We start from the raw sequence: 57,671 nt of genomic DNA, 5'->3' as shown, positions 1-57,671 counted from the left end.
CACCGTGACCCCTGACGTCGCCACCGCTGTCAAGAACGCCAAGGCTGGCCAGGTCCAGTTCCGCGTCGACAAGGCCGGCATCATCCACGGCACGATCGGCCGTCGCTCGTTCGACAACGACAAGCTGCAAGGCAACCTCGCTGCGCTGATCGACGCTCTGGTCAAGGCCAAGCCGGCGACCAGCAAGGGCGTGTACCTGCGCAAGGTGGCTGTGTCGTCGACGATGGGTCTGGGTGTCCGCGTGGACACGCAAACCATCTCGGCAAGCTAAAGAGATTGGCCCGATCCCGCAAGGAGAGGGCGAATGTGGTGGGTCGCGGCAGCTTCGGTTGCCGCGGGCCATCCAAGACCGCTGGTGTGCAGGGCGCTGCACTTAATGGCCGGATCGATCCTTCCGGTATCCAGCGCAGATGGCGATCCCGCTGCAAGGAATTTGATTTTTGTTCCGAAACAGTTGGTCGCTGCATGAAGCGCGATCCGAGGCCCCGGCCGAAGGTCGCATTAAAAGGAGTAGACCTTGAGTCTGAATCGCAGTGAGAAAGAAGCGGTCATCAGTGATGTGACCAGCCTCGCCGCTAAAGCTCAAACGCTCGTGATGGCGGAATACCGTGGCATCACGGTGGCCGATATGACCAAACTGCGCAGCGAAGCTCGCAGCAAGGGTGTGACCCTGAGTGTTCTGAAGAACACCCTGGCACGCCGTGCTGTCGCTGGTAGCGCATTTGAAGTCGTCGGCGACCAGATGACCGGTCCGCTGATCTACGGCTTTTCCGAAGACGCAGTCGCCGCCGCCAAGGTGGTGGCCGACTTCGCGAAGACCAACGACAAGTTGGTGATTCGCGGTGGCGCGTTTGGCGGCAAGGCCCTGGACGTCAACGGCGTGAAGCAACTGGCCAACATCCCTTCCAAGGAAGTGCTGCTGGCGCAATTGCTGGGCTTGATGCAATCCCCGATCTCTCGTACCGCCCGCGTGCTCGCGGCGCTGGCCGAGAAGCGCGGTGGTGGCGAAGCTGCACCCGTCGCCGATGCACCGGCAGAAGCGCAGGCCGCTTGAGCCTCGCGTTTGAAATATTCAACCCAATTGTTAGGAAACAAAAATGGCATTCGATAAAGACGCATTTCTGACCGCGCTCGACGCAATGACGGTCCTGGAACTCAACGACCTGGTCAAGGCCATCGAAGAGAAGTTCGGCGTGAGCGCCGCAGCCATGTCGGCACCCGCTGCCGGCGGTGGCGCAGTGGCTGCAGCCGCTGAAGAGCAAACCGAGTTCAACGTCATGCTGATGGATGCTGGCGCGAACAAGGTGTCGGCGATCAAGGCCGTGCGCGAAATCACCGGCCTGGGCCTCAAGGAAGCCAAGGACCTGGTGGAAGCCGCTCCCAAGGCTGTCAAGGAAGGCCTGTCGAAGGCTGACGCTGAAGCCGCCAAGAAGAAGCTGGAAGATGCCGGCGCCAAGGTGGAACTGAAGTAATTCAGACCCCCTAGAGGGCTGGAGGTGCCTGAAAAGGCCCTCCAGCCTTTGCCGCTTTCAGAGCGCACCCAAAAGCCGGCTTGGCGCCGGTTCTTTCAGAGGCCGAAAGGTCGATGAAATAGCAAAAGCCAAGACGATTTTTGAGTGTCTTCTGAACCCGACTGCAGAAGACCCCTTGGTTCGGGCGATGTGCAATGCATCGCCGTCCGCCAACGGCTGGTAGTGGCCAGCCGCCAAGCAGTGGTGCCGTTCGCCCGGCACTGCTGACAAGTCGCTGAAGATCTCAAGCACCGGAGCTCTCATGGCCCAATCGTCCGCGTACAGTTACACCGAACGCAAGCGCATCCGAAAAAGTTTCGGTAACCGCGACAGCGTCGTCGAAATCCCCTACCTGCTGCAGATGCAGAAAGACGCGTACACCGCGTTCCTGCAAGCCGGCATCGCCCCCAAGCACCGCACCGTCGAAGGCCTGCAGGCCGCGTTCGACGCTGCCTTCCCGATCGTCTCGCACAACGGTTTCGTCGAGATGAAGTTCCTCGAGTACAACCTGGCGAAGCCGGCGTTCGATGTGCGTGAGTGCCAGACCCGTGGTCTGACCTTCGCCTCGGCCGTGCGCGCCAAGGTGCAGCTCATCATCTATGACCGCGAGTCGTCGACCTCGCAGTCCAAGGTGGTCAAGGAAGTGAAGGAACAAGAGGTCTACATGGGCGAAGTGCCGCTCATGACCGACAAGGGTTCGTTCATCATCAACGGCACCGAGCGCGTGATCGTCTCGCAGCTGCACCGTTCGCCCGGCGTGTTCTTCGAACACGACAAGGGCAAGACGCACAGCTCGGGCAAGCTGCTGTTCTCGGCCCGCGTGATTCCTTACCGCGGCTCGTGGCTCGACTTCGAGTTCGACCCGAAGGACATGCTGTACTTCCGCGTGGACCGTCGCCGCAAGATGCCGGTCACGATCCTGCTGAAGGCCATCGGCCTGAACCCGGAATCGATCCTCGCGAACTTCTTCGTGAACGACAACTTCCGCCTGATGGACAGCGGCGCGCAGATGGAGTTCGTCTCCGAGCGCCTGCGCGGCGAAGTCGCGCGCTTCGACATCACCGACAAGTCGGGCAAGGTCGTGGTCGCCAAGGACAAGCGCGTCACGGCGCGCCACACGCGTGAACTCGAGCAGGGCGGCACCACGCACATCAGCGTGCCGGAAGACTTCCTGGTCGGCCGCGTCATCGCCCGCAACATCGTCGACGCCGACTCCGGCGAAATCCTGGCCAAGGCCAACGACGAGCTGACCGAAGCGCTGCTCAAGAAGCTGCGCACGGCCGGCGTGCAGGACATCCAGGTCATCTACACGAACGAACTGGACCAGGGCGCGTACATCTCGCAGACGCTGCGCATCGACGAAACCGTCGACGAGTTCGCAGCCCGCGTGGCCATCTACCGCATGATGCGCCCCGGCGAGCCGCCGACGGAAGACGCGGTGCAGGCCCTGTTCCAGCGCCTGTTCTACAACCCGGACACGTACGACCTGTCGCGCGTGGGCCGCATGAAGTTCAACGCCAAGGTCGGCCGCGACGAGTCGACCGGCCCGATGGTGCTGACCAACGAAGACATCCTAGCCGTGGTCAAGATCCTCGTGGACCTGCGCAACGGCAACGGCGAAGTCGACGACATCGACCACCTGGGCAATCGCCGCGTGCGTTGCGTCGGCGAACTGGCCGAAAACCAGTACCGCACCGGTCTGGCACGTATCGAGAAGGCCGTGAAGGAACGTCTGGGTCAGGCCGAGCAAGAGCCGCTGATGCCGCACGACCTGATCAACAGCAAGCCGATCTCGGCCGCGCTGAAGGAATTCTTCGGTGCGTCGCAGCTGTCGCAGTTCATGGACCAGACGAACCCGCTGTCCGAAATCACCCACAAGCGCCGCGTGTCGGCCCTTGGCCCGGGTGGTCTGACGCGTGAACGTGCAGGCTTCGAAGTGCGCGACGTGCACGTGACCCACTACGGCCGCGTGTGCCCGATCGAAACGCCTGAAGGCCCGAACATCGGCCTGATCAACTCGCTGGCCCTGTACGCCCGCCTGAACGAATACGGCTTCATCGAGACGCCGTACCGCCGCGTGGTCGACAGCAAGGTCACGATGGACATCGACTACCTGTCGGCCATCGAAGAAGGCAAGTACGTCATCGCCCAGGCCAACGCGGTCCTGGACAAGGACGGCAAGCTGACCGGCGACCTGGTCTCGGCACGTGAAGCCGGCGAATCGATCCTGGTGGGTGCCGAGCGCATCCAGTACATGGACGTGTCGCCCGCGCAGATCGTGTCGGTGGCCGCCTCGCTCGTGCCGTTCCTGGAGCACGACGATGCGAACCGCGCGTTGATGGGCGCCAACATGCAGCGTCAGGCCGTGCCTGTGCTGCGTCCCGAAAAGCCGATGGTCGGGACCGGCATCGAGCGCGTTTCCGCGGTCGACTCGGGCACCGTGGTCACGGCCACCCGCGGCGGTATCGTCGACTACGTCGATGCGACCCGTGTCGTGGTGCGCGTGAACGACGCCGAAGCGGCAGCCGGTGAAGTCGGTGTGGACATCTACAACCTGATCAAGTATCAGCGTTCGAACCAGAACACCAACATCCACCAGCGCCCCATCGTCAAGCGCGGCGACAAAATCGCCAAGGGCGACGTGGTGGCCGACGGCGCATCGACCGACCTCGGCGAACTGGCCCTGGGCCAGAACATGCTGATCGCGTTCATGCCCTGGAACGGCTACAACTTCGAAGACTCGATCCTGATCTCGGAACGCGTCGTCGCCGAAGACCGCTACACCTCGATCCACATCGAGGAACTGGTGGTCATGGCCCGCGACACGAAGCTGGGCGCCGAAGAAATCACGCGCGACATCCCGAACCTGGCCGAGCAGCAGCTCAACCGCCTCGACGAATCCGGCATCATCTATGTCGGCGCCGAAGTGCAGCCGGGCGACACGCTGGTGGGCAAGGTCACGCCGAAGGGCGAGACCACGCTGACGCCGGAAGAGAAGCTGCTTCGCGCCATCTTCGGCGAGAAGGCTTCCGACGTGAAGGACACCTCGCTGCGCGTGGACCAGGGCTCGCAAGGCACCGTGATCGACGTGCAGGTGTTCACCCGCGAAGGCATCCAGCGCGACAAGCGCGCCCAGCAGATCATCGACGATGAACTCAAGCGCTTCCGCCTCGACCTGAACGACCAGCTGCGCATCGTCGAAGCCGACGCGTTCGACCGTATCGAGAAGCTCTTGACCGGCAAGGTCGCCAACGGCGGCCCGAACAAGTTGGCCAAGGGCACCAAGCTCGACAAGGCCTACCTGTCGTCGGTCGAGAAGTTCCACTGGTTCGACATCCGCCCGGCGGAAGACGACGTGGCCTCGCAGCTCGAGTCGATCAAGAACTCGCTCGAGCAGACGCGCCACAGCTTCGACCTCGCGTTCGAAGAAAAGCGCAAGAAGCTCACGCAGGGCGACGAGCTGCCCGCGGGCGTGCTCAAGATGGTCAAGGTCTACCTGGCCGTCAAGCGCCGCCTGCAACCCGGCGACAAGATGGCCGGCCGTCACGGCAACAAGGGTGTGGTGTCCAAGATCGTTCCGGTCGAAGACATGCCCCACATGGCCGACGGCACGCCGTGCGACATCTGCCTGAACCCGCTGGGCGTGCCCTCGCGGATGAACGTGGGCCAGGTGCTCGAAGTGCATCTGGGCTGGGCCGGCAAGGGCATCGGCCAGCGCATCGGTGACCTGCTGCAGCAAGAGGCCAAGGTGGCCGAGCTGCGCAAGTTCATGGAGCAGCTGTACAACGGCTCGGGCCGCAAGGAAGAGCTCGACCAGCTGAGCGACACCGAGCTGCTCGCCATGGCCGCGAACCTGCAAAGCGGCGCGACCTTCGCGACGCCGGTGTTCGACGGCGCCTCGGAAGAAGAAATCCGCGGCATGCTGAAGCTCGCCTACCCGGACGACATCGCCAAGCTCAAGGGCCTGACCGATACGCGCACGCAGGCATACCTGTACGACGGCCGCACCGGCGACCAGTTCGAGCGTCCCGTCACCGTCGGCTACATGCACTTCTTGAAGCTGCACCACCTGGTGGACGACAAGATGCACGCCCGTTCGACCGGCCCGTACTCGCTCGTCACGCAGCAACCGCTGGGCGGCAAGGCGCAGTTCGGCGGCCAGCGTTTCGGTGAAATGGAAGTGTGGGCGCTGGAAGCTTACGGCGCCGCCTACGTCCTGCAGGAAATGCTGACCGTGAAGTCCGACGACGTGCAAGGCCGTACCAAGGTGTACGAAAGCATCGTCAAGGGCGAGCACTCGATCGAAGCCGGCATGCCGGAATCGTTCAACGTGCTGGTCAAGGAAATTCGTTCGCTGGGTCTCGACATCGAGCTCGAGCGTTCCTAAGTTGAAAAGGGAAAGAGTCTTATGAAATCGCTACTCGACCTGTTCAAGCAATTCACGCCCGATGAGCATTTCGATGCCATCAAGATCGGCATGGCTTCGCCCGAGAAGATCCGTTCGTGGTCTTTCGGCGAGGTGAAGAAGCCTGAGACGATCAACTACCGCACGTTCAAGCCCGAGCGCGACGGTCTGTTCTGCGCCAAAATCTTCGGCCCCATCAAGGACTACGAGTGCCTGTGCGGCAAGTACAAGCGCTTGAAGCACCGCGGCGTGATCTGCGAGAAGTGCGGCGTTGAAGTCACGCAGACCAAGGTGCGTCGCGAGCGCATGGGTCACATCGACCTGGCCGCGCCCTGCGCCCACATCTGGTTCCTGAAGTCGCTGCCGTCGCGTCTGGGCCTCGTGCTCGACATGACGCTGCGCGACATCGAACGCGTGCTGTACTTCGAAGCGTACGTGATCACCGACCCCGGCATGACCCCGCTGAAGAAGTTCGGCATCATGTCCGAGGACGACTACGACGCCAAGCGCAAGGAATACGGTGACGAGTTCATCGCCAAGATGGGCGCCGAAGGCATCAAGGACCTGCTCGAAGGGATCGAGCTCGACAGCGAGATCGAACGCCTGCGCGGCGACCTGACCGGCTCCGAAGTCAAGGTCAAGAAGAACTCCAAGCGCCTGAAGGTGCTCGAGGCCTTCCGCAAGTCGGGCATCAAGCCCCAGTGGATGGTGCTCGAAGTGCTGCCCGTGCTGCCGCCGGACCTGCGTCCGCTGGTGCCGCTGGACGGCGGCCGCTTCGCGACCTCCGACCTGAACGACCTGTACCGCCGCGTCATCAACCGCAACTCGCGTCTGCGCCGCCTGCTGGAGCTGAAGGCTCCGGAAATCATCGCGCGCAACGAAAAGCGGATGCTGCAGGAAGCGGTCGACTCGCTGCTGGACAACGGCCGCCGTGGCAAGGCCATGACGGGCGCCAACAAGCGCGCGCTGAAGTCGCTGGCCGACATGATCAAGGGCAAGAGCGGTCGTTTCCGCCAGAACCTGCTGGGCAAGCGCGTGGACTACTCGGGCCGTTCGGTCATCGTGGTGGGCCCGACGCTCAAGCTGCACCAGTGCGGCCTGCCCAAGCTGATGGCGCTCGAGCTGTTCAAGCCCTTCATCTTCTCGCGCCTCGAAGCCATGGGCATCGCGACGACGATCAAGGCTGCCAAGAAGGAAGTCGAATCGGGCACGCCGGTGGTCTGGGACATCCTGGAAGAAGTGATCAAGGAACACCCGGTCATGCTGAACCGTGCGCCTACGCTGCACCGTTTGGGCATCCAGGCGTTCGAACCGATCCTGATCGAAGGCAAGGCCATCCAGCTGCACCCGCTCGTTTGCGCGGCCTTCAACGCCGACTTCGACGGCGACCAGATGGCTGTCCACGTGCCGCTGTCGGTGGAAGCGCAGATGGAAGCCCGCACGCTGATGCTGGCCTCCAACAACGTGCTGTTCCCGGCTTCGGGCGAACCGTCGATCGTTCCTTCGCAGGACGTGGTGCTGGGTCTGTACTACACGACCCGCGACCGCATCAACGGCAAGGGCGAGGGCCTGATCTTCTCCGACATCGGTGAAGTGCAGCGCGCACTCGACGCCAACGAAGTCGAGCTCACCGCCAAGGTCGCGGTGCGTATCACGGAGTACACCAAGGACAAGGAAACCGGCGTGTTCACGCCGTCGACCTCGCTCGTGGACACCACCGTGGGCCGTGCCCTGCTGTCCGAGATCCTGCCCAAGGGCCTGCCGTTCTCGAACATCAACAAGGCGCTGAAGAAGAAGGAAATCTCCAAGCTCATCAACGTCTCGTTCCGCAAGTGCGGCCTGAAAGAGACCGTCGTGTTCGCCGACAAGCTGCTGCAAAACGGCTTCCGTCTGGCGACCAAGGCCGGCATCTCGATCGCGATCGACGACATGCTGGTGCCCGCTGAGAAGCACGGCATCATCGAGCGCTCGGCCAAGGAAGTGAAGGAGATCGAACAGCAGTACGTCTCCGGTCTCGTGACCTCCGGCGAGCGCTACAACAAGGTGGTGGACATCTGGGGCAAGGCCGGCGACGAAGTGTCGAAGGTCATGATGGCCAAGCTGTCCAAGCAGAAGGTCATCGACCGCCACGGCAAGGAAGTCGAGCAGGAGTCGTTCAACTCCATCTACATGATGGCCGACTCCGGCGCCCGCGGTTCCGCAGCGCAGATTCGCCAGGTGGCCGGTATGCGGGGCCTGATGGCCAAGCCGGACGGCTCGATCATCGAGACGCCCATTACCGCGAACTTCCGCGAAGGCCTGAACGTGTTGGAGTACTTCATCTCCACCCACGGTGCCCGTAAGGGTCTGGCCGACACGGCGCTGAAGACGGCGAACTCGGGTTACCTGACCCGTCGTCTGGTCGACGTGACGCAAGACCTGGTCGTGACCGAGCAGGACTGCGGCACGCACGGCGGCTACCTGATGCGCGCCATCGTCGAAGGCGGTGAAGTGATCGAGTCGCTGCGCGACCGAATCCTCGGCCGCTCGGCGGCGGACGACGTGCTGCACCCGGAAAACCGTTCGGTGCTGCTCAAGGCCGGCGAGATGTTCGACGAAGACAACATCGAAGCACTGGAAGCCCAGGGCGTCGACGAAGTCAAGGTCCGCACCGCGCTGACTTGCGAAACGCGTTTCGGCATCTGCGCGACCTGCTACGGCCGCGACCTGGGCCGCGGCGGCCTGATCAACATCGGCGAAGCCGTCGGTGTGATCGCTGCCCAGTCCATCGGCGAACCCGGCACGCAGCTGACGATGCGTACCTTCCACATCGGTGGTGCCGCTTCGCGTGCCGCCATCGCCTCGAGCGTGGAAGCCAAGTCGAACGGCTCGATCGGCTTCAACGCCACGATGCGCTACGTGACCAACAGCAAGGGCGAGCTGGTCGTGATTTCGCGTTCGGGCGAGATCGTCATCCATGACGAGCACGGCCGTGAGCGCGAGCGTCACAAGGTGCCGTACGGCGCCACGCTGACGGTCAAGGCCGACCAGCAGATCAAGGCCGGCCACGTGCTCGCCAACTGGGACCCGCTGACCCGCCCGATCATTACCGAGTTCGCCGGCAAGGCGCAGTTCGAGAACGTCGAGGAAGGCCTCACGGTTGCCAAGCAGGTGGACGAAGTGACCGGTCTGTCGACCCTGGTCGTGATCGACCCGAAGCGCCGCGGCGCTGCCAAGGTCGTGCGTCCGCAGGTCAAGCTGATCGACGCCCAAGGCCTCGAAGTGAAGATCCCCGGCACCGACCACTCGGTGACGATCGGCTTCCCGATCGGCGCCCTGGTGCAGATCCGCGACGGCCAGGACGTGGGCCCCGGCGAAGTGCTGGCACGCATCCCGGTCGAAGGTCAGAAGACCCGAGACATCACCGGCGGTCTGCCGCGCGTGGCCGAGCTGTTCGAAGCCCGTTCGCCGAAGGACAAGGGCATGCTGGCCGAAATGACCGGTACCGTGTCGTTCGGTAAAGAGACCAAGGGCAAGATCCGCCTGCAGATCACCGATCCCGAAGGCGGCGTCTACGAAGACCTCGTGCCGAAGGAAAAGAACATCCTGGTGCACGAAGGCCAGGTGGTGAACAAGGGCGAAAGCGTGGTCGACGGTCCGGCGGACCCGCAGGACATCCTGCGCCTGCTGGGTTCGGAAGAACTCGCGCGCTACATCGTGGACGAAGTGCAGGACGTGTACCGTTTGCAGGGTGTGAAGATCAACGACAAGCACATCGAGGTGATCGTTCGCCAGATGCTGCGCCGCGTCGTGGTCGACAACATCGGCGACACGAGCTACATCTCCGGCGAACAGGTCGAACGCAGCGAAATGCTCAACACCAACGACGCCCTGCGCGCCGAAGGCAAGATCCCCGCGACGTTCACCAACCTGCTGCTGGGTATCACGAAGGCGTCGCTGTCGACCGACTCGTTCATCTCGGCTGCTTCGTTCCAGGAAACGACGCGCGTGCTGACCGAAGCCGCGATCATGGGCAAGCGCGACGAGCTGCGCGGTCTGAAGGAAAACGTCATCGTCGGCCGCCTGATTCCCGCAGGCACCGGCATGGCGTACCACCAGGCCCGCAAGGTCAAGGACGCCATGGACGAGGCCGAGCGCCGCGCCATCGCCGAGTCGGAAGCTGCCGAACTGGCCGGCTCCGGCGACAGCGATGCAGCGACCAGCACGGTCGACGCCAACGAAGGCGCCGCGACCGAATAACTGGTTAGCATCACCGGCATGACCGGTTGCCCACGCCCCCCGACCGCTCTGGTCGGGGGGCGTTTTTCTTTGTGTTTCCTGGGTTCCGACCGATGACCAAGAGGTTCTGTTTCCGATGAGCGTCCTGCCCGATTCGCTGGCCGGATGGCTCGTTGCCGCGCTGCTGCTGTTCTGGTTCGTGGGCGCGTACAACCGGCTGGTGCGTCTGCGCGCCGCCGTGCTCCAGGCCTACGCCGTGCTCGACGTGGCGCTGCGCAAGCAGCTCGATTTCGTCCAGGCCAGCATCACCGCCGCGCCCCGGCCCGAGACGCCGCCCGAAGGCGCGCCCACCGTGGCGCCGTTGCAGGCCGCCACGACGCAGCTCGCGACCCTGCTCGGCGCGACGCGGGTGCGCCCGCTCGACCCGGGCAGCATGGCGGCGCTGGCCACCGCGCTGCAGGTGCTCATCGCCGCATGGCGACGCCAGTACCCGGGCGCGGTCACCGTGTTCGACGCGGACGGCACGCTGTCGCGGCCCGCACCGCTGATGCCCGGCCTGGGTGGCGCGTCCGATCCGGCTGCGCCCATCGCCTGGCCCGAGCCGTCGGCGGCGGCGGAAATCGCGCGCGGCCAGTTCAACCTGGCCGTGGCGCAGTACAACGCAGGCATCGCCCAGTTCCCGGCGCTGCTGGTGGCCTGGATCGTGCGACTGCGGCCGGCGGCGCCCTTGCTCTGACCGGCCTTGACCCGACGACAGGCGGGTAACGCCTTCGTTTCCATTCCCACCGCGCGGCGTGCTGTCTTTCTCGCCCGTTACCATCGGCTCCAACTTGCCAGCAGATCTCTCCTCCGACCCCTCTTCGGGCAGCGCCTCCTCGGCGCCGCAACAACCGCCGCTCTGGCGCCAACTGCAACTGACCGCAGGGGCGCTGGCGTCGATTCGCGCCGGCACCTCGGGCACCGTCGCGTTCGAGGCCGTCGAGCCCGCGCTGCGCCCCGGCGTGCAGGCCCTGGGCTTCCAGGTGCTGCGCTGGCTCGGTCGCGCCGAGGCGCTGCGCCGCCACCTGGCCAAGCGCACGCCGCCGCCGTTGCCCGACGCCTTGCTGTGCACCGCGCTCGCGCTGGCCTGGCACAGCGACCATGCCCCCTACGAACCTTTCACGCTGGTCGACCAGGCCGTGGAAGCCGCCAAGCGCAACCCGGCGACGCGGGCGCAGGCCAGCTTCATCAACGCCTGCCTGCGCCGCTTCCTGCGCGAGCGCGACGAACTCGTGGCCGCCACCGACACCGAACCGGTCGCGCAATGGAACCACCCGCGCTGGTGGATCGAACGCCTCAAGCGCGACCATCCGCGCGACTGGCAGCGCGTGCTGTCGGCCGACAACGCCCAGGCGCCGATGACCTTGCGCGTCAACGCGCTGCAATCGACGCCGGCCGCGTACCTGTTGGAACTGGAAGCGGTGGGCCTCGCGGCCACGCGCGTCGGCGCCGACGGCCTGCAGCTGGCCCGGGCCCGCCCGGTGCAGCAGCTGCCCGGTTTCGCCGACGGCGCCTGCTCGGTGCAGGACGCCGCCGCACAGCTCGCGGCGCCCTTGCTGCTCGACGGCCTGCTGCCCACCACGCCCGGCGCCGCGCCGCTGCGCGTGCTGGACGCCTGCGCCGCGCCCGGCGGCAAGACCGCGCACCTGATCGAACGCGCCGGCCCCGGCGCCGTCGAGGTGACCGCGCTGGAGGTCGACGCCGTGCGCAGCCGCCGCATCGACGAGACGCTGGCGCGCCTCGGCCTGAAGGCCAAGGTGGTGGTGGCCGATGCCGGCCGTCCCGCCGACTGGTGGGACGGCGCCCTGTTCGACGCCATCCTGCTGGACGCGCCGTGCACCGCCTCTGGCATCGTGCGGCGCCATCCCGACGTGCGCTGGCTGCGCCGCGAGAGCGACACGGCCCAGCTGGCGACCCAGCAGGCGATGCTGCTTGCCGCGCTGTGGCCGCTCGTGCGGCCCGGCGGCCGGCTGCTTTATTGCACCTGTTCCGTGTTCCGCGAAGAAGGCTCGCAACAAATTGATGCGTTTCTTGTACGCAACACCGACGCCCGTTTGCTGCCGTCCCCGGGACACTTGCTGCCTCAAAGTGGGGCGAATGCCCGTGGCGTCCCGGACAATCCCTCTGGTGACCACGACGGCTTCTTCTACGCCCTGCTTGAAAAACCCGCGCCGCACTGACGGCCGCCGGTCGATCCTGCTGGCCGGCCTGTGGCTGGCCTGGGCCCTGTGGATGGCCCTGTTCCCGGCCGCCGCCACCGCCCAGGCCCGTGCCGGCGGCGCCACCATCAGCCAGATGCGCCTGGAGCAGGCCGACGATGGCGTCTACCTGAGCGCGGCCGTGCAGTTCGAACTGCCCACGCTGGTGGAAGACGTGCTCGACAAAGGCATCGCCATCTACTTCGTGGCCGAGGCCGAGGTCTTCCAGGAGCGCTGGTACTGGACCGACCGCAAGGTCGCCCAGGTGGCGCGCCACATGCGACTGGCCTACCAGCCCCTCACGCGCCGCTGGCGGCTGAATGTGTCGCCGGTGCCGATCACCGGCGCCGCCGGCTTCGGCATCTCGCTGAACCAGAACTTCGACAGCCTCGGCGACGCGCTCGAGGCCATCAAGCGCATCGGCCGGCTGCGGCTGGGCGACGCCGCCGAAATCGGCGACGAGCCGCTGCACCAGGTCACCTTCCGTTTCCGGCTCGACACCTCGCAATTGCCGCGTCCTTTCCAGATCGGCATGGTCGGGCAGGCCGAGTGGAACATCGCCGCCGAGCGCACCGCCCGGCTGCCGCTGGAGAAGCAGCGGTGAGCAGCAAGCCGCGCAGCGGCGCCGCGGCCACGCCTGCCGCCCGCCGCTCGCGCGCGCTGCGCTGGGCCGTGGGCGTCGGCGCCGCGATGGTCACGGCCATCGGCCTGGTGCTGATGTTCCTGCTGGCCCAGGCCACCAACAACCGCGCGCTGTACGAGCGCTACTACGTGCGCCTGTTCGGCATCAACGTGGTGGTGGCCGTGCTGCTGGTGCTGGTGATCGGCTGGGTCGCGTTCCGGCTGCTGCGGCGGTTGCGCCAGGGCAAGTTCGGCAGCCGGCTGCTGATCAAGCTCGCTGCCATCTTCGCGCTCGTGGGGGTGGTGCCCGGGGCGCTGGTCTACGTGGTGTCCTACCAGTTCGTCGCGCGCTCGATCGAGAGCTGGTTCGACGTCAAGGTCGAGGGCGCGCTCGATGCCGGCCTGAACCTGGGTCGGGCGACGCTCGATTCGCTGTCCGACGACCTCGCCGCCAAGACCCGCACCGCCAGCGCCCAGCTGTCGCAGGTGCCCGACGCGAGCGCGGGGCTGCTGCTGGAGCGCATCCGCGACCAGCTCGAAGCCAGCGACGTGATCCTCTGGACCGGTTCGGGCCAGCTCGTGGCCAGCGCCGGCGCGTCGCGCTTCCAGCTCAACCCCGAGCGGCCGACGGCGCAGCAGTTCCGCCAGGTGCGACCCGACCGCGCCGTCGCGCATGTCGAGGGCCTGGAGGAAACCGCCTTGCCCAGTGCCACGCCGTCGAGTGCCAGCGTGCGCGCGCTGGCCATGGTGCAGCGCCCGGGCTTCGACTTCGACACTGCGCCGCGCTACCTGCAGGTCACGCGGCCGCTACCGCCGGCCGTGGTCGCCAACGCCCTGGCCGTGCAGGAGGCCAACCGCGAGTACCAGGAGCGGGCCCTCGCGCGCGAGGGGCTGCGGCGCATGTACATCGGCACGCTCACGCTGAGCCTGTTCCTCGCCGTGTTCGGCGCGGTGCTGCTGGCCGTGCTGTTCGGCAACCAGCTCGCACGGCCGCTGCTCGTGCTGGCCGACGGCGTGCGCCAGGTGGCCGCCGGCGACCTGCGGCCCACCGCCGTGCTGCAGGGCAAGGACGAGCTGGGCGGCCTCACGCGATCCTTCGCCGTCATGACCCAGCAGCTGGCTGACGCGCGCGGTGCGGTCGAGAAGACCATGGACCAGCTCGACGCCGCCCGCGGCAACCTGCAGACCATCCTGGACAACCTGACCTCGGGCGTGATCGTGCTCGACGCCAAGGGCACCGTGCTGTCCACCAATCCGGGCGCCACCCGGGTGCTGCGCGCGCCGCTCGCCGCCTATGAAGGCAAGGCGCTGGTCGATGTGCCGGGGCTGGCCGATTTCGGCGCCAAGGTGCAGCAGCAGTTCGACGAGTTCCTGGTCGAGCGCATGCAGCACGGCCTCGATCACTGGCAGCACGCCTTCGAGCTGCACGCCACGGGCCACGACCTGCCGCAGCAGGACGACGCCATCAACATCGTCGCGCGCGGTGCCGAGCTGCCGGGCGATGCGCGGCTGCTGGTGTTCGACGACATCTCTGAAATCGTCTCGGCCCAGCGCGCGCAGGCCTGGGGCGAGGTGGCGCGCCGCCTCGCGCACGAGATCAAGAACCCGCTCACGCCGATCCAGCTGTCGGCCGAGCGGCTCGAGATGAAGCTCTCAGGCAAGGTCGAGCCGCCCGAGCAGGCCATCCTGGTGAAGTCGGTCAAGACCATCGTCGACCAGGTCGATGCGATGAAGCGGCTGGTGAACGAATTCCGCGACTACGCGCGACTGCCCGCGGCCGACCTCAAGCCGGTCGACCTCAACGCGCTGCTGGCCGACGTGCTGCAGCTGTATCACGCCGAGAACCTGCCGATCACGCTGCGCTCGGAGCTCGACGAGCGCTGCCCGCCCGTGCGCGGCGACGAACAGCAGATCCGCCAGGTCGTGCACAACCTGTTGCAGAACGCCCAGGACGCCGCCGAGGCCGCCGCCAGCGGCACGGGCCGGGTGGGCGAGGTCGTCATCCGCACCCGGCTGGGCGATTCGGGCCAGCGCGTGCGCCTCACCGTGCAGGACAGCGGGCCCGGCTTTGCCGAAAACATCCTCAAGCGCGCCTTCGAGCCCTACGTCACCACGAAAACAAAAGGTACCGGTTTGGGCCTGGCCGTCGTCAAGAAGATCGCCGACGAACACGGCGCGCGCATCGAGCTTTCCAACCGTGTCGTCGACGGGGCTGTGGCGGGGGCGCAAGTCTCGCTATCATTCGCGCTGGCAGGCGAACCGCGGGCAGCGGTCGCTCACACCGAAGATTCGAAATCTTCGTCCGCCTGAGTACCGGCGAATCCAGCGCATAGGGGCTGGATCGGGAGCGGATCAATACACACCAGCGCATACAACAAGCAGCACTCATGGCAAACATTCTCGTGGTCGATGACGAGCTGGGCATCAGGGACCTGCTCTTCGAAATTCTCAATGACGAAGGCCACAACGTGGAGCTCGCGGAAAACGCCGCCGAAGCCCGCGCGGCCCGACAACGCGCCCGGCCCGATCTCGTGCTGCTCGACATCTGGATGCCGGACACCGACGGCGTCACCTTGCTCAAGGAGTGGTCCACCGCGGGCCTGCTGAGCATGCCGGTCATCATGATGAGCGGGCACGCCACCATCGACACCGCGGTCGATGCCACGCGCATCGGCGCCTTCGCGTTCCTCGAAAAACCCATCACGCTGCAGAAGCTGCTCAAGGCGGTGGAGCAGGGGCTGGCGCGCGAGAGCGCTCGCCGCACCGCCGCCGGCGTGGTGCCGCCGCCCACGGGCGCCCACCAGGCCGCCGCCATCACGACCACGGGCGACAGCCTGCTGATGGCGTCGCTGGCGGCCGTGCCGGTGGCCGACGCGGGTCCGCAGTCGACCCAGAGCTTCGACCTGGACCGCCCGCTGCGCGACGCGCGCGACGGTTTCGAGAAGGCCTACTTCGAGTTCCACCTGGCGATGGAGAACGGTTCGATGACCCGCGTGGCCGAGAAAACCGGCCTCGAGCGCACCCACCTGTACAGAAAACTCAAACAATTGGGTGTGGACCTTTCCCGAGGCCGCAGAAGCGCTGTATAATTTAAGGCTGCACACAATGGCCCGGTAGCTCAGTTGGTAGAGCAGCGGATTGAAAATCCGCGTGTCGGTGGTTCGATTCCGCCCCAGGCCACCAAATTTTCCTTTTAGGATCAAGTAGATAGCCCAACCTTTCCAGGTTGGGCTTTTTGCTTTCTGGTGCCGTGTAGGCACCATGTAGGCAAACTAGATCATCGCAAGGTAACGCGTTTCCATGACGTATGGCGAGCGGGCATTGCGTGTGGTTTGACCTAAGGCATGCCAAGCTCGCGATTGCTAGGCCACAGCGCACGTGGGAATGCATCAAGTTCGATGCCCTCGTCGTCGGGGGGGGCTAGCACGCTGACTCTATCCAGTCGTCGGCGTCCTGAGAGATGGTCGCGATGGACAGTTTCATTGATCCAGGAACAATGACCCGAGCGGCGGCAACCTCCCACTGCACCGGTTTGGCCTTGAAGTCGACGGGACGCAGGTTCATGGACAGAAGCGCCGGACGGATGATTAGGAGGGCGTTGATGTCAAGGGCATCAAAACGTCGACCGTCCTTGACGACGTAACTGCCCCTGAAGGGGGGAACCCGAACGGTATGTGATCCGTCTTGGCCAAGATGGCGCCTAGGTTTGCCGTGCGACCTCTTCGCAATCGCGAAAGTAGCCGTGGTGGATCCTGCGCCGCTCCTCGGGACTTGAGCCTCCGAACAGCTCCCCATGTGTTGCCTTTGGCGACGGCATCACGCGCACTATCTGGCTTCTCGTGAATGGTGCGCAGACGTTCCCGGTGCAATGTCGAGGCTAAGGCAGTGATGTCGCCGCCCTATGTGGGGTGGTCGGAACACCAGCGCTCGACACCTATGACCTCGGGCGAGCTCTAGGCGTCTCGCGGCAGTAGAGTCCCCTGCGGATCTGCATAGACGAGAACAACCGAGTCGAATAGCTCCGGAAATATGAGGCATGGGGCATTCGTGAACAAAGCGGTCGTTCTCATCGATTTTGTAACCGTCACCAATTTGCCATTGAGTCGCCGTATTTCCGTCGCAAAGCTGTCATGGTTCGTCCATTTCCCCGAAGTATCTTGATGTTTCAGAAGAACATTCGAGGGATTTCAAATGGGCGTCGGGGGGATGGTCGTACAGCAGCACGGGGAGGTTGGCGCGTCGCCGCAAGAGGTCCCTGAGACAGGGGCCGTTGCGAACCCGTCTCTCATCGCCCTGTGCACCATCGCACGCTTCCACCAGATCGCAGCCGATGCACCACTGCTTTCGCATCAACTGGGTCTGACACCCTCCGAGCCGATCGATACCGCCACGTTGCTGCGCGCAGCCAAGCACCTCGGCCTCAAGGCCAAGTTCTCTCGCACCACGCCTGATCGCCTGTCCCTGACACCGCTGCCCGCTCTTGCTGTGCTTCGCGGTGAGGATGGCGCCCAGCGCTTCGTCATCCTCGCCCAGTGCGACGCTCAGCGCGTGCTGCTACAGGACCCCTCTGCCACTTCGGCAGAAGCGGCACGTCCCATCATCGAACCGATGGACGTCTTCGCCGCGCACTGGACCGGCGAACTCATCCTCTTCACCAGTCGTGCCAGTCTTGCAGGTGAACTCGCCAAGTTCGACTTCTCCTGGTTTATCCCCAGCCTCGTCAAGCACCGCAAGCTGTTGGGCGAAGTGCTCTTCATCTCCTTCATCCTTCAGCTCTTCGCGCTGGTCAGCCCACTGTTCTTCCAGGTCGTGATGGACAAGGTGCTGGTGCATCGCGGCATGACGACATTGGATGTGCTCGTTATCGGCCTATTGGTGGTCGTTGTCTTCGAGTCCCTCCTGAACGGCCTGCGCAGCTACGTCTTCAGCCACACCACGAACCGCATCGACGTGGAGCTCGGCGCGCGGCTGTTCCGCCACCTCGTGCAACTGCCGCTGGCCTACTTCCAGGCCAGGCGCGTCGGCGATTCCGTTGCCCGCGTGCGCGAGCTCGAGAACATCCGCAGCTTCCTGACCGGCAACGCGCTGACGGTGCTTCTGGACGTCGTTTTCTCCATCGTCTTCGTGGCCATCATGCTGTTCTACAGCGTGCCCCTGACGCTGATCGTGCTCGTGAGCCTGCCGCTGTACTTCGGCCTGAGCCTGGCGGTCGTGCCCATCCTGCGCCGGCGCCTGGACGAGAAGTTCGCGCGCGGCGCCGAGAACCAGGCCATGCTGGTGGAGGCCGTCAGCGCCATCCAGACCGTGAAAGCCACCGCGCTTGAGCCCGCCTTCGGGCGCCGCTGGGACAACCAGCTCGCCGCCTACATCTCGGCCAGCTTTAGAACCCAGAACCTCGCGAGCTGGGCGCACGAAGGTGTCAACCTCATCGGCAAGCTCGTCAACGCCGCCACCCTCTGGTACGGCGCACACCTCGTGATGAACAACGACCTCACGGTCGGGCAGTTCGTCGCCTTCAACATGTTCGCCCAGCGGGTGTCTCAACCCATCATGCGCATGGCGCAGCTGTGGACCGACTTCCAGCAGACCGGCATCTCCATGGCCCGGCTGGGCGACATCCTCAACACCCGCACCGAAGTACCTCCGAGCACGGCAGCACAACTCCCAACCCTCAAGGGCCGCGTGACGTTGGATGGCCTGACCTTCCGCTATCGGCCCGAAGCAGCGCCCGTGCTCAACGGCGTCAGCCTGGACGTGCGCCCCGGCGAAGTCATCGGTATCGTGGGGCGTTCGGGCTCTGGCAAGAGCACGCTGACCAAACTGATCCAGCGTCTCTACACCCCCGAGCAAGGGCGCTTGCTGGTCGATGGCATCGACATCAGCCTGATCGATGCGGCGCAACTCAGAAGGCAAGTTGGTGTGGTGCTGCAGGAGAACACACTCTTCAATCGCAGCGTGCGCGAGAACATCGCAATCGTCGATCCCGCCGCGCCACTCGACGCCGTGATTCATGCGGCCCAGTTGGCAGGTGCCCACGAGTTCATCAGCGAACTGCCCGAAGGCTACGACACCATGGTCGGTGAGCAAGGGGCAAGCCTGTCAGGCGGGCAGCGCCAGCGCGTCGCTATTGCCCGAGCCCTGTTTACGCACCCGCGCATCCTGATCTTCGACGAAGCCACCAGCGCGCTGGACTATGAGAGCGAGGCCATCGTGCAACGCAACATGGCACACATCTGCAAAGGGCGCACCGTCTTCATCATTGCCCACCGCTTGAGTGCCGTGCGGCATGCCAATCGCATCATCGTGATGGACAAGGGGAAGATCGTCGAAGGCGGCACGCACGAGAGCCTGCTGAGCCGGCCCAAGGGCATCTATGCCCACCTGTGGAACATGCAGGGCGGTGGGCATCCGACCGAAGGTGCTGGATCGGGGGCAACCGTATGACGCCGGAAGTTTCCACCACCGCTCCTGCGGCCAATGCGCCCCATGTACGAGCCTCGCGGGACATGCGTCATCCGGTCTTCGAATTGCTGGGGCGCTACAGCGCCATCTTCAAGGCCGCTTGGAAGCATCGCCACGAACTGGCTGGGCCGAAGCGCCTGACCGATGAAGCCGCCTTCTTGCCGGCAGCCCTGAGCCTGCAGGACACGCCGGTTCACCCTGCACCCAGGCGGCTGGCCTACGCACTGATAGCGCTGTTCCTTATCGCCTTGACCTGGTCCATCTTCGGGCAGGTCGACATCGTGGCAGTGGCACCCGGCAAGATCATCGTGAGCGAGCGCACCAAGATCATCCAGCCGCTGGAGGTGAGCGTGGTCAAGCGGGTGTTGGTGCGGGACGGGGACCATGTCGAGGCAGGACAGGCACTGGTCGAGCTCGATCCCACCACAGCCAATGCCGACAAGACCAGCATCGACGAGCAGTTGAAGTCGATGCAGTCCGAAGTGCTGCGCACAAGGGCACTCTTGCTGGCGCTCAATGTGCCGACAACCGTACGTTCACCCGAACTGAGCAAGGACATCCCCTCCGGATGGACGGCTGTCGATGCAGATGCCGCGAAGGCGCAACTGAGCGACGAGTGGAGCGACATCATCGCCAAGCTGGCCAAGGCAACCGCTGAGATCGCTCGTCGGCAAGCCGAGATTGCCACGGTGCGCGAGATGGTTGCCAAGCTGGAGACCACAGTGCCGATTGCCAAGCAGAGAGAGGCCGACTTCCAGCAACTGGCCAAGCAGGGCTTTATGTCCAGCCATGCGAACCAGGACCGGACTCGGGAACGTATCGAGTTGGAGCGTGACCTGGCAACGCAGCGCGCGAGGCTGGCGGAGGCCAATGCGACGCTGCGTGAGAGCGAGAACACACGGGCGGCCTACATCGCGGAGACCAAGCACAGCCTGAGAACGCGGGAAGCCGCGGCCGAACTCAAGCGACAGCAGGGCACGCAGGACCTGGCCAAGGCCGGGCAGCGCGAGCGGCTCACGACGCTCAAGGCACCAGTGGCGGGCACGGTGCAGCAGTTGGCAACGCACACGGAAGGCGGCGTGGTCACGGAAGCGCAACCGCTCATGGTGATCGTGCCCGACGGCGCGCAGGTCACGGCCGAGGTGACGCTGGAGAACAAGGACATCGGCTTCGTGAGTCCGGCACAGGAAGCCACGATCAAGCTGGAGACCTTTTCGTACACGCGCTACGGCACGGTGAATGCGACCGTGAAGACAGTGACTGCGGACGCGGTGAATGACGAGAAGCGTGGGGCAATCTTCCCGGTGACGCTGAGCCTGGGCGCCACGACCATCGATGTGGATGGCAGGCCGATCAAGCTCAGTCCGGGGATGAATCTCACGGCGGAGATCAAGACGGGCAAGCGAAGAGTTATTGAATTTCTTTTGAGCCCTGTTCAGCGCGCGACGTCGGAGGGCCTTAGAGAAAGATGAGTAAATTTCTCGCGAGCGGCGAGAAATTATCGATGGGCCGATTTGTAGAGCAGAAGATCTCCAATTTCCAAGATCAAATCAAATGCGCAAAAAAATCAACGAACCAAGGCCAACAGGCTTCTCATCAAAAATTGGCGCCCAGCTACTGAGCTGCCTTCTTGTTGGCGGATTTTTTTTGATACCTCTCCCCGGCTGCACAGTAAGTACGCTTTCTTCGATGAATTCAAGGCTGCCTGTAAAAAAAGTGAGGACTCCAGAAGAGCTGCTTCATGCGTTAAAGGAAGGGCTGGATGCAGGCCAACTAGGGAGTGCTGAATTCTATAAAAATAGAATTGGCTACGAATTTGCAAAATTCCCTGAAAACACCCAAAACCCGAAAGAGTTCACGTATGGAAATGACGAGGCGGTGAAGATGGACGAGGGGTTGTTCTCCGGGAGGGTGGTCGGGCTGAAGAAATGGACCATGGATAACAACAAGAGAATATTGGATGTTTCATTTCCAATTCCTGGCTGCGTGAAAAAATGGCAGGCCGAAAGAATATTTATGGAAGTATTTGAGGTTGTTCCAACCAGAGTTGTTTTTGGAGTCAGGCCAGACAATTGGCCTTCAATATACAGGGTTTCCCGGAAATATGATTCCAGAGAGCAAGTCGTTTCCTTTTTTGTAGGCGAAAAGGATGGATGCCTGCAGTCAGTTATTGCTTCGGAAATTTACCAATAAGGTGATAAATATGACGCTATCCCTGAATACAAAGATGGCAAATGGACAAGCCCTCTTTCAAGTAAATAGTGACGTAACATCGACATCAGCAAAGTGGACCCAACTTCACATAGACATCATCAACTCCTCTCCGGAGTTGATTGCGACCTATGAGGCTGCGGCGGCAAACAACCATCCATTTTTCATTGGAACGAGGACGGGCGTATTTTTTAATCCTGGGGCAATTCCAGGTCTTCCCGTTGGCCAGCATTTTTCGCAAGATGATTTTAAGATTGGCACCCCCTTTGAAACCCTCTATAGCGCGCTGCGCATTGCAATTATTGGAGCGCACGAAGGAAAGCATGAAGCCGATTGGCGCGACCCTTTGGTGGGATTGCCTGACATAAACAAATACTCAACCCCAGGCGAATACAGCATTGCGCGTGGAATTACAGAAGCTCGCGCAGTAGCAGTCGAAGCAATTGCAGATTCTCAGTTGCAGGGGAGGAGCTTTGTCGTCAATGGACAGACGCTGACGGTTGGTAAAGATTATTACTATGTGGGCGGAGACAACTCCCCGAAAGGCTTGGACACGATTTTGGCTTCCATTCAAGCCAACTCAGCCTTGAGTACGCTGGAAAAATTTAATCAATCAGCATTAATTGCAAAAGATTTTTATCTTGGACGCCCTCCCTCGACGGCAGTCGAAATTTCATATTTTGAATTGAATCTCAGAGAGTATGCAGCCAGATGGTCGGGTTTCGAATTTAAGGAAATCACTCGCGTAAATCAAGAAAATGACGGCCATTGGAGCGTCACGGTCAATACCGCCTCTGGCTCTGTGACGAAGGGCTTTGACCCTCGCCCTGCCAATGCGGAAGTCGGCGTCGGGCCGCGTCAAAATTCGCTTATCACTACGACCGTCCTCGAAGGCGGTGCGACACTCGTAAATAGTGTCAATTACAACTCTGGAAGAGAAGTCGTTCAATTGTTTGACGCAGAGATGAATTTGCTCAAGCGAACCGAAATCATTCCTGGTCTTCCAGAGGGCGGACGAACTACGGTCACTGGTACCTACCTGCCAGGCTCTGCTCAGCCTGAGCAATTCGAAGTTCAGCAAAATAGTGCGAGCGGTCAAGTCTCGAGCACTTATGCACAAGACGCCGAAGGCAACTGGAAGTCGGTGTCCTGGACGCAGGATGGTCAAACCTACACGGGCAATGACCTTGCTACCTTCATCACGAATCTCGAAAACGCCTCCAATGCCAACGATGCCGCAGCCAATCAGAACGCCACGACGGGACGGCTGAATCAGGCGCTAGCAAGCGCCAGCGGGGACAACGTCGCTGGCGTGACCTCGGCCAGGGACAGCGGTGCATCGCTCGACACGCTGGCAAACCGGATGGGCATGCCCTACGTTTCCGACCGGTGGGCACCCGCATTCCTGAGTGGGCAGGTCTCTCCTCAGTTGCTTCTTCTGAATACTGCAGGAGCCTTGACCAATCAAGGACTGGCGCAAATCGCACAGAGCCGCATCAACTCGCTTCAAAGCCAGCCATCAGTTTTCACCGTCACACCAATCGGAATCGGTTCAGGCTTTTCCCTACCTCTGGTGCTCGACCTGAATGACGACGGACTGGACCTCGTGTCGATAGACCGCAGCAACGCATCGTTCGATGCGAATGCGACCGGCATAGTGCAAACGGTCGGCTGGGTGGGGCCAAGGGACGGGATTCTTGTGCTCGATAAGAACAGCAACGGCGTTGTGGACAGTGCTGCCGAGTGGTTCGGCCAGAAGTTCACAGTCTCAGGCGCCCCTCCAGCGAATCAGGACGGATTCAAGGCATTGGCGACCTTGGCCAACGCGGGCGCAACGGCTCTTTCTGCCGCAACGTCTCGCGTCAATGCCGTTACAGGAAAGCGCTACTTCGGCGAATTGCAAGTCTGGGTCGATGCGGATCAGGATGGCGAAACAGATGTTGGCGAACTGCGCTCGCTTGTCAGCCTGGGCGTGACATCCATCAATCTGAACCCGCAGGCCGTCAACAGCACTGTCAACGGCAACACGATCCTCACCAAGGCCAGCTATTCCACTGCCGACGGCAAACTCCACACCATCAGCGACGTCGGTTTAGCTACCGATTTGCCGGTGTTCAAGGACGGCGTTCGGCCGATATCCGCTGCGGCCTTGGCCTTTGCCGAATATGCCGGCAAGGGCTATGCCGCAATGGCAGCCGGTCAAGCCAGGGCCATCGCGGCATCGATACAAGGGCTCCCCGCGCCAGAGCAGGCTGCGATCGACTCGTTGCGATCGAAATTCGTGCTGCCCACAAGTGAAGGGCCCTTCAGTCAGGCCGCCTTGGAGATTCGGGGAAAGATGACCTGGGCTGTCCAGGCAGGTCTGCCTCAGGCAGGCCTCAACGACAAGATCGCCTACTACCTCGGCCCCGCCGGCGGCGACCGGACCACCATTCCCGCCCCTTGGCGCATCATCAATACTGCGCCCACGGACATCATCGATGTCCTGAGCGGCATCGGTGCACTGAGATCGGGGCAGGTGGCGACCGCCAACGCCATTGCAGCGGCGGCCAACAGCCAAAGTGATGCGCAGACCAAGGCACAGGTGGCCAATGCCGCACAAAGCGTGGGCGCACGTACGAGCGCATCGGCCGCAGCGGAAAGTGCGACGGCGGCCTGGAACACCGCCATCGTCGGATACCTTGATATCAAGGATCAGCTGAACGCCATGGCAGCTCGCTTGCCCGCCATCCAGGCCAAGTTGAACGACGTCGTTCCGCAGAACCTCAACCTCGGCAACCACTTGTCCAATGGCGCGACGTTCCTTACGCGTGCCGATGCCTCGATGGCGGCAGAGGCCTTCCGTGCCTATTCGGCGATCTTGCAGCCCCTTGCTGCACTGAAGGTCACCGGTGACCAGATGCTGAGCGCAATCGCTCAATCCAATGGGTATACCCAAGCGTACGTGGGGCAAAGCGGCCAAACGATCACCGTGGGCAGCGGCTACAACCTGCTACTGGGTAATCGAGGCACGCAGACCTTTGTGTTGGGCGCGGGAGTAGATAACGTTGCGGTCACCAGCGTGACTGGAGACATCACGGTCCATGGTTTTCAGGTTGGCGCCGGCGGCGACCGGATTCAATTCATGCAGGACAACTGGGGCGGCGTGACCATCAAGGGCGACGGGAATGGAAACACCGTTCTGGAAAAGAACGGAAAAAGAGTCACTTTGATGGGCGTGAATCCAGTAACACTGGATTTGTTCTCCAACCTGAGCGGCGCGGCCAGCGCTTGGTATGGAGAGTTTGCGAGTGGAGTGCACAGCCTCAAAGGCGTTCCTGTATCGGATGGCCAAATGCACATCACTCGAATCAGCGCGACGGATGCCGGAGACACCCTGATCGGCGGCGAACAGGGAGGCAGCCTGGAGGGCGGACTGGGCAATGACACTTTTATCGTAACCGGGCGAGATTATGGGATCTCAAGCGGAGGCTACATCGACGAGGGAATCTACGGGGCCGGCCATGACACCGTGTCCTACGCGCAGATGACAACGGGAATTCGCCTTCGGTTAGAGGAACGCACAAGATACTACGATGACCAACCATACAGCGAAATACTCGGGGAAGACAACTTTAGCAACAGAACCTGGAACATCCTGAATTTCATCGGTAGTGATTTCAACGATGTCTTTACTACCTATGGCATTGGTCGCAACGTGTTCAATGGCGGTAAAGGCAATGATTTTCTGGACGGCGGTGCGGACGATGACACGTTGATCGGCGGCACGGGCGATGACACTTTTGTTGTGGGCGAAGCCGGCGATGTCGTTACCGAGTTGGTCAACGAGGGAACGGACCTTGTCCAGAGCGCCATCACCTACACATTGGGCGCGAACGTAGAAAACCTGACCCTGACGGGAACGGTGGTCATCAACGGCACGGGCAACGCCCTGGACAATGTGCTCACGGGTAACGCCGCCAATAACACCCTGACCGGTGCAGCTGGAAATGACACCCTCATTGGAGGTGCGGGTACCGACACATTGATTGGCGGTACAGGCAACGATACCTACGTGGTCGATGTCGCAGGCGACGTGATCACCGAACTAGCCAACGAAGGCACGGACCTCGTGCAGAGCGCCATCAGCTACACATTGGGCGCGAACCTCGAGAACCTGTTCCTCACTGGTGGCGCAGCCATCAACGGCACCGGCAATGCGGCAAACAATGTCCTTTTCTCGGGTGCCGGCAACAACGTGCTCAATGGCCTGGGCGGAGTCGACACGGTCTCCTATCAGTACGCGCTTTCCGGCGTCACCGCAAACCTTTCGATGACGACGACGCAAGCTACGGGCGGCTCCGGTAGCGACACGCTGGTGGAGATCGAGAACCTCACTGGCGGCGCTTACGACGACAAGCTCACGGGCAATGCGATGGATAACGTGCTCGATGGTGCAAGCGGGGCGGACACGTTGATCGGAGGTGCAGGCAACGATACCTATGTTGTCGACCACACAGGCGATGTGGTCACCGAACTCGCAAACGAGGGGACAGATCTGGTGCAAAGCACCATCACCTACACGCTCGGTATGAACCTCGAGAATCTGACCCTGACCGGCGCAGAAGCAATCGACGGAACAGGAAACGCCCTGGACAACTTGCTCACGGGGAATGCTGCAAACAACACTCTGCTCGGTGGCGCAGGTAACGACACGCTCAACGGCGGCGCCGGCATCGACATGCTCGCTGGTGGTGCGGGGAACGACATCTACCTTGTTGATCACGTTGCCGATCTGGTGACCGAACTTGTCAATGAGGGGACCGACATCGTTCAAAGCAGCGTCAGCTACGCACTTGGCGCCAATATTGAGAACCTCACGCTCATTGGAGCTGAGACCATCAACGGCGCGGGCAATGCGCTCGACAACGTTCTGACGGGCAATGCTGCCAACAATATCTTGAATGGTGGCGCCGGCAATGACACTCTCAACGGCGCGACCGGAGCGGACACAATGGTCGGCGGAATCGGCAATGACACCTACTACGTCGACAATGCGTCGGATGTGGTAGCGGAACTGACCGGCGAAGGCACTGATACCGTGAGGGCAACGGTCACCCACACGCTGGGCGCCAATGTCGAGAACCTGATCATCGACACGCAGGCTTCAATCAACGCGACGGGCAACGCACTGGACAACGTGGTGAGTGTCGGCGGCATCGGCAACAACGTGATCGATGGCCTTGGTGGCATTGACACCGTCTCCTATGGCTATGCCACTTCGGCCGTGACGGTCAGCCTTGCGGTCGCAACCGCTCAGGTCACCGGTGGTTCCGGCAGCGATACGCTGCTCAACATCGAGAACCTGACGGGGAGCGCCTACAACGACAAGCTGACCGGCAACGCTGGGGCCAATGTGCTCAGTGGTGGTGCTGGCGCAGACACGCTGATCGGAGGTGCAGGCAATGACACTTACGTCGTCGACGCTGCGGGCGACGTTATCACCGAGCTGACCAATGAGGGAACGGACCTCGTACAGAGTACCGTGACCTATACCTTGGGCGCGAACGTCGAGAACCTGACGCTGACTGGTACTTCTGCCATCGACGGCACGGGTAACACCCAGGACAACGCCATCACGGGCAACGCCGCCAACAACACGCTCAACGGCGGTGCTGGAAACGACACGCTCAACGGTGGTGCCGGCATTGACACCCTGGTTGGCGGCATTGGCAATGACACCTACTACGTCGACAACGCCGGCGACGTGGTCACGGAGCTGGCAGGCGAAGGGATCGATACGGTCTATGCCTACGTCAGTCACACCCTGGCTGCGAATGTGGAGAACCTCCGGCTGCACACCACAGGCGCAATCAATGCGACAGGCAATGCGCTGAACAATGCGTTGTATGCGGGGGACGGCGACAACGTTCTGACGGGAGGCGATGGCGTCGACGCCGCCTCCTACATCTATGCCACCTCGGGGGTAACAGTGAGCCTGGCCATCGCGGCGGCACAAGCGACGGGCGGCTCGGGAACGGACACGCTGGTCGGCATCGAGTCTTTGACGGGGAGCAATTTCAACGACACCCTGACGGGCGATGGTGGTGCCAATGTCTTGAACGGAGCCGCAGGCGCGGATGTGATGCGTGGCGGTGTCGGCAATGACAGCTACTACGTGGACAACGCAGGGGATGCAATCACCGAACTGCTCAATGAAGGCACGGACACTGTCTACAGTTCGATCAGCTATACGCTGGGTGCGAACCTCGAGAATCTTTACCTGAACACCATCGGCGCAGTCAACGGCACGGGTAATGCCCTGGCCAATGTCCTCTATGCCGGTGCTGGCAACAACGTGATCGACGGGCTTGATGGCACAGACACCGTGTCATTCGGGTATGCCGCTTCGGCAGTGACGGTGAGCCTGGCCACCACTGCAGCACAGGCCACGGGTGGTTCTGGATCGGATACGCTGCTCAACATCGAGAGTCTGATCGGTAGCAGCTACAACGACATTCTGACGGGCAATGCGGCTGCCAACGGACTGACAGGTGGTGCGGGCAACGATACGCTCGATGGCGGCGCAGGGGCTGATGCGCTGGTCGGAGGTCTCGGTAACGACATCTACGTACTAGGGCGTGGGTATGGCATCGACACCATCACGGAGAACGATGCGACGGCCGGCAACATCGACGTGGCTCAGTTCGCCTCTGACATCGCAATCGACCAGTTGTGGTTCCAGAAAGTGGGCAACAACCTGGAGGTCAGCATCATCGGCTCTGCCGACAAATTTACCGTGAGCAACTGGTATCTGGGCGACCAGTATCAGGTCGAGCAGTTCAAGGCCGGAGGCAAGACCTTGTTGGACAGCCAGGTTCAGAACCTTGTGCAGGCGATGGCTGCGTTCGCACCGCCGGCGGCAGGGCAGACGACTTTGCCTGCCGGCTACCAAAGCAGTCTGGCCCCGGTCCTGGCCGCCAATTGGACTTGAGACCGGGATCTCGACGATCTTGATCTTCCGGCGAGCCGCAAGCAGCGGCGGGCTCTTGCAGCCGCTGCTTCTTTGCGCACGCGCGAGCCCGCCTGGGGGAACAGAGGCCGTCCGCAAACGGAACGAGTGTGGCTATTCAAGCATCGGCGATGACGGAGCTCCGTGCGCGATCGGATGGGCTGATCAGTTCACGAACCATTGTCTCCGGCAAGAGCGTTCGCATCGATGACCAGCCCAGGATCGAACGCCTTGTTCTCGATCCTCCCACTCCAGTTCACGTAGCCGCGCGGATTGCACACGATTCGGCAAGAGCGGACTCCATAGTCGAACGACTGATGCGTGTGGCCGTGAATCCAGAGCGCGGGCACCTCAAAGAATGTATCCGGAAGCTCGGTGACGAAGGCGCCTGAGGACCAGTCATCGGCGTAGCGCTGCGCCAGTGAGCCGCGATGAGGAGCATGGTGCGTCACCACCACCGTCGGTCCGGCGAACGGTTCCGAAAGCCTGTCTCGCAGCCACGCGCGCTGCGCCTGATGAATCCGAAGCGTGTCCGCCGCCTGGAGCTTTCTTCCTTGCTTGTCGCGCCATGTATTGGGTTCTGCCGCCTCGTCGAACGTGCGGATCAGCGCGTAGTCGTTCAGCAGATTGGTCGCCATCTTCATGGCGCGCCCGACATCGCTGACCGGCCCTTCAGGGGTCTCGATGGCGAGCGCGAAATCGGTCCACAGCGTCGCACCGAGAAAGCGCACACCGTCGACCACCAGCTCGTCACCGTCGAGTAGATGGACATTGCTTCCTTCGGCCTCACGGCGCGCTTCGGCCAGTGTCGTGTCAGTTCGACCGTCGTAGTACTCGTGATTTCCAAGCAGATAAATCACCGGCTTGCCACGAAAGCGATCCGCCGCCCATTGGACGGCGCGCTTGGCCGGCGAATGAATGTCCCCGGCGAGGATGACAGCATCGAACTCGAGATCAGCCACTGGCTCGAATGGCGCGAACTCCAGGTGGAGGTCGGAAAGGATCAAAACTTTCATTGAGATGCACTCTTCAAAGTGCGTGCGAAGCTCGGCACTGGCCTTGTCGTCGAAGCCGGTGAACGAGCCGCACACCACCAAATGGTCCTTGCAACGTTCGAACTTCCAATAGGCGTCGTCGAGCGCGACCCAGGGCTCGTTGACCGCATCGTGGATCTGGAGCCAGGCAAGGATTTCGCCTTCCAATGGTAAGAAGGCTAGTGCGGTCATCAGCAGGGCGGTGAAGCTGCTGATACTGCGCTGGATGAGGCCTGATGCCGGAAATCTTGCCGAATTTCTGGAATCCAGAAATTTTCAGACCTATATGACTGAGGTGAGCACGTAGGAGAACTCAGCTCTTCCGTGTTGGCTTGCGTGCGTGGCCGACGGGTTTGTCCATGTCCTTGAAAAACTCTGATGGTTGGACACCGAGGCCTTCGATGATTTTGAGGATATTGATGAGCGCGAGATTGTGCTCGCCACGTTCAATGCCGCCCATATAGCTGCGATCTATCCCGCAAGCATCCCCAAACGCCTCTTGCGAGTAGCCAAGGTCTTTCCTACGGCGGCGAACGGCTTCTCCGAAAGCCACTAACCCCGAGGCTTTCTGTTTGTCCGATGAACCAGTTTTGACCATCCGCCAATGGTCTTGCTCTCCCGCATAAAGCTCCACGGGATAAGATTGCGCGGGATATGGTTACCATTTTAGAAGAAGAGTTTCAAGGAGCGTCGAAGCGCCTTGGTAGCTTGCTGTCGCTTTGAGATCCGCAGAGGCACGTGAGGCTCCACGTCCGGCGTTCACTCGCCCCTTCCTTGACCTTCCAGTTCAGTCAACAACTAAGGAGAACCCAATGACCAACTTCGTCCACTGCCGCGGCTGCGGCCACCAGATCCACGAAACCGCTCCGACTTGCCCCAAGTGCGGAGCTCCACAAGCTGTCGCACCGCATGCGCCCACCACCTATGTACCGCTAGCTGGGTCGCCGAGCCCCTACGGCTCGATCCCTTGGTTCCGCCAGCGCTGGGCGCTCGTCTGCATGCTGTTGGTCTTCGCCCCGGCCGCCGTGGTCATCGCCTGGACCGGCGAGATTTACTACCTCGTCGGCAACACCGTCAAAACCTTCCCCAAGAGCGTCAAGGTAGTCCTGACGATCATGACCACGCTGCTTCTGGTCGCGCTCGGATCCGACGAGGAGGCCTTCCAGGGCTCCGCGGGGCTGGTACTCATCGGCGGAGCGATCGGTCTGTCACTGAGGAAGTGATCTGGGCCACGTCACCCCCCATCCTTTCCTTTCTACACATCCCATGAAACAAATACTCAAGGCGCTTCTTGCGCCAAGCATGGCCGTGGCCGCTGCAGTCCTATTGGCCGCCTGCGGTCCCACGACCATGGAGTTCCGCAACGCGGAGATCGTCCAAGGCAAGTTCTACCGCCAAGGCGCCGACAAGCCTTTCAGCGGCAAGATCGACAACGTGCCAAGTCACACGATCCTCATACGCAAGGAGTTCGAAGTCGTCAGCGCGCTTCCCACAAACGTGCTGGACAAGGCGGCTCCGGGCATTCAGCACAACGTCATGGGCCAAGTCTGCGAAGTCAGAGTCGACAAAGGTGTCCTGGATGGCACAACGACCTGCACCACGGGCGCAGGGAAATTCCAGGCCTACGAAATGACATTCGATCAAGGCGTGCTCACGGGCGAGTTCAAGTTCTACTTCCCAGGGACGAACAAGCCCAAGGCAGTGGTCCGCACCGATCACGGTGTCCTTGATGGTCGCTCTGTCGTCTACGGTCCCGAAAGCGGCCGGGAGGTGCTCAATGTGACCTTCAAACAGGGCAAGCTCGCCCAGACCGAAGAAATCTTCGATGACCAGTCTGGCAAGCTCGTGCGCCGCATCCCGGTCGAAGACGGGGCCATCACGGGCGAGATCGTCGAGTACGTCAAGCATGGCTCCCAGCTGTACTACCGATCGCATGTGCAGATGGGGGTGAAGCACGGACTCGAAGAGCAGTATGTCCATGAGAGCGGAGTCCTCGAATATCGCCAAAACTGGGTGATGGGCCAGTTGGACGGCGATGTGTTGCGTTCAAAGCGCGATCCCAAGACCGAACGGACCGTGAACGAGCAGTACGTCGCTCAGCGCTACGCAAACGGCAAGGTGATCTACGCGGCGGATCCCAGCGATGGGTATCTCCCCGATCTGGAGAGGATCGCTGAAGACGCGCGCCAGGAGAAGGTCCGGGCTTGCGTCAAGGAGCGCCGCGACAAACTGGCTCAGGAGGGGCGAGACTTCCTCAATGACACAGCGATTGATCAACTCTCCGCCGAGTGTTACCACGCGGTGGTAGCCGCCACCTCGAGCACACCAGCCGCGGCACCCTCGTCAGGCATGGCGCTCACGCCAGCCAAACTCCAGGGCTGCGTGGATGCCCGCATCGTCGCCTTTCGGATTCAGCACGGGAACGACGAGGTGATCACCGCCGACCAGCTCTCCGAATGGGAGAGCGAGTGCCGCGAAGGTAAGCGCTCCTGACGCCACAACAGGAGCTGTCTCGCTCCAAGAGAGCTATCTCTCCGCTCACCACAAGCCGCCCTCGGGCGGCTTTTTCGTTTCCGTCTTCCGATGCGCCCGGCGCGGCCACCGCCCGCGTCGGGCTCTATGCCGCCGCATCGCCGCAGCTCCCTTGATTCGCCCTTGCGTCCTTTCCATCCCAACCCCGCAACCTCAACAAAAGGACCCATTCACCTTGTCTTATCTTCAATGTCCCAACTGCGGCTCCGACCGCATCGAAACCCGTGACGTCGCCCAGCGAACCGGCGGCACGCTCGGTGGCTTGGCAGGTGCTGCCGGCGGCGTTGCCGGTGCGCTTCGCGGCGCGCGCGCCGGCTTCGCAATCGGCATGGCGGCTGGCCCGGCCGGCGGAACACTCGGCACCGTCATCGGGGTCGTTCTCGGAGGCCTGGGTGGCGGCGCGCTGGGCACCGAGGTCGGTGCCATCTTCGGTCGCGTCGTCGATGACCGGGTCCTGAACAACTGCAGGTGCGCCACCTGCGGTCACACATTCAGTGGTCGACGGGGCGCGTCCGATGGACCGTGGTCGCCGCCGGATTCATCACCTGTGTCGTCGTCGTTCCGACCGACCGATCCGTCCCCAACGAGCGCCCCGTACTACGACGACCCCGAGGACCCGGACCTGGACTGATGTGGTTTCGCCGGTCTGCGACCTCCCAGACTTCTGCATCCGAACTTTCCACATCCGGTCCCTCTGCCAAAGCCCCGCCTCTCCATTGAGAGGGTGGGGCTTTTTGCTGGATGGGGATCGATTCCAACCCTTTCATGGAGAGAACTCATGAAGAATCCAAACACCGGGACCACGCAACGCACTCTGGCAGCGCGCGTCAGGCGGCGCGGCCCTGCATTGCAACTGGTTCAGCGCGCCCATCCGCAGACGCCGACGCCCGAGCGATGGCCGAACATGCGCGAAGCCGGCCTCGGACACCTCGACGCCGCTGCAGCCGTCGGTCGTGATCCCTTCAAGACGCCAGTCCGGCTCTGGATGGAGAAGACAGAGCGGCATGACCTGCTGCAGCCTGCCCAGAAGCACCGCTCGCAGCTCGATGACAGTGCTTCCTACTGGAATCGACTGCTCGATCCCATCGTTGCAGCGCACTACATCTTGCGCACTGGCCGCAAGGTGCAGCGTACCAGCACCTTGCTGCGGCATCCTCAGCACCCTTGGATGTTCGCCCACCCCGGTCGCGAGGTTGTCGGTGCTGCCGACGTCCAACTCCTGGAGTGCCGATGCGTCGGGATGGATGCTGCGGCAATGTGGGCTGAAGGCCTTCCCGGCTACGTGCGGATTCAGGTCCTGCATCAACTGGCCGTTGCCGGTGTCCAAGCCATGGACGTCGTCGCCCTGATCTGTGGGCAGGATCTGCGCATCTATCGCGTCGAGCGGGACGACGTCGAGATATCGCGGCTCATCGATGCCGAGCGCGAGTTCTGGCACTGCGTGGAGATCGATCAGGCACCGCTCGACCAAGGCGGGATGGTCGCACTGTGATCTCTGAGCCCTGAAAGCTCCCGTCGGTCAACCGACCCGCCAGAACCGCCACCACCGACGCTGCGTTGCTGTCCGCAGTTCCAGAGGGCGCAGGTCCAGGGTGTCGTAGTTCGTGAATGGCGAGCCGGCGCGGCGGCGCATTTCTGTCTCGAACTCGTGAGCGGTGCCGCGCGCGTAGAGGTCTCCCTGCAGCGCCTTCTTGCGCCACTCGCTCGCCAGTACGCCTAGCTCCTCGTCGGACAGCCTCTCCTTCGTCGTCATGCGCGCAATTGTGCCGTGCCAGGCGCCGGTGGATGAGCGCGCACGCGACAACTTGCCCTGGGACTCGCTGCGGCCATACCCGGAATTTCTCTTCCCTCCCTACAGCCCGCCTTGCGCGGGCTTTCTTCATCAGTCACATGCCACACAACATCTTGCTCACAGGGATCGGCGTGCCCGTCGCGCTCATTCCCACATTCCACCCGCCTTGCGCATGCGTTGCCATGCTCGGCTCATCTACCCGGAGCAACTGACATGGGGAGCATCGTCTACCGGGCTACCAAGGACCAAGCCGTTTATGACGAGCTGCAGAACGTGGGAGCTTTCGCCGCGGTGCTCGCTCATCGCGCGATCGGCAACCGACTGTGGTTCCTGGCGCAGACCCGCTCGGGGAAACACGCCGGACGGATCTGGATCGGTCTGACCCTCATCGACTGCAGGGGCGGCCAGGTGGCCGTCAAGAGCATGGACGAGAGCTGCGGCCCGTGCTACTTCGACTGTCCATTGGCCTTTCTGGATCGCGCCGATCCTCCGACTGGCCCCTACGCAGGACCCTGGCGCGAGAAGGTGCGCGAGTTCCATGCCAACCGAATGGCCAAGCGAGCAGCCATTCGGCAGGGGCTGCGCGTCTCGTACGACGGGCGTACCTACGAACTGCGGCGCAGCCTGGGCCGGCGCGGTTGGGAGGTACAGCGCGAGGACGGGGTGCTCTTCCGCATGAAGGCAAGGCAGCTGCAGCAAGCGACGGCGCTACCTGCGCCAGAGGCGAGGGCGCGCGCATGAAGCAATCTCAATCTCAGACCAACGTCGAGTTCGTGGTGGATCTGATGGAGTTCAGCGCCCATGGGGCGTTGATCCAGGCCTTCGTACTGCAGGCATTGACGTACTACGCGCAGAAGGTGGCCGCAGCTGAGCCTGAGGCACTGGATACCGGAATGGTCAGCGGCCATGCCTGGCGCGGCTGCGCCCTGGAGATCCAACGAAAGCTCAAGCAGCGCCTCGATAGCTAGGCCCTTCATTCCTTCTTGGGCTCCGCGAGCCCGAGCCATCCCTTCCATCCCGCAGGCCCGGACTTCTTCTCGAGCCCAGGCAGTGGGTAGGCGAGGGCGGTGCGCTGCGGCATTGATTCTCAAAGGAGAACACCTTGGTCACCACGATCTCACGAGGTGGTCTGGCGCTGCCCGCTGCGTCGACTGCACCCGCCGAACCATTCACCTATCACTTCACCCGCATCAGCCGCAATGCGAAGACCGGGCCCATGGCGGTCACGACGACGAGCGCGAACACATGTCCTGCGAACTGTGGCCTGCGGCGCAACGGCTGCTATGCCGAGAGCGGGCCGTTGGCGATTCACTGGAAAGCCGTCTCGGAAGGCTCACGCGGCTCGACCTTCGACGAGTTGCTGCAGGAGATCGGCACACTGCGTCGTCGCGCGCTGTGGCGCCACAACCAGGCAGGAGACCTGACACCATCCTCGCCGGACGTGATCGATGCTGGGTTGCTCGTCAGGCTGGCGAGGGCGAACAGGGGGCGGCGCGGGTTCACCTACACCCACTACCCGCCCACACCAGCGAACGGCGCAGCCATTCAGCAGGCGAATCAACTTGGCTTCACGGTCAACCTGAGCGCACAGACGCTGGCTCAGGCCGACAGCTACGCCAGCCTGGGGATCGCACCCGTCGTCGTGATTCTGCCGCAGGGCACCACCAAGCCAGTGCGCACGCCAGGAGGCCGTCAGGTCGTTGTGTGCCCTGCAAGCCTGGGCAACATTGACTGCCTGAATTGCGGCATCTGTCAGCAGCGTGATCGCGCCGTCATCGTGGGCTTCCCTGCCCATGGAGTAGGGGCCAAGCGTGTGGCGGCGATCTTCCTCAAGGAGGCGCCCCGGTGAGGGACGTCGATAAGACGAGAGCCTCAAGTGCACAGTCTCAAAAGGCGGACATCTCGCTCGACGAAGAATTTCTCAGCCAGGTGGACCGCGCAATGCTTGCACGCAAGCAAGCTGATCCCTCTCGCTTGGAAGAAGTGCGGCGGGCTGTAGAGGCTGAGAGTCAGCGAGCCAACTTGACGAACGCCTACGGGATTGATCGACGAAGCGATCGTGGCCGTAAGGAAATCGGTTGAAAGACGGTCTGGGCACTCCTTCACGAAACGAATTCGTGAAGGAGTGCCCAGACCGTTAGCTACGACTTCTTTTTTAGAAGTTCTCGTATCGTCTTAGAGCGAAAGAGTCCATGACTCAGAAGGCGTTCGAAGTTGCCTGCTTGGCCAAACTGTCGCTAGCTGTGAAGGCCCAATAGGTTGTTTCGGGTGTTCACCCGGAGAAGTTTTGAGAGACTGGAAATCGCCAAACCCCCAATCCACTCAAGACCCCGAACCGGATGAACACCCATAAGAATGCCCGATTGACGTACCTGCGCCGCCTGGAGATGGTTCAAGACATCACTGAGCGTGGCGCCAGCGCATCAGATGCGGCTGCTTCGCACGGTGTCAGCGCTGTCACTGCCCGCAAGTGGCTGGCCCGCTACCTGGCTGATGGCGCGGCAGGTTTGCTGGACAAGTCCTCTCGCCCCGAGAAGTCGCCCCGCGCCATCGAGCCTCATGTGGCCCTGGCCAAGGAAGTGGAACTGCTTCGCGGGCAAGCAATCTTTGAGACGGATCATCGTGATTAGCGACTGCTATTCCTGCTACTCGTAGCAGGAATAGCAGCTCGTCACACCCCGGCGGCCTATGGAATCACTGTTCGCCGAAAAAGAACCCAGGAGGCACCGGCCAGTGCTTCCAGCCCGTCGGGGTCGGGGCGACGGGGAATGTGTGAGGGTTGAGCAGCACCCAAGCCGTCTTCTTGATCTGGCGCACCTCGGTCTCACCGCGGCTGGCCAAGATCTCCAATGCGATTTGGCAGCGCCCCTTGTTGCGCAGCGCGGTGGGGCCGTACTGGAGGATGTGGTTGCGCGGAAGCGCCATCGGGCCGTTGCGCTGCAGACAGCGGTCCCACAGCCACTTGCCCAACACATTCGCGTCCTGGAACTCCTGTGGCTGCTGCGGCTTGTCGCCGAAAATGCGCTTGAACTCTTCGAGATACCAACGGCACACGGAGACGGCGCTGCGAACTGACTCTACTTCGATCACAGTGGTGTCCGAGACCAGGCAATGGAACAGGGCGGCCACGCGAGCGACTTTTTCCGAGTGCTTGGAAGCAGCGTCCTTCACATCGGAAAAATATCCACCCGGCCCCAGTAAGCTCTCGATCGAGTTGAAGTCGTCAATCCACGCTTGCTTGGCCTCTGCAGAGAGCTTCAGAACCGTGTCCTCCACCGATTCGGGGTTGTCGGGGCAGTTTTTTTTAAGCAACTCCGAGACGCGGCGGTTGAAGAGTTCTGTCTTCGGCCACTCTGGCTCGATTCCGCTGATCATCCGCGTTCCCTGGGTCGACGGCGGGGCCGCGGGCAAGGAACGGGCGAGAAGACCGATGTCACGGATAGTGTTCTCGTTTTTCTGCACGACCCCCATACCGACTCCAAACTGGACCATGAGGGAGATGACAAAGCGCGCATCGCGTACGACAAATGATTCGCTGCTTACGCGTTCAACGTGAACGGCATCGCCGTCCATGAGCTTGTTGAGGATGCCCAAGTTCTGCATGGTCTGCGCATTGAAGACCGTAGCACCTTCGCTCGAGAAGATGCCTCCGACGGGATGGTGCAGGTGCAGCATCTTCAGCAGCGCTTGGGGCGTCGCATCTTCCGAGACCAGCTTGTACCCCTTGGGACGAACAGGCTTCATCAGATTCAGCGCGTCGACAGCGCTTTCGAGTTCTTCCGTAGGCAGGTCTTTCTTGCGCGCGTTTTTCAGGTTGCGATCCGCAGCCTTCTTTTTCGTTTCCCAGTGGTCCATGGCCAGCATGTGCTCATGCAAACGCTTCGCAAAACGTACTTCGTGCTTGGCTTGGAAGTCACGCACAGGCTGCATGTAGGTGCGGTCGGCAGAACTTTTACGCTCGCCTGATGCGGCGAAGGTCAGCAAGTTGACGCCACAGGGAGAGCGCATGCCATTGGGACGCTCGACCAGCGTCTTGCCAACGCAGGCGGTGGAAAGAGGGGCAAGCATCGCCGCGAAAACAAGCTCCTGAGGAGCTTGAATGTTGCGCTCGCCTTCTTCGAACGCATCGAAAAAGAGCTTGGGAAGGACATAGCGCGGAAACAGCAAGGCCGAGGGAGGTAGCGACAGTTCGATGTCACGCAGTTTCATATCTGAATTTCAAAAAAGAGGAGGAAAGGACGCGCGGCAAGGCGTGACCAGTCCCTGCCTGCGCTTCTGACGCAGGCAGAGGCAATCGCCGTGCCCATCCGGGTGACGATTTCTGATCAAGACCCAAGCAGTAGCGTGGCCGTCGTGGTGACTGCTGGAGAAGGGACTGGCCTACTGCCCAGGGTTGGTAAACAACTGCTGAACAGCATCCGCAGGCCAACGCAGCTTTCCGCGAGGGAGCTTGCTGGGGCGAATGCCGAAGTAGGAGTCAGTCTGCGAAAAACGCTTGCGGACGCGTGTGCGCTTGGACATGTCACGGCGAGTGAATTGGCGCGGACGGGGCGCACCATGCGGCTGGCTCACTTTTCGCTCCCTTCTTCGAGCTGAATTTCTGTCGCCTGGGGCGTCAGCTGAACCCCTCCGCAGATGGGGCAGCGGATGCCTTCCTGGCTGTCGTTGCGCTGAGCACGCGCTTCGTCAAGCAGCTTCTTGAACTTCACCGGGTGCAGCTTGATGCCATCGCGCTCAAGCGCTTCCATGATGGCGCGCTGCGTCACGCCGCGAGCGAGGGCTTGTTCGATGTTGGGATGCAACGCCGAGAACTTGGCGGCGATGGTGCGTTCGGCCGTGGGCTGGAGCGCGTCGATCGAGGTCATCAGCGTATCGATGCCTTGGATCCCGATGGTGGTAGTCATGTGGCTCATTGCTGGCTCTCCTCGATCAGCGTGGCGATCGAATCGGCCGGCCACAGCAGGCGGCGGTTCGGCAGGCGCAGCGGCTTGACGCCGAAATACGAGCCGTGATTGCTCAGGCGCTTGCGGACAGTTTGCGCATCGACCAGATGCTGCGCGGCGAACTGGTCGGTGGTGAAGCGGAAGTGATCCGCTGGAGGAGGCTGCTTGCGAATATCGAGTGCCATGATGGCTCCTTCTGAACGGTTGAAGAAAAACTTCGCGCCGGGTAGGAGTCACGTGGTCAGCGTCGTATTGCGTGGTTCATCGCGGCTCCATCCAGATGCGTGGAGCCAGTGTCAATTTAAGAACTGCGGGACACGTCCTTATAAGCGTTCGTGAACGGTCGTGATCGTTCATGAGCGGTCAGTGTCATCTGATGGAACCGCTTTGGGTAGGAGATGCGTCTCGTTGCGGTTGAGCCACTGTTGAAGGGCGGTTAAGGTAAAAGGCTCCCAAGGACGCTTCGATCCTCCGGGGATCTCGATTGTGTTGGTGCCTTTGAGTCTGAGCGCTGGGAACCGCCCGCTTCCGGCCATCTCGAGCAACTCCCCCCAAACAAGTAGGGGCCGCCAAGGCCCAGTCGAGGCTGTTCTGTCGAGCGCCTCGGCGATCTCACTAGCGATGGGCGATCTGATCTTGCGATCCTCAACCAACTCCACCATGCGTTTGGAAAAAAAGCCCGGCCTCAGGAGGGCATCATGTGGCAACTGAGCCTCAACGACCAAAGGGGGTCTATTTCGTTCCACGGCGGCATGCTGTTCCAGTTCGAGGAGGCGAGCCACCACGTTTTGCTGCACCGGAGTCGCATTTTCGAATCCTGCGAGGACGAGGAAGTGATCTAGAAACACCGGTCGACGTAGCGAGCCCCTGTATTCTTCTTCGCACCAAATTAGGAAGGAGATTGGCTCTTCCTCCGTTGGTACTTCGGAACTGCAGCCATCCTCGTCCTCGTGACATTCGGACCAATCCTTCATCACGGAGCGAGCGCTTTGCAGCTGACTGGGCCGGGCGGGAGAGATGGGATCCGACAGTTGACAAGCTTCGTCTGGGACACTGATAGCCGGCGGCACAGGTTGCACTCCGCTGATCAACATTGCACCGGTCGCGACGGTCCACTTTGGAAGCTTCAAGAAACCGGTGAACGTTGCGTTAAGGCTGTCCAGCTTCTTTAGCTCTTGTATCGTGAAGCTTGTTGATTTCATGGTCATTCGGTGTCTGGGGTGCGTGCCTGGCGGTGAATTCGACGCCGGCCTCGGTCAAAATCCAAGCTTCAATCTGGTCATGCCACTTGCGCAGCAGGTCCAGTGGCCGGCGGCGGTAGTGCTTCTCGGCGATCGCGCTGGGCTTGTGCCCCTGGATCTGCGCAATGGCACCGGCCGGCGCCTCGCACCATTCGGACAATGTGCCGAACGATCGGCGCAGGCCGTGCAGCGTGACGTGCGGCAAGTCGGCCTGTTCGAGCGCCTTGGTGTGGGCACTGCGCGGCTCGGCGAGCCTACCATCTGCTGAGGTCGGGCTTGGAAAAACCCAGGGTGACGGGCTCCAGGTGCGGCCTTGTGCTTCGAGGCGTCTGATTTGTCGCCGAGTCGGCGGTACTTCGTTCAGCCGCTTGAGTTTGAGCAGCAGGCTGGACAGATAAGGGGGAGAGGGATGGTCCGCCCTCCCGTTCCTTCCACTTTGTCGTTGAGCGTCAGGCTGCGCCAGCGGAAATCCACGTCTTCTCAGCGCAGCGCCGCCAACTCTTCGCGCCGGGCGCCAGTGAGGAGCAGGCCTTGTAGGTACGCGCTGATGACCGGGTTGGGTAGTTCGCGCACGCTGGTGAACCAGGAGGCCAACTGTTCGCGCTGCAGGCAGTCGCCCTCTTTGGCTTTCACGCGCGGCACGGCGTCCTTCACGCTGCGCGTTTGGTAACTGTCGGCGGGAATGAGCCCCTTGTAGGCCGGCGTGTCCTTGGCCCAGCGAATGAAGCCTCGCAGCAGTCGAAACGACAGGGCGGTCATCGTCGGGCGGGTGGCGGTCTCGGCCGTGAGCCATTGCGCGAGGCGGGCTCCCGTGAGGTCCGGTAGCCGCAGCGGGCGCAGCGCAGCCAGCGGACCAGCCTGGGTGAGGCCCTGTCTCCGCTTCCTGGCCACCCCGCCTTCCGAGGCGTGCTGGACGTGGTCGCTGTAGTGACGTTCGCTCCAAAACGTCTTGCGCTCCTGGATGTAGGCGTCCCACGCCTGACCAAAGAGCACATCCTGGCGTGCGGCCTCTTCTCGGCGGGCCTCCAAGGCCTGGCGCTGCTCGGCCTTCACCTCCCTGGGGTCCTTGCCCTCATTCACGAGCATCTTGCGGCGGCTAGCTTCCGTGCGCGCGCGGCCCAGTTCCCAGGCGCGTGCATCGCCGATCGTGACGCGCAGCGTCTTGCCGAACAGGCGGGACTCGAAGACGTAGGCGTGCGCACCGGCCACGGTGACCCGCAAGCCGAACCCGGGGGTCTTGGCGTCCCAATGGATGGTCTGTTGTTTGCCGGGCTCGCAGGGTAGGTTCTCTACCCGTGCAGCGGTCAGAGTCAGTTTGGTCGTCATAGATGCCTACATGGTGCCGTGTAGGCACCATGTAGGCAGGTTAGAGCAATTTTGGGCAACACCGATCTATGCAAAGAATTTTCGATAGCGATGTAAGTTATTGATTTAAAAAGAAATCACCTCCTGTATCACCATCGATCAACACAAAAGCATGTCGACTTGTTCAGATTGAAAATCCGCGTGTCGGTGGTTCGATTCCGCCCCAGGCCACCAAATTCAGTCAAAAAGCCCGACCTTCCGAGGTTGGGCTTTTTGCATTCTGGCGCCGTGTTTGGGGAATCGCGTTCGCGCTATCCGGCCCGATCCCCGTTGATGTCGTCATGCCCGCGGCGCCTGCGTTCGGCCCGCGCCTTCGCCAGCGTGGCCTGGCTCTGCTTGGCCGCCGCCTCGCAGCGCGCGTGCAGCGCGATCAGTTCCTTGTCCGTGAGCTTCTCGATGCCGATGAAGTCGTCCTCCGCGTCGGAGGTGCGGATCAGTTCGTCGAGCTTGGTCTGCAGGGCGACGCTGTCGCGGTTCTGCGTGTTCTGGATCAGGAACACCATGAGGAAAGTGACGATGGTGGTGCCCGTGTTGATCACCAGCTGCCACGTTTCCGAAAAGCCGAAGAACGGCCCCGCGACCGCCCAGGCCACGACGACGATCACGCAGACCAGGAAGGCCGCCGGGCTGCCCGTCCAGCGTGCGACGGTGTTGGCGAAGGAATCAAAGAGTCGCTCCATGCGCGTGTCCTCCAGTCGGGGCGATGCTGCCGCGGCGGTGCGCGCGAGCGCGTCAGCCGAGGCCCGCCTCGCATGGCATCGCAATTCCCCTGAGGCTGTCGGCGCATGGCGGTACGCGGCTGTGGCCTCGGACACGGCTTACACGCGTCGTCGGGTCGAGACGACAGGGCGCTTGCCGCACCGTGTCGACCATGAAGGCTCATTGCAGTCTTTCTTTCTCAACCCGGCCCTCGCTTCGGCGACCGGCCTTCAAGGAGCAACCACCCATGGCCAACGATATCCAGGCAACCACCGCGGACGCGGTGTCCAACGATCAGGTGATCGACGTTCTGAACGACCTTCTGGAGAACACGCGCGACGGCGAGTACGGCTTTCGCGCCTGCGCGAAGGAAGTCGACTCGGCGCAACTGAAGCCGGTGTTCGAAAGCCGCGCCTCGCAATGCGCCAGCGCGGCATCCGAACTCGTCGCACTCATCCGCCAACTCGGCGGCAAACCCGACGACGGCGGCACGGTCAGCGGTGCGATGCATCGCGGCTGGGTGCATGTGAAGGGCGCGGTCGGCGCGAACAGCGCGCTGTCGATGCTCGAGGAATGCGAGCGCGGCGAAGACGCGGCACTCGCGCGTTACCGCAAGGCCCTCAAGGCCGACCTGCCGGCCGAGGTGCGCATGCTGGTGCAGCGCCAGGCCGACGGTGCGCAAGCCAACCACGATCAGATCAAGGGCCTGCGCGATCAATTCCGCAGCGCCAAGGGCTGACCGGCCGGCACCCTCGGGATGCCATTCACCATGACCGGTGACAGCCGCGCGCCCGCCATGCCCCGTGCGCCGTCTGCGACGGAAGTTGCGGACGGCGTCGGCGAGCGCCTTCTCACCTTCAGCTATCTCGGCTGGTGGTTTTCGTGCGCCGCGCAGCGAGTGGACGATCAGACCTTCAGGCCCGTGGTCTTCTGTCGCGCCTATGGGGGCAGCGACGTCGAAGGCGCGGAGCAGCGCTTGCCGCCCGACACGGACAACGTCGCGTACGGCAGCGAGGCCGAGGCGCTGCGCCACGCCGAGCAGCAAGCGATTCGCTGGGCGCATGACCGCACGGGCGACGGCCAGGGCCGGTTCTGATCACGCAGCTCGGATGAGCGCGATCGTCGCGTCGTCCCGCGCGCCATTGAAGTACTGCGCCAACACGTCGCCGAACACGGGGGCTTCAGGCGCCACGATCTCGAACAGCGTCATGCAGGAGCGCAGCTTGAGATCGTCCGGCGAGCCGAAGACCTGGTGCGCATCGCTGCCGGGCAGGGCGCGCACCAACTCCGCGCAGTGGCGCAGTCGCTCACCGAGCACAGCGTGCTGCCAGTACGCCGTCGCCTCGGCGGTACCGTCGAGGCCGAAGAACTGCGCGGTCGCACTGCGGCCCAGTGCCTTCAGTTGAGGAAACACGAACCACATCCAGTGCGTGCGCTTGCGTCCCGCCGCGAGTTCCGCGCAGACCTGGGCGAAGACGGGCTCTTGCGCCGCCACGAAGCGTTCGAGGTGCCAGTCGATGGTCATGTGTTCACGCGCCCGGTGTGGTTGCAGTTGCCCGATCATGCTGCAACCGCGGCGGCAACCGAGGGTCGAGCCAGTCCATGCGCCACGCCAGCAGCAGCACCGCGCCGACCACGCAGGTGACGGCCAGCGCGCCCGCGAGGCCGTGCCGCTGGCGGTACGGATCGGGCGCGATGCGCTGGGCACCCGGTGGCACGCGCGCCGTCTGCGACAGCATGCCGCCCAGGCGCACGTTGACCTTCATGCGGCCATTGATGGCCCATCCGCTCGCATCGAGGATCGGACCCAGGCTGCGCTGGCGCAGCTTCAGCCACGCGATCAGCATGCTCGGTCCCGAGATCGCGATCACGATGCCGACGAGCGCCACCGGTATCCATTGCCCCAGGTCGACGAACTTGCCGAAGATGCCGACCAGCACCGCACTGATGCTGCCCAGCGCCACGCCGATGGCGGCCACGGTGCCGACGTCGATGCGGCTGGCGGTGGGAAGGATCGGTCCCGGCTTGGCCGGCGTCTTCGTTGACGAGGCCGCTGCGTCGGTCGGTTGGTCGGCGGTGGCGACGCGTCCGGCCAGCGTCTGCAACGCGCTCTGCGAGCCGGCCTCGCTGGCCGCCGCGCGTTTCGCCACCTGCTCCTCGATCAGCCGCACGAACTTCTTGTACGGCGCGAAGAAGGCCTGCGCCACGCTCGTGGGGTTCTCGATCAGCTTGGTGACGGTGGCGTCCCAGTCGCGGCCCTGGCGGTCGTAGAACACGCCATTGCGCCCGGCAAAAAGGAAGTCGACGTCGCCGGCCGTGAACGCGGCGACGATGCTCATCTTCTCTCCCTGGCGCGTGCAGTCGCAGTACGCGAGGCAGGTCTTCGCCAGGCCGGCCAGCGCGGCGTGCCGCGCGGTGTCCTGCACCTGCACCGTGAGCTCGCAGCTGCGCCCGTCGAGGTAGAGCGTGCCCGCCTGGAAGATCGCGCCCTCGCGCCGGTAGAACGCCCTGAACGACACGAAGTTGTGCAACAGCACGCGCAGGTCGCGCTGCAGCCGCAGCAGCTTTTCGAGGTCGGTCAGCAACCGGTTGTGGTGCTCGGCGGCCTCGTCTTCGGCAATGAGTGCGAGCAACGCGTCGCGTGTCGCGAGCAGGGCATCGATGCGTTCACGCGGCAGGCCCGCGAGCGCGTTGTCAGGGCGCGCGGCGATCCACGCGTCGCAAGGCGCGAGCCGCTCGCGCAGCACTTGCCACTGGGCTTCTTCGAGCGTGTCGCGTTCGCCGAGCAACGGCACCACCGCGTCGCGCGCGAACGCGGCCATGGCCTCGGCCCAGGCGGGATTGAGGCTCGCACCGCCCAGCGGCAATGCGCGATGGGGCGTCACCGGCGCCAGCGGCAACTCGGCCACCGGCTGCACGCTCGCATCGAAGGTGTGTCCCGCGAGTGCGTCGTAGGCTTCGGGCGAGGGGTTGAGTGCCACCACCGCCTGCACGTCGTAGGCGGCCACGCGGCAGCGCGCGAAGAAGTCGTCGACCTTGGCCGCGACCGCGCGCAGGGCCTCGGCCGCGGCCAGCGTGCGTGCGCCCAGCGGGAGCAGCGCCTCTGCGTCGCCCTGCGCATGCCAGTCGCGGACCGCTTGCGCTTCGGCCATGAAGGCCTCGGCACGTGCGCGATCGAGGCCGGGCGTCTGCTCGTGCCGGTCGGGCGTGCTGCCGTGGGTGCGCATCGCTTTCTCGATGGTGGCGTGCAGCGCGTCGTCGGTGCCGGCCGTGGCCGGCGTGACCACACCGTCGCCGTTGAAGCGCATCGCGGCCAGCCATTCGCCGCGGTCGGCAATGTCGGCGAGGGTCAGCGTGTGCGTGTCCTGCTTGCCGAGCAGGTCGAGGATGCGCCGGCCTTCCTTCGCGAGGTCGGCGCCCGGCGCGCGCGTGTCGTCGAGGTCGTCCAGCGACAGCGTGCCGCCGCCCGCGAGCAGCACGTCGGCGCTGCGCAGCCGCTCGCAGGCCCACCGGCAGGCCGCGATGACTTCGGGCGGTCGCACGCGGCCGTCGCCGTCGGTGTCGATGAGGTCGAGCGTGCGCGCATCGAAGTCGATGCCGCGCGTGGGGCAGGCGAGTGCGACCCACAGTTTCTGGTCGAGCTCGGCGATGCGTGCGATGTCCTCGCCGCTGCGGAACACCACCTGGTCCACGCCGCCCGCACGGATGAACTGCCAGCGGTGCGGCGTCGGGCCTGGCGTGTGGGTGCCGGGAAGGCCGGCGGGAACGGGGGCGGTGGCGGTCGTCAACGGGCTGATGTCCTTGGGGTGGTTGTGTGGGGTCGGGAGGAAACGGCGTGGGCTGCATGCGTCGTGCACGGCGCGGCGCCTTCCATTCGTGGGCGTCAGCCTAGATCGCGCGACGGGGCGGTCGTGAGGACAGACGGCGCGCAGCGATGTCGGTCGACGCCGACATTGCGCCCGGCGACCGCGGCATCCCACCCACGGCGAGGAGGGTCAATGTTGGGGGATTGAGCGGTTGCGCCGCACCGACTTATCCTCCGGTCGCCATGGCCGCCACATGCATCGATCTCGATCTGCCCGACGGGTGGAGTTGCTGGCTCGAACTGCAGCAATCCGCCGAAGGCGCCTGTTCGGGCAAGGCGGAACTTCGCGAGGGCAACGAGCCGCGGTGCGTGCTGGTGATTGCGCAGCAGCCGACGCGCGAGGCCGTGATCGAGCGATTGAAGTTTCGCGCCGACTACTTCGTCGGGGAGTGGCGCATGCGGCAGCGCGAAGGTGGGGCACCGCGGTCCTGAGCCTTTGGGTCTTGCGATCTTCTGCGCGGACCTCGGACTCGCAAGAAGTCGCCCCCCAAAAAGAAAAAGCGACCGTCTGAAGCGGTCGCTTTTCTTTGGATGCGCGAGGGTGCCGTCGCACCCCGGATCTCACATGCGATACGACGGCGCCGGCGAGGACACAGGTACCAGCTGGTAGCCCTGCCCGTAGACCGCGCGCAGCACGTACCCGTTTTCGCGCTGCAGCGACAGCTTTTCTGGAGAGATTTTTTGCCGTCGCTAGTTCACATGCACACTAGTTCAGTGCATTTTCGCCGTTGGCGCGACATGTCAGTGTGATGCGGTGGGCGCCAACGGTTCGACGGGCAGCGCCCGCTTGTGGGCGCTCTTGCGATGCGTCGAAAGAATCACCGCGCGCGCTGCAGCCGACACCGGCTTGCCTTCGAGGAAATCGTCGATCTGCTCGTAGCTCACGCCAAAGGCGTCTTCGTCGGGCTTGCCCGGCACCAGCGACTCCAGGTCGGCCGTGGGCACCTTGTAGACCAGCGCATCGGGCGCGCCCAGCAGCTGCGCCACCGCGCGCACGCGGCGCTTGTTGAGGCCGGTGAGCGGCGTGATGTCGGCCGCGCCGTCGCCGAACTTGGTGAAGAAACCCATGAGCGCTTCGGCCGCGTGGTCGGTGCCGATCACGAGGCCGTCGTGCGCGCCGGCCACCGCGAACTGCGCAATCATGCGCTGGCGCGCCTTGATGTTGCCGAGCACGAAGTCCTCGTGCGCCGCATCGCGAAACGCCTGCCCGCCCGCGCGCAGCGCGGCCAGCATCGCATCGGCGGCGGGGCGGATGTCCACCGTCAGCAGGCGGTCGGGGCGGATCACCGCCAGCCCGGCCTGCGCCTCGGCCTCGTCGCGCTGCACGCCGTAGGGCAGGCGCATCGCGATGAAGGTGGCGTCGCGGCCTTCGGCGCGCAGCTTCTCGACCGCGCGCTGCGCGAGGCAGCCGGCGGTCAGCGAATCGACGCCGCCGCTGATGCCCAGCACCAGCGTCTTCAGGCCGGTGCTGCGCAGGTAGTCGGCGAGGAAGTCGGTGCGCCGCGCGAGTTCGGCGGCGGCATCGAAGACGGGCGCCACGTGCAGGGCCGCGATGATCTCGCGCTGCGTGGCATCGACGGGGGAGAGGTCTGCACTCATCTGTGGGGCCTGGAAGTGAGGAAGATCAGAAATCGACAAGACTGAGGCCGATGCTCAGCACGGTGCGCTTGCGGTTGTAGTCCACCAGCGTGTCGCCATAGCCATGGAACAGCTGCGTGTGGAAGCGCAGGTTGCTCTTGGTCGGGTCGCCGATGGCCTTCAGCCATTCGAGGCGCACCGAACCGCGGCCGCTGTCGCGCAGGTTGTTGCGCACCGTGATGCCCAGCTGGTTGTCGCGGTTGAGGTTCCAGCGGCCCGTGACTTCGGCGCGGCCGATGTAGTCGGCGATGTCGGGGTTGTCGTCCTTCGCGGCGCTTTCGGACATGCGCTGCCAGACGCGGCCCGTGACGGTGAAGCGGTCGTCGAGCTCGGCGCCGCCCATCAGGTACACGCGGTTCCAGCTGCGCGACAGCGGCAGGCTCTGGCCGTTCGACTGGTGCACGATGCCCACGCCCGCATAGCGCCAGCGCCAGCCGCCGGGCAGCTTGAAGTCGGTCGGGTAGACATACATCAGCTCGGGTTCGTGGTCGGTGGTGCGGAAGGGCCGCGAGATCGCGCCGTTGAACAGCTGCCAGGTCGACTGCTGCGAGTACGCGAACCACAGCGAGTCCTTCTTGATCGGGTCGTTCTGCGTGAGCATGCCCTGCGCGAGCTTGGTGCGCACCGACAGGCCGATGCGCATTTCATTCGCCTGGTAGGCCACGGGCTCGGCCGTGTGGCCGGCCGACGGCGAGGTCGGCGGCTGGGGCTTGTCGGTGGCGGCCGAGGCCGACACCGTGAGCGGGCGGTAGCCGCGGAAGCCGAAGGTGCCGCAGTCGGTGGCGTTCTCGAGTTCCCAGAAGCGCGACAGCGTCGAGTACTGGCGGTCGCGGCAGCCTTCGGTGGTCGCGACCGAGACCACGCGCGTGGCCGGGATCGTGCCGTCCACCGGCGGCTGCGTGCTCGCGAGCACCGGCGGTGCCACGGGCACCGACACCGAGGGCAGTGTCTGTTGTTGCGACCAGCGGTCGTAGCAGGCCAGGCGCGCTTCGTTGTTCGCGCCGAGCGCGGCGCATTGCTGCCAGGTGAGTTGCGCGTCGGCCAGCGGGCTGGCGGGCTTGTCGACGGCTTGTGCTTGTGCGACAGATGCGGCGCCGAGGCATGCGGCCACGGCGGCCACGGTGCGCAGCGTGAACAGAGAAGCAGGGTGTCGTCGTGTCGTCTTCATGGCTTTCCTTCCTGTGCGACGGTTTTGCGCAGCACGAACGGGTGCGTGCGCTCGGTCGCGGCGTCGCGCCACGTGCCGCGGAACTCGCGGCCGCAGGCGCCGGGCTGCAGCGTGCCCGACCAGACGCCGCTGATGGCGCGGCCGTCCAGCGATTCGTCGATGGACAGCGCACCCTCGTCGTCGACATCGCCCGCGAGCTGCGCGACGGTGGTTTTCGTGGCGGCACTGTCGGCGCGGCGCGTGATGGTGCCGCGCACGCCGGCGTATTCGGGGTGCTTGCCCAGCTGCACGACGGCCGTGCCGGGCAGGTCGTCGAAGCGGGCGTCCCACTGGCCGTACAGCGCCTGCAGCGGCAGCTCGCGCGCGTCGGCGGGGCAGTTGGGGTCGCGGGGCGTTGCGCAACCGGCCGCGAGGGCGGCGGCAAGCAGCGCGACTGCGACCGTCGCCGTCGTCCTCATGGCGTGGCAGCGGCCTTGGCCGCGCTGTCCAGCGCCTTGCGTGCGAACTCGGCGCGCAGCGCCTTCAGTTTCTCGCGCGGGTCTTCCTTGGTCGTGGCCTTGTCCAGGCCCATCTCGGCGATGAAGCGGCTGGGCATGCAGGGCACCATGTCGCGGCCCTGCTTGCGCTTCTTGGTCCAGCTCACGGCCAGGCTGCGCTGCGCGCGTGTGATGCCCACGTACATGAGGCGGCGCTCTTCCTGCAGGCGCTGCGTGGTCTCGTCGCTCACCACCTTCTGGCGGCCGTTGTCGTCATCGAGCTTGAAGGGCAGCAGGCCCTCGGTCACGCCGATGAGCATCACGTGCGGCCACTCCAGGCCCTTGGACGCATGCAGCGTCGAGAGCGTGACCACGTTCTGGTCCTGCTCGCGCTCGCTGATGGTCGACAGCAGCGAGATGGTCTGCGCCACTTCGAGCAGGCTCTTGTGCTCGTTCGGGTTCGTGTCGTCGGCACCTGATGCGTCGTCGAGCGAACCGCCGGCGCGTTGCGACATCCAGTCGACGAACTCCAGCACGTTGGTCCAGCGCGTGGCGGCCGCGGCCTCGCTGTCTTCGCCTTCGTACAGATGGCGCTCGTAGTCGATCTCCTTGAGCCACTCGAGCATGAAGGCGCGCGAGGCTTCGGCGCCCATGGTGCGGCGTGCGCGGTATTCCAGGTCGTTGATGTAGCGGCCGAACTCGTGCACGCCGTCGAGCGTGCGCTTGGGGATCACGCTCGGCAGCGACGGGCTGAACAGCGCCGCGAACAGGCTCAGCTTGTACTGGCTCGCGAAGCTGCCCAGGCTGGCCAGCGTGGTGTGGCCGATGCCGCGCTTGGGCGTGGTGATGGCGCGCAGGAACGCCGGGTCGTCGTCGTTGTTGACCCACAGGCGGAACCAGCCGCACAGGTCCTTGATCTCGGCGCGGTCGAAGAAGCTCTGGCCGCCCGACACCTTGTAGGGAATCTGTGCCTTGCGCAGCGCCTGTTCGAAGATGCGCGCCTGGTGGTTGGCGCGGTACAGGATCGCGAAGTCGCGGAACTCCTTGTACTGCTTGCCCTGCGACACCGTGTCGCCCGCGCGCAGGCTGATGATGCGCGCCACCGTGCGCTCGGCCTCGTGCAGCTCGGTGTCGGCATCGACGATGCGCACCGGCTCGCCTTCGCCGAGTTCGGAGAACAGCGTCTTCGGAAACAGCTTGGGGTTGGGGCCGATCACGTTGTTGGCCGCGCGAAGAATGGCGCTGGTGGAGCGGTAGTTCTGCTCCAGCTTGATGACCTTGAGCGTCGGGTAGTCGACCGGCAGCTTCTTCAGGTTGTCCAGCGTGGCGCCGCGCCAGCCGTAGATCGACTGGTCGTCGTCGCCCACCGCCGTGAACTGGCCACGCTCGCCGGCCAGCGCCTTGAGCACTTCGTACTGCGTGGCGTTGGTGTCCTGGTATTCGTCGACCAGGATGTGGCCCAGCATGGCCTGCCACTTGGCGCGCACTTCGGGGAACTCGTACAGCAGCTTCAGCGGCATGCCGATGAGGTCGTCGAAGTCCACGCTCTGGTAGGCCTGCAGCCGCTCTTCGTACTGGACCATGATCTCGGCCGTGATGCGCTCGTTGTCGTCCACCGCGGCGGCCGCGGCCTGCGCAGCGTTCAGGCCCATGTTCTTCCACTTGCTGATCGTCCACTGCCAGATGCGGGCGGTGGCGATGTCGACGGTGCCGCCGCAGTCTTTCAGGATCTTGGTGACGTCGTCGGCGTCCAGGATGCTGAAGGCCTTCTTCAGGCCCAGCACGTGGCCGTCTTCTCGCATCATGCGCACGCCCAGTGCGTGGAAGGTGCACACCACCACCTTGCGCGCGTCGCGCCCGATCAGGTCCTTGGCGCGCTCGCGCATTTCGGCGGCCGCCTTGTTCGTGAAGGTGATGGCCGCGATGCGCTCGGGCTTCAGGCCCGACTGGATCAGCCGGCCGATCTTGTGCGTGATCACGCGCGTCTTGCCCGAGCCCGCACCTGCGAGCACCAGACAGGGACCGTGCATGTAGTTGACCGCTTCTTGCTGGGCGAGATTGAGACCGTGGGACATGGGGGAGGGGGAACCGGGAAAGCGGGAACGCGAAAAAGGCAGGAGGGGCCGCAGGGCGCGGCCGTCGCAAAGCGGGCAATGATACGGGCCCGGCTGCGGCCGTCCGTGTCAGCGGGCATCGCGCGACGAAGGAGGACGACAATGCCGGCGTGCTGCCTGTTTTCCTTGTTACTTTTCCTTTCTTCGCCCTGATCGCGGCCGGTTACGCCGCCGCCCGCACCCGCATCCTGCCGCTGGATGCGATCCCGGGGCTCAACACCTTCGTGCTGTATTTCGCGCTGCCCTGCATGCTGTTGCGCTTCGGCGCCGGTACGCCCATCGCGCAGCTGCTGGACGGCAGCGTTGCACTGATTTGGGGCATCTGCGCGCTGGCCGTGGTGGCGGGCGTGGTGCTGTTCACGCGCAATGCGCGCATCGGCTGGAACGACGCGGCCTTCGGCGCGCTGGTGGCGGCCTTTCCGAACACCGGCTTCATGGGCGTGCCGCTGCTGGTGGCGCTGCTGGGCGCGCAGGCGGCCGGGCCGATCATCATCACCATCGCGTTCGACCTGGTCGTGACCTCGTCGCTGTGCATCGCGCTGTCGCGGCTCGACGGTGCCGGCAGCGCGGGCCGGCACGGCGCCACGCTGGCCGCGCGCAAGGCGCTGCGCGGCATTCTCGTGAACCCGATGCCGTGGTCGATCCTGCTGGGCGTGCTGCTGTCGGCCGTGCGCTGGCAGCTGCCCGGGCCGGTCGAGCGCACGATCGCCATGCTGGCCGACGCGGCCTCGCCGGTGGCGCTCTTCACCATCGGCGCGGTGCTGGCGCGCTCGGCGCTGCTGGCGCGCGAGCACGGCGCCAGCGCCATGGTGGCGGCGGCGATGGGCACCGGCGCCGGGCCCACGCCGAAAGCGCCGCTGGCCGACGTGCTGCCCGTGGTGCTGGTGAAGCTGGTGCTGCATCCGCTGGCGGTCTGGGCGCTGGGGCGTGGTGCCATCGCGCTGGGGCTGCCGCTGGCACCGTCGGCGCTGGCCGTGATCGTGCTGGTTGCGGCGCTGCCGAGCGCGAGCAACGTGTCGATGCTGGCCGAGCGCTTCGGCGCCGACAACGGCCGCATCGCACGCATCATCCTGTGGACGACGGTGGCGGCGTTCTTCACCTTCCCGGTGGCGGTCGGCGCCTTGCGCTGACCGGGGGCGTCACTCGGTCAGCACGCCGAGCTTGTACGGATCGGCGTCGGAGAGCCGCTCGCACTTCGAGAAATCGCGGCCCTGCGTGCCGTCGCAGTAGTAGGTGTTGTAGATGCGGCCGAACAGCGTCGGGCTGGCCGTGAAGAGCACGCCGTGGTCCGGCTGCCAGTTGTCCTTGGGGGCGGGCGCGGTGGCTTCCATCGGGCGGGCCGCGTCGGTGGTGCCGGGGGCGGGCGTGAAATCGGCCAGCGTCTTGCGGGCTTCCTCGCCGCGCCAGCGCACCGCCAGCTCGGCCGCCGTGGGGCGGGTCGCCACCGGCACCAGGATGCCGTTGACCTGCAGGCCGTGACCGAAGCGGTGCGTCTTGCCGGCCAGGAAGGCATAGGCGCAGGCCGCCATGCAATGGCCGCGCACCTCGGTCTGCACGCCGCTCTCGCGGATCGCGTCGGCATACGCGCCGGCCGCTTCGGCGGTGCCGCCGAACGAGTCTTCGAAGACCACGGTGCGCACCGTGCCGCTGCTCAGGAGTTCGGTGAAGGCCTTGACCTTGCTGCCATCGAGCGTGCCCGACACCACCAGCCGCCGACCCTGCAGTTCGAGCTCCGCCGCACCCGCGGACCCCGCAGCGGCAAGGTACGAGAGCGACACGGCGACAGCCACAGCAACCCCAGCCAGAAGAGACGACGATTTCACGGCGACCTTTGCATCAAGCGAGCGGGCACGAAACACCGCGGACCCAGCGATGGAACCGCACAGGCACAGCTTGTGCAAGGGCGGGGGTACCGTCAACTCTTTTTGCAGATTATTTCGGGGTAATCCCAGGGCATGTCTAAAGGCATACCGTGCGTTATCTCTTCAGATGAATGCTTGCGTATGCAGTTGCACTGCTACAGTGGTTCCGAGTCCAAGGTGTGAAGGGTCCAAGTGGGGCGCGCGATGGCAATACTGGTTCGCATCCTGATGTGGTTGGCCTGGCTCGCTGCGGTGGGCTGGTTCTGGCATGCCGGCACGATCGGCACGGGCGCCGCGCTCGCGCTGGCCGCGCTGAGCCTCGTCGTGTTCGCCTGGCCGAACAGCATTGCGCGGCGACGGCACAACGAGCTGCGCTACGTCGACATGGGCAAGGAGCCCACCGGCTACCACTGACGACCGGCGCGGCGCGTTCGTGCAGCGCCTAGGACTTTGGTCCAATGCGCAACGACGCAGAGCTTCCTAGGATGGCGGCGCCTTACCGCCCTCCAGGAATCTCGCCGTGCCTCTTTTCTCCCCACGTTTTCGTTTCGCCCGTCTTCTGCTGCTGGCCGTTCCGATGGCCGTGCTCGTCGCCTGCGGCGGCGGGGGGGACGGCGGCTCTGGCGTCGGCTTCCTGCCGAACAGCGGCACGGGCACCACGCCCCCCGTCACCACCACCCCACCCACGACGCCGCCCGACGTGCCCGACGACGGCGATGCCCTGCGCAACGCGCCCTGGGTCGAGGGCGTGTTCCGGACCGCGAGCCTCTACAAGGACCGCTGCGCGGCGCCGCGCACCGGCACCGACTACGACGGCAAGCCCTTCGCCGACAAGACCGGCCGCACGCTCGACGAGAACAACTGGCTGCGCGCGTGGGTCAACGACACCTATCTCTGGTACGACGAGGTCCCGGACCTGGACCCCGCGCGCTACGCCACGGCCGACTATTTCGACCTGCTCAAGACCCACGCCGTGACGCCTTCGGGCAGGGACAAGGACCAGTTCCATTTCACCTACACCACCGAGGAGTGGAATGCGCTCTCGGGCGCCGGCTCGTCCGTCGGATACGGCGCGCAGTGGGCTTTCTTTGCCCTCTCCCCGCCGCGCGATCTGCGCGTGGCGTACGTGGAGCCCGGCTCTCCCGCGGCCACGACGGGCGCCGGCCTGCCGCGCGGCGCCCAGGTGCTCCAGGTCAACGGCATCGATCTGGTGAACAACGACACACAGGCAGGCATCGATGCCCTCAATGCAGCGATCTTTTCGCCCGTGTCGGGGACACCCACGCGCTTCACCGTTCTCGATGCGGGTAGCCGGACCCCGCGCGACATCACGCTGACGGCGGCGCCGGTGGTCTCGACCCCCGTCCAGAACGTCAAGACGCTCCCGAACGAGGGCCGCACGGTCGGCTACCTGCAATTCAACGACCACATCGGCACGGCGGAACTGCAACTGAAGGCCGCCATGGAGTGGCTGCGCGCGCAGCGGGCCACCGAGCTGGTCGTCGACCTGCGCTACAACGGCGGCGGCTATCTGGACCTGGCCAGCCAACTGGGCTTCATGGTCGCCGGCGAGACGCAGACGCGTGGCAAGACCTTCGAGACCGTGCGGTTCAACAACAAGCACACCGAGCGCGATCCGGTGACTGGCGACACGCTCGCGCCCACGCCGTTCTGGGCCACCACCCTGGGCTTTCTTTCTCCCATCGACCCGCCCCTTCCGCTGCCCAGCCTCGACCTGCGACGCGTCTACGTGCTCACGGGCCCCGACACCTGCTCGGCCAGCGAGGCGTTCATCAACGGCCTGCGCGGCATCGACATCGACGTGATCCAGATCGGCGACACCACCTGCGGCAAGCCCTACGGCTTCTATCCCGAGGACAACTGCGGCACCACCTATTTCAGCGTGCAGTTCCAGGGCGTGAATGCCAAGGGCTTCGGCGACTACCCGGACGGCATCGCGCCCACCTGCTTCGTGCCCGACGATTTCGGCCATGCACTTGGCGATCAGGACGAGGCGCGTCTGGCCGCCGCGCTCGCGCATCAGCGCACTGGCCACTGCCCCGCCGTACCCGCCGGGCGCTTCGCCAAGCGTGCCGTCGCCGGCCCTGCCGCGCCCTTGCTGCACAAGCCCGAAGGCCTGCGCAACCGCATCCTGCGTCCGCGCTGAAGCAGGCGCAGGCGCACGCGCCGCTCAGATGCTGTGCGGGTCCACGTCCACCAGCCAGCGGATCACGCCCTTGCCTTCGGGCGTGCGCCGCAGTTCGTGCAGCAGCGGCTGCCAGGCGGCCAGCAGGCGCTGCAGCGCGGCGCGTGAGGGGCTTTCGATGAGCATCTGCGCGCGCTCCACGTTCGCCACGCGCTGGATCGCCAGCGGCACGGCCGGGTAGCGCGTGACCAGGTCGGCGCCGGGCAGCGCCTCGGCCTGGTCGGCCGCGAGGTTCAGGAAGCCCTGCGCCACCGCCTGCTCGCGCGCGTCGGCGCGCACCAGCGCCTGGAACGCGAACGGCGGCATGGCGGCGGCCTGGCGTTCCTCCAACTGCTGCTTGGCGAAGGCTTCGTAGTCGTGCCGGCGCAGCGCCGCGAACAGCGGGTGCGGCGCGTGGTGCGTCTGGATCCACATCTCGGCCTTAGCGCCTTGCGCCGCGAGGTAGGCGGCGTCGCGGCCCGCGCGGCCGGCCGACTGCATCAAGAGGCTGAACAAGCGCTCGGGCGCGCGGAAGTCGCTGGAGAACAGCGCACCGTCGGGGTTCACGGCGGCCACCAGCGTGATGCGGCGGAAGTCGTGGCCCTTGGCGATCATCTGCGTGCCCACGAGCACGTCGACCTCGCCCGCATGCACGGCGGCGAGTTGCGATTCGAGCGCGCCCTGCTTCTTGGTGCTGTCGGCGTCGATGCGCGCGATGCGCACCGCGCTGCCGTCCGCATGCTTCACGCCCGCGAACAGCTCGGCCAGGTGCTCCTCGAGCCGCTCGGTGCCGCGGCCCACGGGCGCGATGTCGGGGTTGCCGCAGGCCGGGCAGGCGCGCGGCACGCGCTCGGTGAAGCCGCAGTGGTGGCAGCGCAGCGTGCGGTCGATCTTGTGGAACACGCGGTAGGCGCTGCAGTGCGGGCATTCGCTCTTCCAGCCGCAGTCGCCGCAGGCCAGCACCGGCGCATAGCCGCGCCGGTTCAGGAAGATCATGCTCTGCTCGCCGCGCGCGATGCGCTGGCCGATGGCGTCGAGCAGCGCGCCCGAGATCACCGTCTTCGGCGGCTGCAGGTTCATGTCCACCAGCCGCACGGCCGGCAGCGCGCCCGCGCCGATGCGCGAAGGCATGGCCAGCCGCACATAGCGCCCGCCCGGGTCGTCGCCCTCGGGCGGCCGGCTCTGGTGCCAGCTCTCGAGCGAGGGCGTGGCCGAGCCCAGGATCACCTTGGCCTTTTCGCGCTGGCCGCGCCACACGGCGAGGTCGCGCGCCGAGTAGCGCGCACCTTCCTGCTGCTTGTAGCTCGGGTCGTGCTCCTCGTCGACCACGATGAGCTTCAGCCCCGGGATCGACGCGAACACCGCCATGCGCGTGCCCAGCACGATGCGCGCGGCGCCGCTGTGCGCCGCCAGCCAGCTCGCCAGCCGCTGGGGGTTCGTCATGCCGCTGTGCAGCGACACCACGGCCTCGTCGCCGAAGCGCGCCTTGAAGCGGGCCTCGAGCTGCGGCGTGAGGTTGATCTCGGGCACCATCACCAGCGCCTGCGCCTCGGGGTCGCGCGCCAGCAGGTCGGCCACGCAGCGCAGGTAGACCTCGGTCTTGCCGCTGCCGGTGCTGCCTACCAGCAAAAAGGTGCCGGTGCCGGCCTCGATGCGGGCCAGCGCGGCCGACTGTTCGTCGGAGAGCGCGATCAGGTTCGCGGATTCGGCCGTCTCGGCCACCGGGCCGGCCGTGGTCTTGCGCTTGAGCCGGCGCGCCAGTTGGGTCGTGCTCAGGTCGCGCAGCTGCGGCGGCAGGGCGGTCAGCGCGATCTCGCCGATCGAGCGCTGGTAGTAGCGCCCGGCAAACGCCACCAGGTCGCGCCAGGCCTCGCCCAGCGGCGCGAGCGCGTCGAGCGCGGCGCCCACGGGCTTGAGCGCCATGTCGGGCTCGGCGCCCTCCAGCGAGGTCGGCTCGTTCCAGACCACGCCCAGCACCTCGCGCTTGCCCAGCGGCACCCGCACCAGCGTGCCCGGCACCAGCGGTTCGGCGCCAGCGTAGCTCAGCAGGTCACCCAGCGCGGCATGCGCGGGCGTCTGCACCGCGATGTCGAGTCGCCAG

The 57,671-nt window shown here is 64.2% G+C and carries 44 protein-coding genes, 1 tRNA gene and 2 pseudogenes (1 of these 47 only partly in view); 30 read left to right on the top strand and 17 right to left on the bottom strand.

Annotated features, from left to right (window positions below; translation table 11 throughout):
* The 16 genes from rplA to FFI97_RS28115 all read left to right on the top strand — a co-directional run.
* Positions 1–271, top strand: partial view of a 50S ribosomal protein L1 gene (gene rplA, locus FFI97_RS28185; RefSeq protein ID WP_056584630.1) — the end only. Its footprint begins 428 nt before the window's first position; only the last 271 of its 699 coding nucleotides appear in the window; its start codon lies beyond the left edge, outside the window; the stop codon is at positions 269–271.
* Between the two features lie 246 nt (positions 272–517).
* On the top strand, positions 518–1,054 hold the full coding sequence (rplJ, locus tag FFI97_RS28180) for a 50S ribosomal protein L10 (protein ID WP_062479322.1): 537 nt from the start codon (positions 518–520) through the stop codon (positions 1,052–1,054).
* A 43-nt stretch (positions 1,055–1,097) separates the two neighbouring features.
* On the top strand, positions 1,098–1,472 hold the full coding sequence (gene rplL / locus FFI97_RS28175) for a 50S ribosomal protein L7/L12 (RefSeq protein WP_062479325.1): 375 nt from the start codon (positions 1,098–1,100) through the stop codon (positions 1,470–1,472).
* 301 nt (positions 1,473–1,773) lie between these two features.
* Complete coding sequence (rpoB, locus tag FFI97_RS28170; RefSeq protein ID WP_139701541.1) at positions 1,774–5,898, top strand: DNA-directed RNA polymerase subunit beta; 4,125 nt, start codon at positions 1,774–1,776, stop codon at positions 5,896–5,898.
* A 21-nt stretch (positions 5,899–5,919) separates the two neighbouring features.
* Entirely contained in the window at positions 5,920–10,155 is a 4,236-nt protein-coding gene (rpoC, locus tag FFI97_RS28165; RefSeq protein ID WP_062479330.1) for a DNA-directed RNA polymerase subunit beta', read from the top strand.
* Between the two features lie 115 nt (positions 10,156–10,270).
* The gene (locus FFI97_RS28160; protein ID WP_139701540.1) at positions 10,271–10,870 is read left to right on the top strand and encodes a LemA family protein; all 600 of its coding nucleotides are present in this window, start codon (positions 10,271–10,273) and stop codon (positions 10,868–10,870) included.
* A 94-nt stretch (positions 10,871–10,964) separates the two neighbouring features.
* Positions 10,965–12,353: a 16S rRNA (cytosine(967)-C(5))-methyltransferase RsmB gene (gene rsmB, locus FFI97_RS28155; protein WP_139701539.1), complete on the top strand. Its 1,389-nt coding sequence runs from the start codon at positions 10,965–10,967 to the stop codon at positions 12,351–12,353.
* Positions 12,331–12,975: a DUF4390 domain-containing protein gene (locus FFI97_RS28150; RefSeq protein ID WP_062480359.1), complete on the top strand. Its 645-nt coding sequence runs from the start codon at positions 12,331–12,333 to the stop codon at positions 12,973–12,975. Before rsmB ends, FFI97_RS28150 begins: the two co-directional genes overlap by 23 nt.
* Positions 12,972–15,302, top strand: a complete 2,331-nt coding sequence (locus FFI97_RS28145) for a sensor histidine kinase (RefSeq protein ID WP_139701537.1) — start codon at positions 12,972–12,974, stop codon at positions 15,300–15,302. The genes FFI97_RS28150 and FFI97_RS28145 overlap by 4 nt, the downstream gene beginning before the upstream one ends.
* 77 nt (positions 15,303–15,379) lie before the next feature.
* Positions 15,380–16,081: a response regulator gene (locus FFI97_RS28140; protein ID WP_062480363.1), complete on the top strand. Its 702-nt coding sequence runs from the start codon at positions 15,380–15,382 to the stop codon at positions 16,079–16,081.
* Between the two features lie 18 nt (positions 16,082–16,099).
* Positions 16,100–16,175: transfer RNA gene (locus tag FFI97_RS28135), tRNA-Phe, on the top strand.
* Positions 16,176–16,741: 566 nt separating this feature from the next.
* Positions 16,742–16,873, top strand: coding sequence for a plasmid fertility inhibition factor family protein (locus FFI97_RS34470; protein WP_409574653.1), 132 nt, complete (start codon positions 16,742–16,744; stop codon positions 16,871–16,873).
* A 325-nt stretch (positions 16,874–17,198) separates the two neighbouring features.
* Positions 17,199–19,436: a type I secretion system permease/ATPase gene (locus FFI97_RS28130; RefSeq protein WP_082818266.1), complete on the top strand. Its 2,238-nt coding sequence runs from the start codon at positions 17,199–17,201 to the stop codon at positions 19,434–19,436.
* Entirely contained in the window at positions 19,433–20,926 is a 1,494-nt protein-coding gene (locus FFI97_RS28125) for an HlyD family type I secretion periplasmic adaptor subunit (protein WP_139701536.1), read from the top strand. The genes FFI97_RS28130 and FFI97_RS28125 overlap by 4 nt, the downstream gene beginning before the upstream one ends.
* Positions 20,927–21,008: 82 nt before the next feature.
* Positions 21,009–21,647 carry a hypothetical protein gene (locus tag FFI97_RS28120; protein ID WP_139701535.1) on the top strand — a complete coding sequence of 213 codons (639 nt, stop codon included), beginning with the start codon at positions 21,009–21,011 and terminating at the stop codon, positions 21,645–21,647.
* A 10-nt stretch (positions 21,648–21,657) separates the two neighbouring features.
* Entirely contained in the window at positions 21,658–28,638 is a 6,981-nt protein-coding gene (locus tag FFI97_RS28115) for a beta strand repeat-containing protein (protein WP_185993737.1), read from the top strand.
* Between the two features lie 188 nt (positions 28,639–28,826).
* On the opposite strand, the gene FFI97_RS28110 is transcribed toward FFI97_RS28115, so the two are convergent.
* Together FFI97_RS28110 and FFI97_RS28105 are read right to left on the bottom strand one after the other, a co-directional pair.
* Entirely contained in the window at positions 28,827–29,882 is a 1,056-nt protein-coding gene (locus FFI97_RS28110) for a metallophosphoesterase (RefSeq protein ID WP_185993736.1), read from the bottom strand.
* Between the two features lie 121 nt (positions 29,883–30,003).
* Positions 30,004–30,324, bottom strand: coding sequence for a helix-turn-helix domain-containing protein (locus FFI97_RS28105; RefSeq protein WP_255221189.1), 321 nt, complete (start codon positions 30,322–30,324; stop codon positions 30,004–30,006).
* Between the two features lie 178 nt (positions 30,325–30,502).
* Between FFI97_RS28105 and FFI97_RS28100 the strand changes: the two genes are divergently transcribed.
* From FFI97_RS28100 to FFI97_RS28085, 4 genes are all read left to right on the top strand, one after another.
* Complete coding sequence (locus FFI97_RS28100) at positions 30,503–30,913, top strand: zinc ribbon domain-containing protein (protein ID WP_082818273.1); 411 nt, start codon at positions 30,503–30,505, stop codon at positions 30,911–30,913.
* Positions 30,914–30,956: 43 nt separating this feature from the next.
* Complete coding sequence (locus tag FFI97_RS28095; RefSeq protein ID WP_139701533.1) at positions 30,957–32,183, top strand: hypothetical protein; 1,227 nt, start codon at positions 30,957–30,959, stop codon at positions 32,181–32,183.
* A gap of 214 nt (positions 32,184–32,397) precedes the next feature.
* Positions 32,398–32,853 carry a hypothetical protein gene (locus tag FFI97_RS34365; RefSeq protein ID WP_185993735.1) on the top strand — a complete coding sequence of 152 codons (456 nt, stop codon included), beginning with the start codon at positions 32,398–32,400 and terminating at the stop codon, positions 32,851–32,853.
* A 147-nt stretch (positions 32,854–33,000) separates the two neighbouring features.
* The gene (locus tag FFI97_RS28085; RefSeq protein ID WP_139701532.1) at positions 33,001–33,714 is read left to right on the top strand and encodes a YqaJ viral recombinase family protein; all 714 of its coding nucleotides are present in this window, start codon (positions 33,001–33,003) and stop codon (positions 33,712–33,714) included.
* A 27-nt stretch (positions 33,715–33,741) separates the two neighbouring features.
* Here FFI97_RS28085 and FFI97_RS28080 read toward each other — a convergent pair whose 3' ends face one another.
* Positions 33,742–33,975, bottom strand: coding sequence for a hypothetical protein (locus FFI97_RS28080; protein ID WP_062483092.1), 234 nt, complete (start codon positions 33,973–33,975; stop codon positions 33,742–33,744).
* Positions 33,976–34,227: 252 nt separating this feature from the next.
* Here FFI97_RS28080 and FFI97_RS28075 point away from each other — a divergent pair, with 252 nt between their 5' ends.
* From FFI97_RS28075 to FFI97_RS28060, 4 genes and pseudogenes are all read left to right on the top strand, one after another.
* Positions 34,228–34,755: a hypothetical protein gene (locus FFI97_RS28075; protein WP_139701531.1), complete on the top strand. Its 528-nt coding sequence runs from the start codon at positions 34,228–34,230 to the stop codon at positions 34,753–34,755.
* Positions 34,752–34,982: a hypothetical protein gene (locus FFI97_RS28070; RefSeq protein WP_062476153.1), complete on the top strand. Its 231-nt coding sequence runs from the start codon at positions 34,752–34,754 to the stop codon at positions 34,980–34,982. Before FFI97_RS28075 ends, FFI97_RS28070 begins: the two co-directional genes overlap by 4 nt.
* A gap of 134 nt (positions 34,983–35,116) precedes the next feature.
* Positions 35,117–35,863, top strand: coding sequence for a hypothetical protein (locus tag FFI97_RS28065; RefSeq protein WP_255221128.1), 747 nt, complete (start codon positions 35,117–35,119; stop codon positions 35,861–35,863).
* Between the two features lie 490 nt (positions 35,864–36,353).
* Positions 36,354–36,584: pseudogene (locus FFI97_RS28060) on the top strand (leucine zipper domain-containing protein); the annotation flags it as partial.
* A gap of 124 nt (positions 36,585–36,708) precedes the next feature.
* On the opposite strand, the gene FFI97_RS28055 reads toward FFI97_RS28060, so the two are convergent.
* From FFI97_RS28055 to FFI97_RS28030, 6 genes and pseudogenes are all read right to left on the bottom strand, one after another.
* The gene (locus tag FFI97_RS28055) at positions 36,709–38,223 is read right to left on the bottom strand and encodes a YfjI family protein (protein ID WP_062476163.1); all 1,515 of its coding nucleotides are present in this window, start codon (positions 38,221–38,223) and stop codon (positions 36,709–36,711) included.
* Positions 38,224–38,582: 359 nt separating this feature from the next.
* Positions 38,583–38,918: a hypothetical protein gene (locus FFI97_RS28050; RefSeq protein ID WP_139701530.1), complete on the bottom strand. Its 336-nt coding sequence runs from the start codon at positions 38,916–38,918 to the stop codon at positions 38,583–38,585.
* A gap of 5 nt (positions 38,919–38,923) precedes the next feature.
* Positions 38,924–39,142: a hypothetical protein gene (locus tag FFI97_RS28045; RefSeq protein WP_062476169.1), complete on the bottom strand. Its 219-nt coding sequence runs from the start codon at positions 39,140–39,142 to the stop codon at positions 38,924–38,926.
* 168 nt (positions 39,143–39,310) lie between these two features.
* On the bottom strand, positions 39,311–40,159 hold the full coding sequence (locus tag FFI97_RS28040) for a hypothetical protein (protein ID WP_139701529.1): 849 nt from the start codon (positions 40,157–40,159) through the stop codon (positions 39,311–39,313).
* Positions 40,107–41,524: pseudogene (locus FFI97_RS28035) on the bottom strand (tyrosine-type recombinase/integrase). The gene FFI97_RS28040 and the pseudogene FFI97_RS28035 overlap by 53 nt, the downstream one beginning before the upstream one ends.
* 290 nt (positions 41,525–41,814) lie before the next feature.
* Positions 41,815–42,243 (bottom strand): low affinity iron permease family protein, encoded by a 429-nt coding sequence (locus tag FFI97_RS28030; RefSeq protein ID WP_062476172.1) that lies wholly within the window; start codon positions 42,241–42,243, stop codon positions 41,815–41,817.
* A 266-nt stretch (positions 42,244–42,509) separates the two neighbouring features.
* On the opposite strand from FFI97_RS28030, the gene FFI97_RS28025 reads away from it, so the two are divergent.
* Together FFI97_RS28025 and FFI97_RS28020 are read left to right on the top strand one after the other, a co-directional pair.
* Entirely contained in the window at positions 42,510–43,001 is a 492-nt protein-coding gene (locus FFI97_RS28025) for a ferritin-like domain-containing protein (protein WP_062476175.1), read from the top strand.
* A gap of 30 nt (positions 43,002–43,031) precedes the next feature.
* Positions 43,032–43,358: a hypothetical protein gene (locus FFI97_RS28020; protein ID WP_255221129.1), complete on the top strand. Its 327-nt coding sequence runs from the start codon at positions 43,032–43,034 to the stop codon at positions 43,356–43,358.
* On the opposite strand, the gene FFI97_RS28015 is transcribed toward FFI97_RS28020, so the two are convergent.
* Entirely contained in the window at positions 43,359–43,787 is a 429-nt protein-coding gene (locus FFI97_RS28015; protein ID WP_062476178.1) for a DUF1810 domain-containing protein, read from the bottom strand.
* A gap of 4 nt (positions 43,788–43,791) precedes the next feature.
* Positions 43,792–46,050 carry a hypothetical protein gene (locus tag FFI97_RS28010; RefSeq protein WP_062476181.1) on the bottom strand — a complete coding sequence of 753 codons (2,259 nt, stop codon included), beginning with the start codon at positions 46,048–46,050 and terminating at the stop codon, positions 43,792–43,794.
* Between the two features lie 146 nt (positions 46,051–46,196).
* Between FFI97_RS28010 and FFI97_RS28005 the strand changes: the two genes are divergently transcribed.
* Positions 46,197–46,559: a hypothetical protein gene (locus FFI97_RS28005; protein WP_139701528.1), complete on the top strand. Its 363-nt coding sequence runs from the start codon at positions 46,197–46,199 to the stop codon at positions 46,557–46,559.
* Positions 46,560–46,868: 309 nt separating this feature from the next.
* Here the strand turns inward: FFI97_RS28005 and nadE are convergent, their stop codons facing one another.
* From nadE to FFI97_RS27985, 4 genes are read right to left on the bottom strand one after another with little or no spacing between them, the layout of a single operon-like run.
* Positions 46,869–47,726: an ammonia-dependent NAD(+) synthetase gene (gene nadE / locus FFI97_RS28000; protein WP_062476187.1), complete on the bottom strand. Its 858-nt coding sequence runs from the start codon at positions 47,724–47,726 to the stop codon at positions 46,869–46,871.
* A 25-nt stretch (positions 47,727–47,751) separates the two neighbouring features.
* A complete protein-coding gene (locus FFI97_RS27995) occupies positions 47,752–48,933 on the bottom strand; it encodes a phospholipase A (RefSeq protein ID WP_062476190.1) in 1,182 nt (393 codons plus the stop codon).
* Complete coding sequence (locus FFI97_RS27990; RefSeq protein WP_062476193.1) at positions 48,930–49,391, bottom strand: hypothetical protein; 462 nt, start codon at positions 49,389–49,391, stop codon at positions 48,930–48,932. The genes FFI97_RS27995 and FFI97_RS27990 overlap by 4 nt, the downstream gene beginning before the upstream one ends.
* Positions 49,388–51,484 (bottom strand): ATP-dependent helicase, encoded by a 2,097-nt coding sequence (locus FFI97_RS27985; protein ID WP_062476196.1) that lies wholly within the window; start codon positions 51,482–51,484, stop codon positions 49,388–49,390. Before FFI97_RS27985 ends, FFI97_RS27990 begins: the two co-directional genes overlap by 4 nt.
* Positions 51,485–51,633: 149 nt before the next feature.
* On the opposite strand from FFI97_RS27985, the gene FFI97_RS27980 reads away from it, so the two are divergent.
* Entirely contained in the window at positions 51,634–52,653 is a 1,020-nt protein-coding gene (locus FFI97_RS27980; RefSeq protein ID WP_095949457.1) for an AEC family transporter, read from the top strand.
* A 9-nt stretch (positions 52,654–52,662) separates the two neighbouring features.
* Here the strand turns inward: FFI97_RS27980 and FFI97_RS27975 are convergent, their stop codons facing one another.
* Positions 52,663–53,313: a hypothetical protein gene (locus tag FFI97_RS27975; protein ID WP_253252503.1), complete on the bottom strand. Its 651-nt coding sequence runs from the start codon at positions 53,311–53,313 to the stop codon at positions 52,663–52,665.
* A gap of 276 nt (positions 53,314–53,589) precedes the next feature.
* Between FFI97_RS27975 and FFI97_RS27970 the strand changes: the two genes are divergently transcribed.
* Together FFI97_RS27970 and FFI97_RS27965 are read left to right on the top strand one after the other, a co-directional pair.
* A complete protein-coding gene (locus FFI97_RS27970) occupies positions 53,590–53,799 on the top strand; it encodes a hypothetical protein (RefSeq protein ID WP_062476199.1) in 210 nt (69 codons plus the stop codon).
* Between the two features lie 163 nt (positions 53,800–53,962).
* Positions 53,963–55,552, top strand: a complete 1,590-nt coding sequence (locus FFI97_RS27965) for a S41 family peptidase (protein WP_062476202.1) — start codon at positions 53,963–53,965, stop codon at positions 55,550–55,552.
* Positions 55,553–55,576: 24 nt separating this feature from the next.
* Here FFI97_RS27965 and priA read toward each other — a convergent pair whose 3' ends face one another.
* Positions 55,577–57,652, bottom strand: a complete 2,076-nt coding sequence (gene priA, locus FFI97_RS27960) for a primosomal protein N' (protein WP_139701566.1) — start codon at positions 57,650–57,652, stop codon at positions 55,577–55,579.
* Positions 57,653–57,671 lie beyond the last annotated feature (19 nt).

Origin of the sequence: Variovorax sp. KBS0712, from assembly GCF_006323185.2 — a bacterium.
Lineage (GTDB): Bacteria > Pseudomonadota > Gammaproteobacteria > Burkholderiales > Burkholderiaceae_C > Variovorax > Variovorax boronicumulans.
Note: the sequence above shows the minus strand (reverse complement) of the source record. Positions and strands in the feature narration are given on the sequence as shown.

Coding starts and splice junctions, on each gene's coding strand:
- rplL (WP_062479325.1), top strand. CDS start 1,098: ATGGCATTCGATAAAGACGCATTTCTGACCGCGCTCGACGCAATGACG.
- rpoB (WP_139701541.1), top strand. CDS start 1,774: ATGGCCCAATCGTCCGCGTACAGTTACACCGAACGCAAGCGCATCCGA.
- rpoC (WP_062479330.1), top strand. CDS start 5,920: ATGAAATCGCTACTCGACCTGTTCAAGCAATTCACGCCCGATGAGCAT.
- FFI97_RS28160 (WP_139701540.1), top strand. CDS start 10,271: ATGAGCGTCCTGCCCGATTCGCTGGCCGGATGGCTCGTTGCCGCGCTG.
- FFI97_RS28140 (WP_062480363.1), top strand. CDS start 15,380: ATGGCAAACATTCTCGTGGTCGATGACGAGCTGGGCATCAGGGACCTG.
- FFI97_RS28130 (WP_082818266.1), top strand. CDS start 17,199: ATGGTCGTACAGCAGCACGGGGAGGTTGGCGCGTCGCCGCAAGAGGTC.
- FFI97_RS28125 (WP_139701536.1), top strand. CDS start 19,433: ATGACGCCGGAAGTTTCCACCACCGCTCCTGCGGCCAATGCGCCCCAT.
- FFI97_RS28120 (WP_139701535.1), top strand. CDS start 21,009: ATGCGCAAAAAAATCAACGAACCAAGGCCAACAGGCTTCTCATCAAAA.
- FFI97_RS28115 (WP_185993737.1), top strand. CDS start 21,658: ATGACGCTATCCCTGAATACAAAGATGGCAAATGGACAAGCCCTCTTT.
- FFI97_RS28110 (WP_185993736.1), bottom strand. CDS start 29,882: ATGACCGCACTAGCCTTCTTACCATTGGAAGGCGAAATCCTTGCCTGG.
- FFI97_RS28100 (WP_082818273.1), top strand. CDS start 30,503: ATGACCAACTTCGTCCACTGCCGCGGCTGCGGCCACCAGATCCACGAA.
- FFI97_RS28095 (WP_139701533.1), top strand. CDS start 30,957: ATGAAACAAATACTCAAGGCGCTTCTTGCGCCAAGCATGGCCGTGGCC.
- FFI97_RS28085 (WP_139701532.1), top strand. CDS start 33,001: ATGAAGAATCCAAACACCGGGACCACGCAACGCACTCTGGCAGCGCGC.
- FFI97_RS28080 (WP_062483092.1), bottom strand. CDS start 33,975: ATGACGACGAAGGAGAGGCTGTCCGACGAGGAGCTAGGCGTACTGGCG.
- FFI97_RS28075 (WP_139701531.1), top strand. CDS start 34,228: ATGGGGAGCATCGTCTACCGGGCTACCAAGGACCAAGCCGTTTATGAC.
- FFI97_RS28070 (WP_062476153.1), top strand. CDS start 34,752: ATGAAGCAATCTCAATCTCAGACCAACGTCGAGTTCGTGGTGGATCTG.
- FFI97_RS28055 (WP_062476163.1), bottom strand. CDS start 38,223: ATGAAACTGCGTGACATCGAACTGTCGCTACCTCCCTCGGCCTTGCTG.
- FFI97_RS28050 (WP_139701530.1), bottom strand. CDS start 38,918: ATGACTACCACCATCGGGATCCAAGGCATCGATACGCTGATGACCTCG.
- FFI97_RS28045 (WP_062476169.1), bottom strand. CDS start 39,142: ATGGCACTCGATATTCGCAAGCAGCCTCCTCCAGCGGATCACTTCCGC.
- FFI97_RS28040 (WP_139701529.1), bottom strand. CDS start 40,159: ATGAAATCAACAAGCTTCACGATACAAGAGCTAAAGAAGCTGGACAGC.
- FFI97_RS28030 (WP_062476172.1), bottom strand. CDS start 42,243: ATGGAGCGACTCTTTGATTCCTTCGCCAACACCGTCGCACGCTGGACG.
- FFI97_RS28025 (WP_062476175.1), top strand. CDS start 42,510: ATGGCCAACGATATCCAGGCAACCACCGCGGACGCGGTGTCCAACGAT.
- FFI97_RS28020 (WP_255221129.1), top strand. CDS start 43,032: ATGACCGGTGACAGCCGCGCGCCCGCCATGCCCCGTGCGCCGTCTGCG.
- FFI97_RS28015 (WP_062476178.1), bottom strand. CDS start 43,787: ATGACCATCGACTGGCACCTCGAACGCTTCGTGGCGGCGCAAGAGCCC.
- FFI97_RS28005 (WP_139701528.1), top strand. CDS start 46,197: ATGTCGGTCGACGCCGACATTGCGCCCGGCGACCGCGGCATCCCACCC.
- nadE (WP_062476187.1), bottom strand. CDS start 47,726: ATGAGTGCAGACCTCTCCCCCGTCGATGCCACGCAGCGCGAGATCATC.
- FFI97_RS27995 (WP_062476190.1), bottom strand. CDS start 48,933: ATGAAGACGACACGACGACACCCTGCTTCTCTGTTCACGCTGCGCACC.
- FFI97_RS27990 (WP_062476193.1), bottom strand. CDS start 49,391: ATGAGGACGACGGCGACGGTCGCAGTCGCGCTGCTTGCCGCCGCCCTC.
- FFI97_RS27985 (WP_062476196.1), bottom strand. CDS start 51,484: ATGTCCCACGGTCTCAATCTCGCCCAGCAAGAAGCGGTCAACTACATG.
- FFI97_RS27970 (WP_062476199.1), top strand. CDS start 53,590: ATGGCAATACTGGTTCGCATCCTGATGTGGTTGGCCTGGCTCGCTGCG.
- FFI97_RS27965 (WP_062476202.1), top strand. CDS start 53,963: ATGGCCGTGCTCGTCGCCTGCGGCGGCGGGGGGGACGGCGGCTCTGGC.